At 72.6% G+C, this 46927-nt stretch carries 38 protein-coding genes (1 of these 38 only partly in view); 23 read left to right on the top strand and 15 right to left on the bottom strand.

Annotation, left to right across the window (positions count from 1 at the left end):
* Positions 1 to 679, top strand: a 679-nt coding sequence (locus IRQ30_RS11420) for a hypothetical protein (RefSeq protein WP_193612980.1), incomplete at its 5' end; no start/stop codon positions are given.
* A gap of 6 nt (positions 680 to 685) precedes the next feature.
* On the opposite strand, the gene IRQ30_RS11415 is transcribed toward IRQ30_RS11420, so the two are convergent.
* Complete coding sequence (locus IRQ30_RS11415) at positions 686 to 1189, bottom strand: general stress protein (RefSeq protein ID WP_193612979.1); 504 nt, start codon at positions 1187 to 1189, stop codon at positions 686 to 688.
* A gap of 151 nt (positions 1190 to 1340) precedes the next feature.
* On the opposite strand from IRQ30_RS11415, the gene IRQ30_RS11410 reads away from it, so the two are divergent.
* Genes IRQ30_RS11410 through IRQ30_RS11395 form a run of 4 tightly spaced genes read left to right on the top strand, consistent with a single transcriptional unit; the run spans position 1341 to position 3470 of the window.
* Positions 1341 to 2042, top strand: coding sequence for a TetR/AcrR family transcriptional regulator (locus IRQ30_RS11410; protein ID WP_227467464.1), 702 nt, complete (start codon positions 1341 to 1343; stop codon positions 2040 to 2042).
* Positions 2043 to 2089: 47 nt separating this feature from the next.
* Positions 2090 to 2362, top strand: a complete 273-nt coding sequence (gene purS, locus IRQ30_RS11405) for a phosphoribosylformylglycinamidine synthase subunit PurS (RefSeq protein WP_193612977.1) — start codon at positions 2090 to 2092, stop codon at positions 2360 to 2362.
* On the top strand, positions 2359 to 3027 hold the full coding sequence (gene purQ, locus IRQ30_RS11400; RefSeq protein ID WP_193612976.1) for a phosphoribosylformylglycinamidine synthase subunit PurQ: 669 nt from the start codon (positions 2359 to 2361) through the stop codon (positions 3025 to 3027). Before purS ends, purQ begins: the two co-directional genes overlap by 4 nt.
* Complete coding sequence (locus tag IRQ30_RS11395) at positions 3024 to 3470, top strand: DUF3817 domain-containing protein (RefSeq protein ID WP_193609401.1); 447 nt, start codon at positions 3024 to 3026, stop codon at positions 3468 to 3470. The genes purQ and IRQ30_RS11395 overlap by 4 nt, the downstream gene beginning before the upstream one ends.
* Positions 3471 to 3480: 10 nt before the next feature.
* Here the strand turns inward: IRQ30_RS11395 and IRQ30_RS11390 are convergent, their stop codons facing one another.
* The gene (locus IRQ30_RS11390) at positions 3481 to 4884 is read right to left on the bottom strand and encodes a glycoside hydrolase domain-containing protein (protein ID WP_193612975.1); all 1404 of its coding nucleotides are present in this window, start codon (positions 4882 to 4884) and stop codon (positions 3481 to 3483) included.
* A 104-nt stretch (positions 4885 to 4988) separates the two neighbouring features.
* Positions 4989 to 6452, bottom strand: a complete 1464-nt coding sequence (locus tag IRQ30_RS11385) for an MFS transporter (protein WP_193612974.1) — start codon at positions 6450 to 6452, stop codon at positions 4989 to 4991.
* A 118-nt stretch (positions 6453 to 6570) separates the two neighbouring features.
* Between IRQ30_RS11385 and IRQ30_RS11380 the strand changes: the two genes are divergently transcribed.
* The gene (locus IRQ30_RS11380) at positions 6571 to 7119 is read left to right on the top strand and encodes a TetR family transcriptional regulator (RefSeq protein WP_193609404.1); all 549 of its coding nucleotides are present in this window, start codon (positions 6571 to 6573) and stop codon (positions 7117 to 7119) included.
* Here the strand turns inward: IRQ30_RS11380 and IRQ30_RS11375 are convergent.
* On the bottom strand, positions 7112 to 8047 hold the full coding sequence (locus tag IRQ30_RS11375; protein ID WP_193612973.1) for an EamA family transporter: 936 nt from the start codon (positions 8045 to 8047) through the stop codon (positions 7112 to 7114). The two genes, IRQ30_RS11380 and IRQ30_RS11375, sit on opposite strands and share 8 nt — an antisense overlap.
* 172 nt (positions 8048 to 8219) lie before the next feature.
* On the opposite strand from IRQ30_RS11375, the gene purL reads away from it, so the two are divergent.
* The 3 genes from purL to IRQ30_RS11360 all read left to right on the top strand — a co-directional run bounded on the left by purL (position 8220) and on the right by IRQ30_RS11360 (position 11765).
* Positions 8220 to 10523 (top strand): phosphoribosylformylglycinamidine synthase subunit PurL, encoded by a 2304-nt coding sequence (gene purL, locus IRQ30_RS11370; RefSeq protein ID WP_193612972.1) that lies wholly within the window; start codon positions 8220 to 8222, stop codon positions 10521 to 10523.
* Complete coding sequence (arfB, locus tag IRQ30_RS11365; protein ID WP_193612971.1) at positions 10516 to 10941, top strand: alternative ribosome rescue aminoacyl-tRNA hydrolase ArfB; 426 nt, start codon at positions 10516 to 10518, stop codon at positions 10939 to 10941. The genes purL and arfB overlap by 8 nt, the downstream gene beginning before the upstream one ends.
* A gap of 80 nt (positions 10942 to 11021) precedes the next feature.
* On the top strand, positions 11022 to 11765 hold the full coding sequence (locus IRQ30_RS11360; RefSeq protein WP_338089664.1) for an alpha/beta hydrolase: 744 nt from the start codon (positions 11022 to 11024) through the stop codon (positions 11763 to 11765).
* A gap of 17 nt (positions 11766 to 11782) precedes the next feature.
* On the opposite strand, the gene IRQ30_RS11355 is transcribed toward IRQ30_RS11360, so the two are convergent.
* Genes IRQ30_RS11355 through IRQ30_RS11345 form a run of 3 tightly spaced genes read right to left on the bottom strand, consistent with a single transcriptional unit; the run spans position 11783 to position 14349 of the window.
* On the bottom strand, positions 11783 to 12499 hold the full coding sequence (locus IRQ30_RS11355; RefSeq protein ID WP_338087926.1) for a hypothetical protein: 717 nt from the start codon (positions 12497 to 12499) through the stop codon (positions 11783 to 11785).
* Positions 12500 to 12535: 36 nt separating this feature from the next.
* Positions 12536 to 13339 (bottom strand): ABC transporter permease, encoded by an 804-nt coding sequence (locus tag IRQ30_RS11350; RefSeq protein ID WP_193612969.1) that lies wholly within the window; start codon positions 13337 to 13339, stop codon positions 12536 to 12538.
* Positions 13336 to 14349 carry an ABC transporter ATP-binding protein gene (locus tag IRQ30_RS11345; RefSeq protein WP_193612968.1) on the bottom strand — a complete coding sequence of 338 codons (1014 nt, stop codon included), beginning with the start codon at positions 14347 to 14349 and terminating at the stop codon, positions 13336 to 13338. Before IRQ30_RS11345 ends, IRQ30_RS11350 begins: the two co-directional genes overlap by 4 nt.
* A gap of 62 nt (positions 14350 to 14411) precedes the next feature.
* Here IRQ30_RS11345 and IRQ30_RS11340 point away from each other — a divergent pair, with 62 nt between their 5' ends.
* Positions 14412 to 15365, top strand: a complete 954-nt coding sequence (locus tag IRQ30_RS11340) for a helix-turn-helix transcriptional regulator (RefSeq protein WP_227467429.1) — start codon at positions 14412 to 14414, stop codon at positions 15363 to 15365.
* Between the two features lie 31 nt (positions 15366 to 15396).
* On the opposite strand, the gene IRQ30_RS11335 is transcribed toward IRQ30_RS11340, so the two are convergent.
* The 3 genes from IRQ30_RS11335 to IRQ30_RS11325 form a co-directional block, all read right to left on the bottom strand.
* Entirely contained in the window at positions 15397 to 18093 is a 2697-nt protein-coding gene (locus IRQ30_RS11335; RefSeq protein WP_193612967.1) for a hypothetical protein, read from the bottom strand.
* Positions 18094 to 18280: 187 nt separating this feature from the next.
* Positions 18281 to 21769 (bottom strand): leucine-rich repeat domain-containing protein, encoded by a 3489-nt coding sequence (locus IRQ30_RS11330; RefSeq protein WP_193612966.1) that lies wholly within the window; start codon positions 21767 to 21769, stop codon positions 18281 to 18283.
* Between the two features lie 313 nt (positions 21770 to 22082).
* Positions 22083 to 23381 (bottom strand): MFS transporter, encoded by a 1299-nt coding sequence (locus IRQ30_RS11325; RefSeq protein WP_193612965.1) that lies wholly within the window; start codon positions 23379 to 23381, stop codon positions 22083 to 22085.
* Between the two features lie 67 nt (positions 23382 to 23448).
* Between IRQ30_RS11325 and IRQ30_RS11320 the strand changes: the two genes are divergently transcribed.
* The 7 genes from IRQ30_RS11320 (at position 23449) to IRQ30_RS11290 (ending at position 32985) form a co-directional block, all read left to right on the top strand.
* The gene (locus IRQ30_RS11320; RefSeq protein ID WP_193612964.1) at positions 23449 to 24024 is read left to right on the top strand and encodes a helix-turn-helix domain-containing protein; all 576 of its coding nucleotides are present in this window, start codon (positions 23449 to 23451) and stop codon (positions 24022 to 24024) included.
* The gene (locus IRQ30_RS11315; protein WP_193612963.1) at positions 24024 to 24359 is read left to right on the top strand and encodes a sterol carrier family protein; all 336 of its coding nucleotides are present in this window, start codon (positions 24024 to 24026) and stop codon (positions 24357 to 24359) included. Before IRQ30_RS11320 ends, IRQ30_RS11315 begins: the two co-directional genes overlap by 1 nt.
* A 132-nt stretch (positions 24360 to 24491) precedes the next feature.
* Complete coding sequence (locus tag IRQ30_RS11310) at positions 24492 to 30926, top strand: Ig-like domain-containing protein (RefSeq protein ID WP_338089663.1); 6435 nt, start codon at positions 24492 to 24494, stop codon at positions 30924 to 30926.
* Between the two features lie 18 nt (positions 30927 to 30944).
* A complete protein-coding gene (locus tag IRQ30_RS11305; RefSeq protein WP_193612961.1) occupies positions 30945 to 31442 on the top strand; it encodes a tail fiber protein in 498 nt (165 codons plus the stop codon).
* 9 nt (positions 31443 to 31451) lie between these two features.
* Positions 31452 to 31952: a phage tail protein gene (locus tag IRQ30_RS11300; protein ID WP_193612960.1), complete on the top strand. Its 501-nt coding sequence runs from the start codon at positions 31452 to 31454 to the stop codon at positions 31950 to 31952.
* Positions 31953 to 31960: 8 nt separating this feature from the next.
* Positions 31961 to 32488: a phage tail protein gene (locus IRQ30_RS11295; protein ID WP_193612959.1), complete on the top strand. Its 528-nt coding sequence runs from the start codon at positions 31961 to 31963 to the stop codon at positions 32486 to 32488.
* Positions 32489 to 32493: 5 nt separating this feature from the next.
* On the top strand, positions 32494 to 32985 hold the full coding sequence (locus IRQ30_RS11290; protein WP_193612958.1) for a GNAT family N-acetyltransferase: 492 nt from the start codon (positions 32494 to 32496) through the stop codon (positions 32983 to 32985).
* 17 nt (positions 32986 to 33002) lie between these two features.
* On the opposite strand, the gene IRQ30_RS11285 is transcribed toward IRQ30_RS11290, so the two are convergent.
* Positions 33003 to 33308: a DUF6916 family protein gene (locus tag IRQ30_RS11285; RefSeq protein WP_193612957.1), complete on the bottom strand. Its 306-nt coding sequence runs from the start codon at positions 33306 to 33308 to the stop codon at positions 33003 to 33005.
* 44 nt (positions 33309 to 33352) lie between these two features.
* Between IRQ30_RS11285 and IRQ30_RS11280 the strand changes: the two genes are divergently transcribed.
* Genes IRQ30_RS11280 through IRQ30_RS11270 form a run of 3 tightly spaced genes read left to right on the top strand, consistent with a single transcriptional unit; the run spans position 33353 to position 36540 of the window.
* Positions 33353 to 33727: a DUF6916 family protein gene (locus IRQ30_RS11280; protein WP_193612956.1), complete on the top strand. Its 375-nt coding sequence runs from the start codon at positions 33353 to 33355 to the stop codon at positions 33725 to 33727.
* A gap of 21 nt (positions 33728 to 33748) precedes the next feature.
* Positions 33749 to 35086, top strand: coding sequence for a dipeptidase (locus IRQ30_RS11275; protein ID WP_193612955.1), 1338 nt, complete (start codon positions 33749 to 33751; stop codon positions 35084 to 35086).
* A gap of 53 nt (positions 35087 to 35139) precedes the next feature.
* A complete protein-coding gene (locus tag IRQ30_RS11270; RefSeq protein ID WP_338089662.1) occupies positions 35140 to 36540 on the top strand; it encodes an FAD/NAD(P)-binding protein in 1401 nt (466 codons plus the stop codon).
* Here the strand turns inward: IRQ30_RS11270 and IRQ30_RS11265 are convergent.
* Positions 36530 to 38311 carry a sensor histidine kinase gene (locus tag IRQ30_RS11265; protein WP_193612954.1) on the bottom strand — a complete coding sequence of 594 codons (1782 nt, stop codon included), beginning with the start codon at positions 38309 to 38311 and terminating at the stop codon, positions 36530 to 36532. The genes IRQ30_RS11270 and IRQ30_RS11265 overlap by 11 nt on opposite strands.
* 95 nt (positions 38312 to 38406) lie before the next feature.
* Between IRQ30_RS11265 and purF the strand changes: the two genes are divergently transcribed.
* The 3 genes from purF to IRQ30_RS11250 all read left to right on the top strand — a co-directional run bounded on the left by purF (position 38407) and on the right by IRQ30_RS11250 (position 41409).
* The gene (gene purF, locus IRQ30_RS11260) at positions 38407 to 39957 is read left to right on the top strand and encodes an amidophosphoribosyltransferase (protein WP_193612953.1); all 1551 of its coding nucleotides are present in this window, start codon (positions 38407 to 38409) and stop codon (positions 39955 to 39957) included.
* Between the two features lie 13 nt (positions 39958 to 39970).
* Entirely contained in the window at positions 39971 to 41059 is a 1089-nt protein-coding gene (gene purM / locus IRQ30_RS11255; RefSeq protein ID WP_338089661.1) for a phosphoribosylformylglycinamidine cyclo-ligase, read from the top strand.
* 164 nt (positions 41060 to 41223) lie between these two features.
* The gene (locus tag IRQ30_RS11250) at positions 41224 to 41409 is read left to right on the top strand and encodes a DUF3073 domain-containing protein (RefSeq protein ID WP_134740188.1); all 186 of its coding nucleotides are present in this window, start codon (positions 41224 to 41226) and stop codon (positions 41407 to 41409) included.
* A 137-nt stretch (positions 41410 to 41546) separates the two neighbouring features.
* On the opposite strand, the gene IRQ30_RS11245 is transcribed toward IRQ30_RS11250, so the two are convergent.
* The 3 genes from IRQ30_RS11245 to IRQ30_RS11235 all read right to left on the bottom strand — a co-directional run.
* Positions 41547 to 42635 (bottom strand): Leu/Phe/Val dehydrogenase, encoded by a 1089-nt coding sequence (locus tag IRQ30_RS11245; RefSeq protein WP_193612951.1) that lies wholly within the window; start codon positions 42633 to 42635, stop codon positions 41547 to 41549.
* 216 nt (positions 42636 to 42851) lie between these two features.
* Positions 42852 to 46043, bottom strand: coding sequence for a response regulator (locus tag IRQ30_RS11240; protein ID WP_193612950.1), 3192 nt, complete (start codon positions 46041 to 46043; stop codon positions 42852 to 42854).
* A 19-nt stretch (positions 46044 to 46062) separates the two neighbouring features.
* Positions 46063 to 46927 carry the 3' portion of a hypothetical protein gene (locus IRQ30_RS11235; RefSeq protein WP_338089660.1) on the bottom strand. It continues 485 nt past the right edge of the window, so 865 of the gene's 1350 nt are visible here — the last part of the coding sequence; the start codon falls outside the window, past its right edge — the gene reads right to left on this strand; the stop codon is at positions 46063 to 46065.

The raw sequence follows: 46927 nt of genomic DNA, 5'->3' as shown, positions 1-46927 counted from the left end.
GGCGACCAGCCGCGGCTGCCTGAGCGCGCCGCCGGACCCCCGCGGCTCGGGGGAGGACGCGCGAGCGCGGCCCGGCCCGCCCCGCGTCGGCGCGCTGCTGCGCCGGCTGCACCGCCTCGAGCGGGGGACGCGACGCCTCGCGCGCACCACGCGGCGCTTCGAGGACTGGGAGTCGTGCCTCACGGCGCTGCCGGTCTCGGAGTCCGGCGACACCGAGCAGGGGCTGGGGCACCTCACCGCCGGCACGACGTACCTCCCGGGCCTCGACCTCGACGACAGCGAGCGCGACGACCCCGACTACCAGGTGCTGGCGTTCGCGTGGCGCGACCGGCCGGGGTCGGGCCGGGACTGCGACGACGGCGACGCGGACGACCGTGCCGCCGCGGCCCGGCCGCGGGAGCCACGCAGCGGGCTGCGCCGGTTGCGCGCCGGGCTGCGCGAGCTCCGGGAGGACCTGGGTGACCTCGAGGAGCCGGTCGGCGAGATCACCCGCTTCGACGAGTGCCTCTACACCGTGGGCGTCCGCGAGCGGAGCGGCTTCGCCTTCCGCGACGACCGCGGCCGCGTCACGACGCGACCCGCCCTGCAGCTCGACCTGGGCGGAGCGTCGCTGCCGCAGCAGAGCTGGCTGGCGCTCCCCGGTGAGGAGCCGCCGCAGATCGAGTGCCGCGAGGACTGAGCAGGCTCAGGCGAACGGGTCCGGGGTCGCGCCCGGCAGCTGAGCGAGCAGCTCGCGTGCCTGCGCGGCCACCTTGTGCTCGACGAGCACCTCGTAGCGGGTCGCCACCACCTGGGTGACCGAGGAGAAGTCGCGGACGCCGCGAGTGAGCGCGTAGCTGACCAGCGCGAAGATCAGCCCGAAGAGCGCGCCGACGAGCATCGTCGAGGCGATGGTCGCGAAGGCGCTCTCGTCGGTGAAGATCGTGAAGATCAGGCCGATGAAGAGCCCGAACCACAGCCCCGACAGGGCTCCGCCCAGGGCGACCCGGCCGTTCGTGAGCCGGCCCGTGATGCGCTCGATGCGCTTGAGGTCGGTGCCGACGATCATGCACTGCTCGACGGGGAACTTGTGGTCCGAGAGGTGGTCGACCGCCTTCTGCGCGGCTGCGTAGTCGTCGTAGACCGCCAGCGACTGCGGGAAGGCGAGCTTCAGCGGGGACGCGGGGGTGGCACCGGAGGAGAGGCTCATGCCTCCAGTGTGCCTCGGCCGCGGTGGGGGCGAGCGGGCGCTTGGCGTGAGTTTCACCGGGTACCCGGTGAAACTCACGCTCCCGGTGCGAAACTTCATGCGGGGAGCACGAGGTTCGTGCGGTCAGTGGGTCAGGAGGGGACTGGTGCCGATGTCGACGAACGACGAGCAGGCGGCTCCCAAGCGTGCCTACAACGCGGAGAGCCGCCGCGAGCGGGCCGAGCAGGAGCGCAGCGACACCCGGCGGCGGGTGCTCGTCGCGGCTCGGACCCGGTTCCTGGCCGACGGCTACGCCGGCACCAAGATGCTCGACATCGCCGCCGAGGCCGGGGTCGCGCTCGCCTCGGTCTACCGCGCCGGGAGCAGCAAGTCCGAGCTGGCCCTGGCCCTGCTCGAGATGGCGATCACCGGCCGCGACCCCGTGCAGCCGGCCGAGGACGCTCCCGAGCCCGGCCCGCCGCTCGCCACCCTGGGCCCGCCCAGCTATCCGCACATCGCGGCGACGCCCGAGCCCGAGGAGCAGGTGCGGATGATCGCGGACCGGCTGGTGGAGGTCCTCGAGCGCATCGGGCCGCTGTGGGGCGTGCTGCGCGATGCGGCCGCCGTCGACGCCCGCGCCGCCGAGGCGATGCGCGTCGCCTTCGACCGTCGGGGCGCCTCGTTCGAGGTCGCCGTCGGCCTGCTGCCCCCGGAGCGGCTGCGCGGCGGTGCCCAGGAGTGCATCGACGTGCTGTGGGCGCTCACGACCCCCGAGCTGCACGGCGTGCTGCGGGTCGACCGCGGCTGGAGCCGGGAGCGCTACCACGAGTGGCTGCGGCGCACCCTGGTCGTGCAGCTGCTCGAGCAAAAGTAGAATGGGAGCGCCCGCACCACCGCCCCGCCCCGAAGCAGGAGCCCGCTGTGCCCCGAGTCGTCGTCGACGTCATGCCCAAGCCCGAGATCCTCGACCCGCAGGGCAAGGCGGTGCTCGGCGCGCTGCCCCGGCTCGGCTTCTCCGGCGTGACCGACGTGCGCCAGGGCAAGCGCTTCGAGCTCGAGGTCGAGGGCGAGGTGACCGAGGCGGTGCTGGCCGACGTGCACCGGATGGCAGAGACCCTGCTGTCCAACCCGGTCATCGAGTACTTCACCGTCCACCTCGACGAGACGGTGGACGAGACGGTCGTGACCGCATGAAGGTCGGCGTCGTCACCTTCCCGGGCTCGCTCGACGACGTCGACGCCCAGCGCGCGGTGCGCATCGGCGGCCACGAGGCCGTGGCGCTCTGGCACGGCGACCACGACCTGCGCGGCGTCGACGCGGTGGTGCTGCCCGGCGGCTTCTCCTACGGCGACTACCTGCGCTGCGGCGCCATCTCCCGCTTCTCGCCGGTGATGACCGAGGTCGTCGCCGCGGCCGAGCGCGGCATGCCGGTGCTCGGGATCTGCAACGGCTTCCAGGTGCTCTGCGAGTCGCACCTGCTGCCCGGCGCGCTGATCCGCAACGACCACCGCAAGTTCGTGTGCCGCGACCAGCGGCTGCGCATCGAGAGCAGCCGCACGCCGTGGACCTCGGCCTACGACGAGGGCGCCGAGGTGACGATCGTCCTCAAGAACGGCGAGGGCGGGTTCGTCGCCGACGAGCCCACGCTCGACCGGCTCGAGGGCGAGGGCCAGGTCGTCGCGCGCTACCTCGGGGGCAACCCCAACGGCTCGATGCGCGACATCGCCGGCATCAGCAACGAGCGCGGCAACGTCGTCGGCCTGATGCCGCACCCCGAGCACGCCGTCGAGGACCTCACCGGCGCCGGCACCGACGGGCTCGGCTTCTTCACCTCGCTCGTGGAGCGCGCGTTCGCGTGAGCCCGACCCGCCTGTTCCGCACCGTCGCGCTGGCCGAGGCCGTCACCTGGGCCGGGCTGCTGACGGGGATGTTCCTCAAGTACGTCACCGAGACCACCGAGCTCGGCGTGCGGGTCTTCGGCATGCTGCACGGGGTCGTGTTCATCGCCTACTGCCTCACGACCGTGGTCGTCGCCGTCGACCGGCGCTGGTCGGCCGCCCGCACCGCGGTGGGCCTGCTGTCCGCGATCCCGCCGTTCGCGACCGTGTGGTTCGACCGCCACGTCGAGTCGCGCGGCGCCCTGGGCTCCTCGTGGCGGCTGCTCGGCGAGGAGCCGGCCCGCACCTCCGAGCGACCGGTCGCCTGGCTGCTGCGCAACCCGCTGCGTGGCGCGCTCGCCGCCGTGGTGGCCGTCGCGGCCCTCACGGGCGTGGCGCTCCTGGTCGGACCCCCCGCCGGATGAGCGACGCGGCTCAGCGGTAGCCCTTCGCCAGGCGCAGCCACGAGTCGCCGGCCACGACCCCGGTCACGGGCAGCTTCACCTTCGCCTGCCAGGCGCGCACCTTGGCGGCCGTCGCGGCGTCGTAGACCCCGGTGACCCGCACGGGCGTGCCGACCCGCGAGGCGTTGAGCGTGCGCTGGACGCCACGGACGGGGTGACCGGTCGAGCCGAACTTGAGGACCGGGCGGGCGCCCACCGCGAGCAGGGTCATCCAGGGCCGGGTGTGCCAGTTGCGCGACACCGGCAGGCCCTGCGACCGCTGCCAGGCGTTCATGGCCGTCACCAGGGTCGGGCCGTAGGTGCCGGTCAGACGGCCCCGGAACAGGCCACGCTCCTGGAGCAGGCACTGCAGCGCCTTCACGTGGGCGCGTGACGGCGTGGTGTCGCCCTTCGGAGCCCGGATGACCGGGTAGGAGGTGAAGGAGACACCGACGCCGCCGCAGCGGGCCTCCGGCGCCGCGACGGAGCCGCGACCCAGGGAGAGGTAGTTGCTGTCGATGTTGATGCGTACGCCGCCGTGCACCTCGTCGTGACCGCCGCGGTACTGCTTGATGCGGCGGCCGGGCTGCCATCCGTCCGATCGGACGTAGGAGGTGGAGGTGTTGGCGACGCCGTCCCACCGGGCCAGCCAGATCCGGTCGGGGAGCACGAAGCGGTTGGGCCGCTTGATGCGGGCCTGGTCCAGCGCCGCGATGCCCGATCCGGCGCTCGAGTAGACGCCGGAGACGTAGCCCAGGGCGCGCAGCCGCGTCGTCCAGCCGCTGAGGAACGAGAGGGCGGACTCGCGGCAGTGGGTGTTGCCGGAGTCGAAGCCCTCGAGGTCGTACCAGAGCGTGCTGCCCCTCGTGATGCCCAGGGCCTGGGCGTCCGTGACGGTCTTGACGGCCTCAGCCAGGCCCTGCCGCTGCGCGGTGGTGTAGAGCTTGTCGGCGCCGGGCTTCGGGTTGATCCTGACGTCGTCCGAGTAGCGCGGGAAGCGCGGCTGGCACGAGGCCTGCGGGCCGAGCGTGATCGGCAGCAGCCGCCAGCCCAGGCGCAGCTGGTCGGCGACCCACGTGGGGGTCAGGTTCGGCTGGTTGCGGCAGGCACGCGAGTCGCCGGAGATGTAGATGCCCACCGCCGAGAACGGCGAGCTGCGCCGCCAGGCGTTCATCGCGCGCTGCGTCGGAGCCAGGCACTGGTCGAAGCCGAAGCCGGTGAAGTCACCCGGCGTGACCGGGTTGGCCGCTCGCTTCGCGGCCACCGGAGCCGAGACTGCGGTGGCGCCGGTGGCCTGGGCGCCGGGTCCCGAGGCGCTCAACGTGGCGGCGGCGATGGCGCTCGCGGCCAGCAGGCTCAGCGATCGGAGACCGAAGGTGGGCAGGGGGAAGGTCATCGCGGAGCTCCAGGGGAAGGGTGTGGCACCGGGTGGCGCCGTCACGATAACCCCACTGTTCACACCAGTAACAGGGCTGCGAGTGAACTACAGATCTGTAATTCTCAGGCGGCCTCCGCCGCCAGTGCCTCCACCTCGACGGGCTCGGGCGCCGTGGCCCGCGCGGGTCGCAGCAGGGTGGCCGCCAGTGCGAGGGCGACGGCCGTGAAGGCGGCCGAGGTCAGGAACGCCTCGCGTGCTCCCGGCAGGAACTCCCCGGGCACCGCGCCGGCGGCGTAGACCGAGACGATCACGGCGACGCCGACGGCGCTGCCCAGCTGCTGCGTGGTCTGCAGCAGTCCGGACGCCGCCCCGGCGTGCTCGGGCTCGACGTCGGCGAGCGCGGTCGCCGTCACCGGCATGAAGACCAGTCCCGCCGAGAGGCCGTTGAGCAGCATCGGCAGCAGCACCGCGCCGGCGTAGGAGCTCTCGGCCCCGACCTGGCTCAGCAGCACGAAGCTCGACGTCAGGCCGAGCGTGCCGACCACGACCAGGGGGCGGGCGCCGAAGCGGGCCATGAGCCGCGGGGTGAAGCGGGAGACGGTGAAGATGCCGAGGCTGAGCGGCAGGAACGCGAAGCCGGCCGCGAGCGGCCCGAAGCCGAGGACGCCCTGGACGTACTGGACCACCAGGAAGAACATCGACAGCTGGCCACCGACGACCAGGGCCATGACCGCGAGCGCGGCGACGCGGCGGCGGCTGCGCAGCAGCCGCGGCTGGATCATGGGGTGGGCCACCCGCGTCTCGGTGACGGCGAGGGTGGCCAGCAGCAGGACGCCGACGGCGAAGCCGCCGAGGGTGCGCGCGGAGGTCCAGCCGTGGTCGGGCGTCCCGATCAGGGCCCAGACGAGGGAGACCGCGCCGAGCGTGGCCGTGACCGCGCCCAGGACGTCGAACCGGCCGGGTCGGCGCGGGGTCTCGGTGACGAAGCGGCGGGCGAGCGCGAGCACCACCAGGCCGATGGGCACGTTGATGAAGAGCGTCCAGCGCCAGGAGCCCACGTCGGTGACGAGGCCGCCGAGCAGCAGGCCGAGGGACGCGCCGCCCGAGGAGACGGCGGCGAAGAGCGCGAACGCCCGGTTGCGCGCGGGCTCGTCGGGGGCGCTGGTGGTGAGCAGGGCCAGGACGCTGGGGGCGGCCAGCGCCGCACCGACGCCCTGGGCGGCACGCGCCGCCACCAGCTGGCCCGGCGTCTGGGCGAGGCCGCCCAGGAGCGAGGCGACGGTGAAGAGGGCGAGGCCGACCTCGAAGAGGCGCAGGCGACCGCGGACGTCGCCGAGGCGGCCGCCCAGGAGCAGCAGTCCGCCGAAGGCGAGCGTGTAGGCGTTGAGGACCCAGGAGAGCGAGGCGGGGCCGAAGCCGAGGTCGGCGTCGATGCGCGGGAGCGCGACGTTCACGACGGTGGCGTCGAGCACCAGCATCAGCTGGGCGACGAGGACGATGGCGATGCCCGTGGCGGCGCGGCCGGCGTCGGGCGGGAGGTCGACCGGCAGGTCGGTGCCGGTGCTGCGGTTCGTGAGGACGGACATGGGAGAGTCCTGTTCTGGCCGATCAGGCCGGTGTACGCTAGATGTGGAGATCGACTCCGGTTCTCCACGAGCATACGGAGACACTCTCCGGTTTGGCAAGAGGGAAGAGGGACCCGCCGTGCGTGCCGACGCCAAGCGCAACTACGACCGCATCGTCGAGGTCGCGCGCGTCGTCTTCCGCGAGCAGGGCTACGACGCCTCCCTCGACGAGGTCGCCAAGCGCGCGGGCGTCGGGCCGGGCACGCTCTACCGCCACTTCCCGAAGCGGGAGAACCTGCTCGACGCGATCATGCAGAGCTGGGTGGACCGCATCGACGAGGCCGCCGACCAGGCGCTCGCCGACGAGCGCGAGCCGCGCGAGGTGCTGCTCGGCTGGTTCGAGTCCTACGTCGAGCTGATCAGCGCCCACAAGGGCGGCCCGGCCAAGATCACGTCCGCGATGGGTGACCCCGACTCCCCGATCCGCACCAAGTGCGAGGTGCTGCGCTCCGCCGGCGGCCGCGTGCTGGAGAGCCTCCGTGAGGACGGCGCCCTGCGCGACGGCGTCGACAGCACCCAGGTCGCCCGACTCGTGGGTGGGGTCGCGACCATCGCCGACCAGGGCGAGCTGGACCCCTCCGACGTGCGTCCGCTGCTCGAGGTCGTCGCCGACGGGCTCCTCACGTAGGGCGCGGACGCGCCAGCAGCGACACCGCGACGCCCAGCGTCACGACCGCCGCGCCGACCAGCAGGTGCGCCGTCACCGGCTCGCTGAGCACCAGCGCGCCCAGGGTCACGGCCACCACCGGGTTGACGTAGGCGTACGTCGCGACGGTGGTCGTGGGCAGCGTCCGCAGCGCCACGACGTACGCCGTCAGCGCCAGCAGGGAGCCCGGCCCGACCAGGTACGCGAGGGCGAGCAGCGAGCGCAGGGTGACGCGGCCGGGATCCAGGTCGCCGAGCTCGCCGCTGACGGTCGCGGCCACGAGGAGGGCGGCCCCGCCCGTGAGCATCTGCATCGCGGCGCTGCGCAGGTGGTCGGCCGGCAGCGTCAGGCGCCCCGAGACGACCGAGCCGAAGCCCCAGCTCGCGCTCCCGACGAGCAGGATGACCAGGCCGGAGGTGGAGCCGGTTCCGTCCCCGCCGGGGTGCACCAGGACGGCCACGCCCGCCAGGCCGACGAGGAGCGCAAGGCCGCGCACCAGGCCCACGCGCCGCCCGTTGAGGACGCGGTCGGCCAGGATCATCCACAGCGGCACGGTGGCGACCAGCAGCGCGGCGACGCCCGACGGCACCGACTGCTCCGCGACGCTGACGCCGCCGTTGCCGATGCTGAGGGTCATCACCCCGACCACGGCCGCCGCCGCCCACGGGCGGGCTCCGGAGGGCCCCGCCGGTCGCGCGCTGCGACGGCGGCGCGCGACGAAGGCGTACATGAGCCCACCGGCGACGAGGTAGCGCGTGCCCGCGAGCAGCAGCGGCGGGACGGTCTCGATGCCGATCGCGATCGCCAGGTACGTCGAGCCCCACACGACGTAGACCACGAGCAGGGCGGCCCACGGCAGCCAGGCAGGCGCGGGGGCGAGCGGTCGGGACGGGGTGGCGGTCTGGGTCATGCAGGTCTTCCGGTCGGGGAGCACCAGCCTGGCGGGCCGGGTGCCCGCCCACGAGTGGCAGAAAGGACACGAAGCGTGCATTTCCGGCCGTCGGCGCGGCCCGTGGGGCCCGAGCGTCTCGGGCCCCCCGGCGAATCGGCGGGCGACCGGGCGCGCCGGTAGATTGACGCCCGTGACCGAGACCCGTCCCGAGACCCGCGCCACGCTCGACACCGTCTCGGTCGCCGCCGAGGACCCGGCCCGCGACCAGCCCTGGGCCGACCTGGGCCTCAAGGCCGACGAGTACCAGGAGATCCGCGAGATCCTCGGGCGCCGTCCCACCAGCGCCGAGCTCGCGATGTACTCCGTGATGTGGAGCGAGCACTGCTCCTACAAGAGCTCCAAGGTGCACCTCAAGCAGTTCAGCGAGATCCCGCAGGTGACCCCGGCCGGCCGGATGCTGGCCGGCATCGGCGAGAACGCCGGCGTCATCGACGTCGGCCAGGGCTACGCCGTGACCTTCAAGGTCGAGTCGCACAACCACCCGTCGTACGTCGAGCCCTACCAGGGCGCCGCGACCGGCGTGGGCGGCATCGTCCGCGACATCCTCGCGATGGGCGCGCGCCCGGTCGCCGTCATGGACTCCCTCCGATTCGGCCCTCTCGACACGGACAGTCATGGCGACACCCACCGGGTGCTGCCCGGCATCGTCGCCGGCGTCGGCGGCTACGGCAACATGCTCGGCCTGCCCAACATCGGCGGCGAGGCCGTCTTCGACGAGACCTACCTCGGCAACCCGCTCGTCAACGCCCTGTGCGTGGGGGTGCTCCGCCACGAGGACCTGCACCTCGCCAAGGCCTCCGGCGTCGGCAACCAGGTGATCCTCTACGGCGCCAAGACCGGCGGCGACGGCATCGGCGGCGTCTCCGTCCTGGCCTCGGAGACCTTCGACGCTGCATCGGATGGTGCCTCCGGCACGGGCGGCCCGGCCAAGCGGCCCGCCGTCCAGGTCGGCGACCCCTTCATGGAGAAGCTGCTCATCGAGTGCACGCTCGAGATCTTCGCCGCCGGCCTGGTCGCCGGCATCCAGGACCTGGGCGGCGCCGGGCTGTCCTGCGCGACCTCCGAGCTCGCGAGCGCCGGCGACGGCGGCATGCACGTCGACCTCGACGCCGTGCCGCTGCGCGACTCGACGCTGGCTCCGGAGGAGATCCTCATGAGCGAGTCGCAGGAGCGGATGATGGCCGTCGTCGAGCCCGACGACGTGGCGGCGTTCCTCGCGATCTGCGCGAAGTGGGAGGTCGACGCGACCGTCGTCGGCGAGGTCACCGACACCGGCCGCCTGCAGATCGACTGGCACGGCGAGCGCGTCGTCGACGTCCCGCCCCGCTCGGTCGCCCACGACGGCCCGACCTACCACCGGCCGTTCGCGCGCCCCGACTCCCAGGACGTGCTGCAGGCCGACACCGCCGAGGCGCTGCCCCGGCCGAGCACCGGCGAGGAGCTCGCGGAGACGCTGCTGCGTCTCGTGGCCTCGCCCAACCTCTGCGACAAGTCCTGGATCACCGACCAGTACGACCGCTACGTCCGCGGCAACACGGTGCTGGCCCAGCCCAGCGACAGCGGGATGATCCGCATCGACGAGGACACCAACCTCGGCGTCGCCGTCTCCACCGACTGCAACGGCCGCTTCGCCCGGCTCGACCCGTACGCCGGCGCGCAGCTCGCGCTCGCGGAGTCCTACCGCAACGTCGCCACCGGAGGCGCGGTGCCGCTGGCGATCTCCGACTGCCTCAACTTCGGCTCGCCCGAGGACCCCGCGGTGATGTGGCAGTTCGCGGAGGCCTGCCGCGGCCTCAAGGACGCCTGCCTCGAGCTCGGCATCCCGGTCACGGGCGGCAACGTCAGCCTCTACAACCAGACCGGCGAGACGGCGATCCTGCCCACGCCGGTGGTCGCCGTGCTCGGCGTCATCGAGGACGTCACCCGCCGCACCCCCTCAGCCTTCGCCGCCGCCGGCGAGCGCATCCTGCTGCTGGGCGACTCCCGCGAGGAGCTGTCGGGCTCGGAGTGGGCGCACGTCGTCCACGGCCACCTCGGCGGACTGCCCCCGCGGGTCGACCTGGCGCGCGAGAAGGCGCTCGCCGAGCTGCTCCACGAGGGCATCGGCCTGCTCACCAGCGCCCACGACGTCTCCGACGGCGGGCTCGCGCAGACGCTCGTCGAGGGCGCGCTCCAGCACGGCGTCGGCGCTGCGGTCTCGCTGCCGGGCGACGCGTTCCTCGCGCTGTTCGCCGAGTCGGCCGGGCGGGTCGTCGTCACCGTCGCCGCCGACCGGGTCGACGAGCTCACCTCGCTCGCCGCGCGCCACGGCGTCCCCGTCACGGACCTGGGCGTCACGGGCGGCGACGCGCTCAGCGTCGACGGGCAGTTCGACCTCCCGCTCGAGGACATCCGCTCGGCGTGGGCGGCCACGCTGCCGGCCGCCCTTGGCTGACGACCTGGTCGTCTCCCGGTCGCTGGTCATCCCGGCGGCCGAGCTGTCCGAGCGGTTCTCGCGGTCCTCGGGCCCCGGCGGCCAGGGCGTCAACACCGCCGACACCCGCGTCGAGCTGTCCTTCGACCTGGCGTCGTCGCCGGCGGTGCCGGCGTACCTCCAGGAGCGGATGCTCGAGCGGCTCTCGTCGCGCCTGGTCGGCGGCGTCCTGACGGTCACCGCCAGCGAGCACCGCACCCAGCTGGCCAACCGCCGCGCGGCGCGCGAGCGGCTGGCGTCGCAGCTGCGCGACGCGGCGCTGCCGCCGTCCCCGACGCGGCGGCCCACCCGACCGACGCGCGGCTCCAAGGAGCGGCGGCTCGGCGCGAAGAAGCGACGCGGTGACATCAAGCGCGGCCGCCAGGGGCGGTTCGAGTGATGAGCCGACGGGTGCTGCTGGCGGCACCCGCCGCCGGGGCCCTGGGTGCGCTGCTCGCCGGCTGCGGGGAGGATGAGCCCGTGACCACGAGCGACGGACCCCGCGACGGCCGGGTCGACTACGGCAGCGACCCCAGCCAGTTCGGCGAGCTCTACCTGCCGGGCGGGCGCCCGCGCGGCGTCGTCGTGGTGATCCACGGAGGGTTCTGGCAGGCGCAGTACGACCGCACGCTCGGCCAGCCGCTGGCCGTGAGCCTGCAGGCCGCGGGCTGGGCCGCGTGGAACCTGGAGTACCGCCGGCTCGGCAACGGCGGCGGCACACCGGCGACCTTCGACGACGTCTCGGCCGGCATCGACAAGCTCGCCGACCTCGACCTGGACCTGTCGACGGTGGTCACGCTCGGCCACTCCGCGGGCGGCCACCTGGCGACGTGGGCCGCGGGCCGGGGTCGCGACGGCGGCTGGCCGGACCGGGTGGCGGTCACGGCCGTGATCTCGCAGGCGGGCGTGCTCGACCTGCGCGCGGCCGACGCCGACGGACTGGGCGGTGGCGCGGCCGAGGCGCTGCTCGGCCACAGGCCCACGGCGACCGACGCGCCGTACGACCCGCAGCAGCAGCTGCCGCTCGACGTGCCGGTGTGGTGCGTGCACGGCCAGGACGACGACGTCGTGCCCCCGAGCCAGTCGGCGGCGTACGTCGAGGCGGCCCGGGAGGCCGGCGGCGAGGCCGAGCTGGTCGAGGTCGACGGCGACCACTTCGTGGTCATCGACCCCGAGTCGGCCGCGTGGACGCGGACCCTCGAGATCCTCGACACGCTGGGCTGACGCCCCTCCTGCAAGGCTCAGAGCGGCGGCAGCGTCGAGATCTTCTGCCAGATCTTGCGCGACATCCCGGTGGTGAGGTCCTCGATCGAGTTGACCGTGTCGAGCACCACCGCGTCGCGCGACTCCTCGGCACACAGCGCGGCGGTCTTCCCCACCAGGCTGAGGAGCTCGGAGCAGTAGTCGAGGTAGCGCTCCATCTCGTCGCGCGTCATGTCGGCCGGCTGGCTGACCGGCGTCGGGACGAACGACGGCCGCAGCTGCTCGGGGTCCTTGGTGAGCTGGTGCATGTCGATGATGTGCGCGGTCGAGCGCAGCTGGTGGAGCAGGGCCAGGGTGCGCCCGCGCTGCAGGCGCTCGGGGAAGCTCCACAGGAAGAACACCGCGATCCCGGCGAAGACCAGGTCGTTGATGACCGTCTCGATCAGCGGCAGCACCTCGAGCGAGCTGCTGAAGACGCCGTCGAAGCGCAGGGTGTCGCGCACCGCGAGCACGAGCGCGACCACGGTGCCGGCCAGGATCAGCCCCATCAGCGCCCGCGAGGCCAGCCGCGCGGTCCGGATCCGGCCCTGGGCCTCGCCGGCCCCCGACTCGACCTCGTCGATGATCAGCAGGAGGTCGCCGGCGACCTTGCGCAGCCCCCGCTCGGGGAACCGCGCCGCGATCCGGTCCTGCAGCCGGGTCACGGTCGCCCGGACCGGCCCCGCCTCCAGCGGCTCGTGCAGGTCCCGGGTCACGGGACGCAGCCTAGACGCCGGGGGCGGGACGACGGGTCAGCTGGAGGCGCGCATCGCCCGGAGGCCGACGACCAGCCCGAGGGCGGCGGTGAGGGCGGCGGCGAGGAGGCCGTAGCCGACCGTGTCGGCCGCGAAGTCCCCGGCGAAGAGGGCGCGCTCGGCGTCGACGACGTACGTCAGCGGGTTGAGGTCCGAGGCGACCCGCAGCCAGCCCGGGGCCCCCTCGAGCGGGAGCAGCACGCCGGCGAGCAGCAGCAGCGGGAAGATCACCGTCTGCTGGACCGTCCAGAACATCCAGTCCTGGTCCTTCGCGGCCAGCGCGAGGGCGAACGACAGCGCGCCGATGCCGATGCTGAACAGCGACAGGACGGCGGCGCCGACCAGGATGCCGAGCGGGTGCAGCTCGAAGCTGAACGGCGTCACGACGGCCACGATGATCACGGTCTGCATCAGCATCGGCACGACCTCCTTCAGCGCCCGGCCGACCAGCAGCGACGAGCGGCTCAGCGGCGAGACGAGCAGCCGCTCGTGGGAGCCGCTGCTGATCTCCTGCATCAGGTTGGCGCCGGTGAAGCTCGCGCCCATCAGTGCAGTCATCGCGACGATGCCGGGCACGAACCACTGCAGCGCCGAGCCGGTCCCGACGTCGGGCAGCAGCGGCGCGAAGAGGCCGAGGAAGACCAGCGGCTGGACCATCGCGAACAGCACGGAGGCCGGCTCCCGGAAGACCGGCTTGAGCTCGCGGACCATGACGTTCCAGGTGTCGCCGAGGAAGCCGGGAGGAGCGGGCTCCTCGGCGTCGGCGCGGCGGACGGTGACCGTCTCGGTGAGGGTGGTCATGCTGCTGCTCCTTCGGTGGTGGCGGTGGGGATGGCGGTGGTGGTGTCGGTCTCGCGCAGGCTGCGGCCGGTGAGGTCGAGGAAGACGTCGTCGAGGGTCGGCCCGGAGACCTCCATGCGGGTCGCGGGCGTGCCCGCGGCGGCCAGGTCGGCGACCAGGCCCGGCGCGAGGTCGCGTCCGTGGGCGACGCGGACCACGAGGTCGGCGCCGCGCAGGTCGACCGAGGCCCCCTCGACCCGCTCGGCCCGGGCCGCGGCCGCCGCGGCGTCGGCCGTCGAGCCGAAGCCCAGCGACACCAGGTCGCCGAGCGCGGACTTCAGCCGCGAGGCGGTGTCGTCGGCGATGACGAGGCCGTGGTCGATCACGATCACCCGGTCGGCGATCGCGTCGGCCTCCTCGAGGTAGTGGGTCGTCATGACGATCGTCGTGCCGACCTCGCGGTTGAGCCGCCGCACCTGCTCCTGCAGGTTGACCCGGTTCTGCGGGTCGAGGCCGGTGGACGGCTCGTCGAGGAACATCAGCCGCGGCGCGTGGACCAGGCCGATGGCGACGTCCAGGCGCCGGCGCTGCCCGCCGGAGAGCGTCGAGACCGGGCGCATCGCGTGCTCGGTCAGGTCGAAGGCGTCGAGCAGCTCGTCGGCGCGAGCCCGGGCGGCCGAGCGGCCCATGCCGAACGACCGTGCCTGGCTCACGACCTCGTCGCGGCCGCGCTGCTGGTGACCCGCGGCGTTGCCCTGACCGACGTACCCGATCGAGCGGCGCACGGCGCGGTGCTCGCGCACGACGTCGTGCCCGGCGACCTCGGCGGTCCCGGACGTCGGGGGGATCAGGGTGGTCAGCATCCGCAGGGTGGTGGACTTGCCGGCGCCGTTGGGGCCGAGGAAGGCGACGAGCTCGCCGTCGGCGACCTCGAGGTCGAGGCCGCGCACGGCCTCGACGGTCTGGTGGTGACGCGTGAAGTGGCGGGTGAGGCCTCGCGTCCGGATCACGGGGGTGGTGGAAGTGGTCATGAGGACGACGCTAGGAAGGCATCAGGTCAGTTTCCGGCCGCAATCGGATCTACTGTGAGGTCATGTCCACCAGCGCCCGGATGCTGCGTCTGCTCTCCCTCCTGCAGACGCACCGCTACTGGCCCGGCGGCGAGCTGGCCACCCGGCTCGAGGTCAGCGCCCGCACCCTGCGGCGCGACATCGAGCGCCTGCGCGAGCTGGGCTACGCCGTCGACGCGGTGCGCGGCGTCGCCGGCGGCTACCAGCTGCGCGCGGGTGGGTCCCTGCCGCCGCTGCTGCTCGAGGACGAGGAGGCGGTGGCGATCGCCGTCGGCCTGCAGCAGGCGGCCAACGGCTCGGTGTCGGGCATCGCCGAGACCTCGGTGCAGGCGCTGACCAAGGTCATCGCGCTGATGCCGCCGCGGCTGCGCCGTCAGATCGACGCCTTGCGCTCGCAGACCGACAACCTGGTCTGGGACGCCCGCCCCGGCGTCGACCCGGTGATCCTGACGACGCTGGCCCAGGCCTGCCGCGACGACGAGCCGCTCCACCTGACCTACACCGCGCGCGGCGCCGAGCCCACCGAGCGATGGGTGGAGCCGCACCGGCTGGTCTCGCTCGGTCGCCGCTGGTACCTCGTCGCCTACGACCGCGACCGCCGGGACTGGCGGTCGTTCCGCGTCGACCGGGTCGCGGCGCCCCGCGCGAGCGGCCAGCGCTACCGGCCCCGTGATCTGCCCGGCGGGGACGCCCTGGCGTTCGTGCAGGCCGGGATCCGTCAGATCCCGCAGCGCTACGACGTCCGGGTCCGCGTCGCGGCCGATGCCGGGCAGGTCGCGCGCGCCGTCGGCCGCTGGGGCGAGGTCACGCCGTACGACGGCGGGTGCGTGCTGACGATGAGTGTCGACGACCTGCACTGGCCGGTGATGGTGCTCGCCCAGCTCGGCGCCGAGTTCACCGTCGAGTCGCCCGACGAGCTGGTCGAGACCGTCGCTCGGGTGGCAGGCACGTTCGCCCGAGCACGGGGATCGGCCTAGCTCTTGGTCGTCGTGCGGTGGCGCCTACGGCCTACTTGACCCGGACGGAGGTCTTCTTCACCCTCTGCTTCACCGTGTAGGTCGTCGTGGAGGAGGAGAAGGTCGAGGCGGGAAGGGTGACGGTGACGCGAGCCCGGGCGCCAACCTTTGCCTTGCTGCCCAGCGCGAACGACACCGGCCGTCCGTTCCTGATCGTGATCGTCCTGGTCGACCTCACCCCCTCGAGCCCGGCGATCACGACCTTGAGCCTCGTGTCGAGCAGCTGCTTCGAGACTCCCGGGACCGACAAGGAGACAGTCAGCTTCTTGCCCTTGACGGCCTTGACCGCGACTGTTGCCGTGGCTGCCTTCATGGTCTTCGCGATCGGCACCCTCACGGCTGCCGACGTGGATCCGGATGCCAGCCGAGTGTCCTGCGGAGTGAACACCGCTGTCAGCGAGGGGCTGGAGCCAGGAGTGAACACCATGGCCGAGGTGGCAGTGCCGGTCACCGGATCCACGTCGGCCACAGCCAGTGTCCTTCCTCCGGCCATGAAGCTGATCTTGCCGGGGAAGCCCTCCGTGACGGTAGCGGCGAGCGTGCGCTTCGTCCCGGAGCCGGAGACCCGCAGCGTCGTCGACGTCGCGACCGGGTTCGCAGCCACCGCCTCGGTCATCTCGGAGACCGCCGGGGTGGGCGCATAGCGGTCCGCGGTCCCCGTGACCCGCACCGCGAGTCGATGACCGATGTCCTCGACGCGCGCCAGGTAGGAGACGTCGGTCGCGCCCGCGATCGGCTGGCCGGCACGCAGCCACTCATAGGTGAACTCCGCTGCCGGCGTCCAGTCGGGGACGCTCGCGGTCAGGCGGTCACCGACCTTCGGCGAGGCTGTGTCGACCACCGGTGACGGCGTCTGGACGAACTGCGCCACCGAGGAGCTGCCGGTCAGCGCGACGCGGGTGTGACCACCGTCGACGTTGCTCGCGATGACGAGCTCAGCCGAGGAGGTGGTCATGGGCCGCTTCGGGACGAAGCGCACCACCACCGTGTAGCTCTGACCGACGGCAACGGTGGTGTTGCCTGCGGTCGTCTCATCGATCTCGAAATCGTTCGCGGCGACGCCATCTGTGTCGGTCACCGCGATGTCACCGACAGCCAGCGGCTTCGTCCCCGTGTTCACGAGGGTCACCTGCTGGGGCTCGGAGGTCGCGCCCGGCTTCTGCTCCGCGAAGACGAGCGGTCCACTCGCCTCGGCGCTGACGCCGAGACCTCCTGGCAGGGTCACCAGGTCGGTGCGCGACTTGCGCAACCGGGACTGCAGGATGTCCTTCTGCTGGCCTTCCAGGAACGCCGCCTGGAAGTCGGTGTAGACGGGATAGCGCTCCACCCATTCGTCCTGGTAGCTGGGCTGGTACAGCGCGACGTAGCCCTGATCCATGAGAAGCCGGATCTGCTGGCCGGCGGCCAGGTTGTCCGGGACCTCTCCGATGCCCTCCCACTGGCCGACGGACGCGCCAGTGGGGTTCAGCTCCTGCGGCAGCTCGGTCGAGAGCTGCTGCGGCGCCGACTTCGGGTCTCCGTTCCAGTACCAGAGCTTCTGACGCTGTGCCTCGGTCACGGGGAAGGCGTCGTTGACCGTCGTGTCCGCGGACAGGATCAGGTACTCGTTGGCCTTGTTCTTACGGATCTCGCGGATGCTGTGACCGCCGAGGTCGAGCTCGATCGGCGGGCCGAACTTCGCCTTCGTGGCGGAGCCGCCGGTCAGCTGGACGATGTTCGTCACCGGGACGATGAGCGCGTCGCCCCCGGCCTTGCCGCCGACGAGCGGTGTGCGGAACCCGAGGTAGAGGGTGGTTCCGTTGGGGGCGAACTCGGCCGCCTCGGCGTTGAACGCGTCGGGCCCGTTGGGGGTCTTCCCCACTGCTGTGCCCGCGCCGAAACCGTAGCGGTCGCCGTTGGCCTGGTCCCAGTCGACGAGGTCCTTGCGCAGGTTCGCGTACATGCCGACCGGCGTCAGCCTCGCGTTGGCCCCGCTGCCGCTGATCCGGGTCTGGAGGACCTGGTGACGACTGGGCTCGACCTCCCCCTTGCGGCTGTTGCCGAGCGAGCCGAGCCAGAACACCAGGTTGCCCGTGCGCGCGGAGGACTCGTAGTCGACCTCGCCACCGATTTCCGCTCCCGCGGAGAACTCAGCGACCGGCACGCCAGTGGTCTCGGGGTCGTACAGGCGGATCAGCTCGTGCTCGTCGTCTGCCACGAAGAGGTGCCCGTCACCCGCGGCGATCGATGTCGAGGCGTCGCTGGAGGTCAGCAGGAAGCGACTCGTCGGCGTCGCCTGCTCCGAGGCGTAGTAGTCCAGCGAGTACGAGGCCGTCTTGCCGCCGGCACCGGTGACGGTGAACACCACCGTCGAGTTGCCCAGCTGAGCCGGGTCGAAGCTGGCGTGCCGGGTGCTGCCGGCGCCGCTGACCGACACCTGCTCCCGTGCGGTGAACGCCGGGTAGCGTGCGCCCTTCGCCTCGACCTCAGCCGTGACGACGAGCTGATCTGGGTTCACCGGCGTCGCTCCGTCAGCGCCCACCTGGGAGACGAACAGATCGAGCCCGGGGTTGGTCGGATCATCGACCACTCCCGACATGGCGTGGGAGCTGTCGACGGAGGCACCCGCCGGCTGCGGGAACTGCGCGAGGATGACGGGCAGCCGCGCTTCCTCGTCGGCCGCAGCGGCAGCATCGGGGACGTGGAGCACGGATGCGGCCAAGGCGATGCCGAGAGCGCCGGTCAGGCCGTGACCGACACGGGCCGCAGGTCGCGGCCGCCGCTTCTGCGTGAGTGGTGAGGACGTGGACGAAGAGTGCATGGGTGTTTCCGTTCAGTGGGGGGAGGACGAAGGGGCGCAGGTCTGGACCTGCGCCCCTTCGGGAGCAGGTGCTGAGCTAGCGGATGGCCACCTTGACCGTCTTCGTCGCCTTGCGGACGGTGTAGGTGGTGAACCCCACGGTCTTGACGATGCTCGGCACCGAGACCGAGACCGTGACCTTCTGGCCCTTCCTCAGCTTCGCCGCGTTCTTGCCCCTGAGCTTCAGGGTCACGTTGCCGTTGCCCAGCGTGGCCCTGAAGGTCCCCACGCCGGTCACCTTCACCGTCACCCGCTGGTTCAGGTAGGCCGAGGCCAGTCCCGGGGCGGACACCCTGATCGAGAGTGCCTTGCCCTTGACCGACTTCGCGCTCACCCGCGGCGTCACTGATGTGGACGCGATCGAGGTGATCGTGACCGACCCGGAGTGCGAGGCGAGGAACGCCTCGGGGTCGCTCGGGGTGAACACCGCCTGGATCCGATGCGAGCCTCTCGCAAGCGTGACCGACGCAGTCGCTTCGCCGTTCACCGGCGTCACCGTGGCGAGCTTCGTGCCACCTCGGACGAAGTCGACGGTCCCCGGCACATTCGGCGTGACCGAGGCCGTCAAGCGTGCCGTCGTACCGCTGATCGAGGCCGAGAGATCGACAGCCGTAGCGGACTTGCCGTCCTGGCCGTCCTCACCGTCCTCCCCGTCCTCGCCGTCCTCTCCGTCCTCGCCGCTCGGCAGCTCACCGGAGGTGCCGACCAGCGCAAAGGTGCTCTCGCGACCGTCCACGTTGCTCTGGACGACCAGCGTGGCGTGGGACTCGGCGTTGATGCGCGACGGGGCGAAGCGGACCCGGACAGTCGCCGACTCGCCGGGCTCCAGGGTGGTCCCCGTGAGCTGGTCGCGACTGATCAGGAACTCATCGCCTGACACGTTGTCCTCGTCAGTGATGCGAAGACGGTCGACGACGAGCGGGTTCGAGCCGGTGGCCGTCACCGTGATCTCCTGCGCCGCACCGATGGTGTTCGCTGCCTGCACCGGGAACTCGTCCGGACCATCGATCTCGCTGAGCACGTCGACCGCCCCGTCGAGCACGAAGCTGTCGATGCGTGACTTCCGGGTGTTGGCGTACTGGTCGTCCTTGTTCAGGTTGATACCGCTCGCGTAGAGCCGGTCGTCGCCCTGGTCGAGCATCAGGTCGATCTTCTGGCCGGGCGCCAGCTTGCCCGGGAGCTCGCCGATGGCCTCCCAGATGCCCGGAGCGACGTTGAAGCCGGGCTCGACGTTGAGGGGAACCCGGGTGGTCAGCTTCGCCGGGCGCACCGACGGGTCGCCCTTCCAGTACCAGAGAGCGCTCTCGGTGTTCAGCGAGTCGCTGCCCGCGGTCGCACTGAGGATCAGGTACTCGCCCAGGTCGTTCTTGCGGATCTCGCGGATCGTGTGGCCGCCCAGGTCGAGCAGGATCGGCTCACCGAACTCCGCCGTGGCGCCCGTGCCATCGGTCAGCTCCGCGATGTTCTCCACCGGGACGATGAGCGCCTTGCCGTCGAGCGCCGCCGGAACGATCGGCGCCCGGAAGCCGAGCCAGAGCTCGCTGCCATCGGGCGAGAACTCGGAGCCCTCGATGGAGAAGCCGTCGAGCACGGTCGGCCGCTTGCCGGAGGCGGTGCCGGCGGCGAAGCCGAAGCGGTTGTCGTTCGCCTGGTCCCATGCCACCAGGTCGGTTCGCAGGTTCCGGTACGGGGTGCCGGACGCCTCCAGCTTGGCGTCGGCCCCGACACCACTGACCTCGGTACGGACGACGGTCTGCCGGGTGGCATCGAGCCCCCCGGACGGGACGTTGCTGTGGGAGCCGAGCCAGAACACCGTGTCGTCGATGCGTGCCGACGACTCGATGCTCGGCTTGTTCCCCGTCAGGCTGAGCAGCCTCAGCGGCAGACCCGACTTCCGACTGTCGTACAGTCCGACCGCTCCACCCCGGTCCTCCTCCGAGACGAACAGGTGCCCGTCCCCGGCGCTGATCGCCGTGGACGCCTCGGCGGTGCCCTGCAGCACGCGGCTCGTCGGCGTGGTCGCACCGGAGACGTAGTAGAGCAGCGTGAACTTCGCGGTCTTGCCGTTGGGGCCGGTGACGGCGAAGGTGAGGGTCGAGTTGCCCTTGGTCTTGGGCGTCAGCGTGACCGCCCGGTTGGTTCCGGTGCCGGCGATGTCGATCCCGTCGACGTCGATCACGTTGCGTGCGCTGCTGGCCACGGCGACGTCGAGCTGCGAGGGGTTGACCGGATCACCGTCGGCGTCAAGCATTCCCACCGACAAGGTCAGACCGGGATTGGTCGGGTCGCCGAGCACGGCCGACTGACGGTACTGCGAGGCCCCGTAGAAGGGGAGCTCGATGTCGCTGATGATCGCCGGGGCGTCCGCTTCCCAGCTCGCAGCGACGACGTCGCTCTGCGCTGAGGTGCCGCGCTGGCCGGTGCCCTGGGCGTGCAGACGCACGGAGATCTTCGAGCCGAGATCGGCCATGGTGAGCTCGTAGCCCGACGCGGACTCGGTGGTGTAGGTGCCACTCGCGCCGTCGATCGGCACACCGTCGCGGAGCCACTGGTAGCTCAACGTCGGCGTGCCCGTGTACCAGGAGCCCGCCGTGGTGGTGAGGATGGCGCCGACCTGCGCGCCGCCGCTGACGATGGGCGCGTCCGCGACAGCGGCCGCCTCGTGATCGGTGTAGAACAGCACTCTCCAGGACGGCGAGACGTCGATCTCTTCCCGGGTGGGGTCTGCCACTGTCAGGGTGCCCGTGGCCACGTCGTAGTTGCCGTCCGCGGCCGGACTCACTTCGATGGGCTCAGTGGCCGAGGCCGCCTTGAGGGCCACGGTGAGGTTCGCGGTGTAGGAGCCGACGAAGATGTTCTGTGAGTAGGTCCTCGGCGTCACGCTCCAGCTCTGGAACGGGCTGAGATCGGCGATCCGGTTGCTGCTCACGTCCACCGAGGTCACACCCGCAGCGCCGATCGGCGCGAGCAGGGACGCGTCGGAGATGCGGTTGTCGGCGAGATCCAGCCGCGTCGCCCTGGTCGGGTCGATCTTGCCCACGATCGCCGAGGGGTCGACGATCCGGTTGCCTCTGAGGTTCACATCGTTCGCGTCCGGCATGACCGGCAGGCCGCTGAGATCGGCGATCTGGTTGTTGCTGAGGGTGAGCGAGGTCAGGGCGGTGAGCGTGGACAGCGGCGAGACGTCCGAGACTCGTGTGTACTGCAATGACAGGGTCCGCAGCTGCGTCAGCGCGCTCAGCGGCGTCAGGTCCTTGAAGTAGCCGCGATGGGTGTTGAAGTCGGTAGGCAGGTAGAGCGTCGTGAGGTTGGTGAACGCCTCCAACCCGGTCAGGTCGCTGACGGTGCCCATCTTGTCGACCTCGGTCGGACTAGCGTAGAGAGCTGTCACCTTCAAGGCGTCGGCCTCGGTGATGTCCCGGCCCGGGGACCGGGTCGGGTCGATCCCGTAGTTCAGCCAACGCTTGAGCTCAGGGTCGGGGATGTTCACGATGTCGCCGTCGGCTGCCTGGGCCGTCTGCGGCATGGCGGTCTGCCCGACCAGGAGCACGGCTGCCGCAAGAAGCACAGCCAGGAATGCGCGGAGGATCGTTCTCGACCCTGGGCGTGCGGAATGAGCGCTGTTCATCAGGATGGTTTCCTCTGTCGTGTGTATGCCTCACCGCGGCAAAGCAAGCGCGCGGACGGGAACGACGTATGCCTCCGAGACCATGCGACGCGTTCAAGAGACGACCGTCCGTTGGTGAACGTAGGAGCCCTCTTACCCGGCCAGCAGACGGCAACCGGGCGAAATGAGCCAAGCGGCAGCTCGATCGTGAGCCGGTGGGTCGACCGCGACGTCAGGCGGCCGTCCGGTCCGGCGACGGCAGCCGGGCGCTGCCGGCGTCTTCGCCGACCGCGCCGACACCGCCTGCTGAGGCCCACTGCGCCGGCCGCGGGACCGAGCGCACGGCGCGGCTCGTGGTCGGCACCAGCGCCACGAGCGCGCACAGGACGGTGATGGTCGCGGTGGCGGCGGGTCCGCCCCACGCCGCGAGGGTCAGCCCGGCGACGACGGGGGCCAGCGGCATCGCCGACATCGACACGAACTGGGCGGCCGACTGGGTCCGGCCCAGCAGCTCGGGTGGGGTGATCGAGATCCGGTAGGACTGGATGCCGGCGTTGCCCGCGGGGTTGAGGAAGATGCCGACCGAGACCGCGACTGCCACCACTGCCGGGTGGTTGACGAAGATCATCGGCACGCTCAGGGGCACGAAGCTCCACGCCACGACCACGGTGAGGCGCCCCGTCGGCAGCCGCTCGATCAGCCAGGGGGCGGCGACCGCCCCGAGGATGCCGCACACCCCGCCGGCGGTGGAGACCAGCGCGATCGCCACCGGTGGGTAGCCGCCCTGGATCAGGCGCAGCACCGCCAGGAAGAACAGCGCGTTGACCACGAGGTTCGACAGCGCCGCCCAGGCCGTGAGCACGCGGAAGAACGGGTGCCGCGCGAGGAAGCCGATGCCCTGGCGCAGGTCGGCCAGCGCGCCCCGGCGCGGACCGTCGTACGACGGCGGGCTGAGGTCGGCCTTGATCCGGCCGAGCAGCACCCATGACAGCGCGAAGCTCGCCGCGTCGACGGCGAACGGCAGCCACCGCGCCGCCGCGTAGAGCAGGCCGCCGACCGGCGCGCCGACCAGGTGCGCGACGTGCTGGCGGGCCTGGTTCTGCGAGAGCGCGGTGGGCAGGTCCTCGCGAGGCACGACGGCTCGCACCGCCGCCATCTCGGAGGGGGAGAAGACGCCGGCGGCCACCCCGGTCAGCAGCGCGACGGCGAACAGGTGGGGGAGCGTCATCGCCCCGAGCGCTCCCGCGACGGCGAGCGAGGCGTAGAGGACGACCCCGCTCGCGCTCGCGGCGCGCATGAGCCGGCGCCGGTCGACCCGGTCGGCGAGCACGCCGGCCGGCAGCAGCGCGGCGGCCATCCCGCCCAGGAACAGCGCCTCGGCTGCGGCGGCGTGCAGGGCGGAGCCGGTGGTCGCGTAGGCCACCAGCGGGAAGACGAACATGCTCACCTGGCTGCCGAGCTCGCTGACCGTCTGGCCGACCCAGAGGGCGGTGAAGTCGCGGTTGCGGGTGAGGGCGCGGTAGTCGGTCATATCCGCAGCATCACATGCGCAATACATGTTGCGCAATAGGACGTGCGGAATTTGCTAGGGTGGTGCCGTGACCGAGAAGCAGGCCGCGCACGACCCGATCGTGCTGCGGGCCATCGCCCACCCGACCCGCAACCGGATCCTCGGCGAGCTCGGCGCCGCCGGCCCGCTGCGGGCCGCAGACATCGCCCGCGAGCTCGGCATCCCGGCCAACCGGGCGAGCTTCCACCTGCGTCAGCTGGCCAAGTACGGACTGATCCAGGAGGACGCCGCCGCGGCCCGCGACCGGCGCGACCGCGTGTGGCGGCTCTCGGGCGACGGCGAGCTGGACGTCAACCTCGGCGCCATCGAGGCCGCTCCCGGCGGCAAGGAGGCGGCGCGGGTCTTCCGGCGCTCCGTGCAGGGCTGGGCCCACCACGTCGTCGACAGCGCGCTCACCGACGAGCGGGACCCCGACACCTACCGCTCGACCAGCGAGCACAGCCTCAAGCTGACCAAGGACGAGGCGCGCGAGCTCAGCCTCGAGCTGGGCCGAATGGTGGAGGGATGGGCCGAGCGCACCCGATCCGACGGTGCTGTCGAGGACCGCCGCACCTACCTGCTGTACTCCGTGCTCCAGCCCTACCCCGACGTCACGGAGGACTGATGCCCCCCCGCATCCGGGTCCTCGCGCCCGACGAGCTCGCCGCCGCCCTCGAGGCCGTGGACCACCGCGCCCTGACCAAGCACTTCATGGCCGTGCTCGAGCAGCGCGCCCCCGGCCACTCCGTGGAGGTCCGCGTCCCGCCGTACGCCGCCGTGCAGGTGATCCCCGGCGTGCGCCACACGCGTGGCACCCCGCCAGCCGTCGTCGAGATGGACGCCCCGACCTGGGTCGCGCTCGCCACCGGCGAGCTCACCTGGCAGGACGCGGAGTCCGCGGGCCGGGTCCGCGCCAGCGGCGAACGGGCCGACCTCACGCCCTATCTGCCACTGGGCTGATTCGAGAACGATCGTTCTGCTGCGGCCGGTCCGACGCCTGTGCCACGCTTCGACTCCCCCGGATCTGCCATGGCTCGATGCTGCTCGCGCGCGCGGATCGGCGGGACCCCTGCCTTCCCGAGGAGCACGCACGTGACCCAGCCCCCTGCGCCCGCCCCGTGGACGCGTCGCTGCTGGTCCTTCCTGGCGAGCGCCGCCCTGGTGGCCACGGTCCTAGTCGTGGCGCCCGGTCTGGGCGTCGCCGCAGAGGCCGCGCCGCGCTGCACCATCACCGGCACGGCAGGCAACGACGTGCTCCGGGGCACGTCGCGGCGGGACGTGATCTGTGGTCGTGGCGGGAACGACCGCCTGATCGGCAGGGGCGGCAACGACGTGCTCGACGGCGGTCCCGGCAAGGACAAGCTGACGGGTGGGCCGGGCAACGACTCCTTCGTGGGTGGCTCCGGCGCCGACACCGTCGTCGCGCGGGACGGCGGCGCGGCTCGTGACGCCGTCAGCTGCGGCGCGGGCGCCGACAAGGTGACCGCCGACCCGCGCGACGTCGTACGCAAGGACTGCGAGCGAGCCAACCAGCTGCGGCCCCCCACCAGCGTCTCGCTGAGCCCGAGGACGGTGGCCGAGAACTCGCCGGTGGGCACCCTCGTGGGCAGCCTGGCCGCGACGGACCCCGACCGCGGCGACAGCCACGGGTACCAGCTGGTGGCCGGCTCCGGTGGCACCGACAACGCCCGCTTCGCCGTGGTGGGACGGACGCTGCGCACCCGCTCCGTCCTCGACTTCGAGAGCGACGCCCAGCTCTCGGTCCGGGTCCGGGCCACGGACTCGACCGGTCTCCGGCTGGACAAGGTCCTCACGGTCACCGTGCGCGACGTGACCGAGAACGCCGCCCCCGTGGCCTTCGACGACGTCGTCGAGACCGACGAGGACGAGACACTGACCCTGCCGATCTCCGGCGCCGGGAGTCCTCTGGCCAACGACACCGACGCCGACGGCGACCCCCTCGCCCTGGTCTCGGTCGGGAACGCCTCGGGCGGTGCGGTCGCGCTGGTCCAGGGCTCGATCGCGTTCACGCCGGCCGCAGACCGGTGCGAGCCGGTCGCCGCCGGCTTCGACTACACGGTCTCCGACGGCCGGGGCGGCAGTGACGTCGGCCGCGTGAGCGTCGACGTCACGTGCGTCGCGGACCCGCCCACCGCGCGCGACGACGTCGCCGAGCTGGAGGAGGACGCCCCCGCGACCGCGATCCCGGTGCTCGCCAACGACGACGACGCCGACGACGACCCGCTCACGATCGGCTCCGTCACCCAGCCCGACCGCGGGACCGTCGTCGTCACCGGCGACGGCACAGGTCTGACCTACGCCCCCGACGGCGACTACTGCGACGACGCCGAGCCGGACGCCTTCACCTACACGCTGACGCCCGGCGGCTCCGCGGCCACCGTGGCCGTGACCGTGACCTGCGTGGACGACGCACCCGTCGCGGTCGACGACACCACCAGCGTCCTGCAGGGCGCCGCGACCGTCACCGTCGACGTGCTGGCCAACGACACCGACGGCGACGGCGGCACGCTCGCCGTGGTCTCAGTCACCCAGCCGGAGCGCGGCGTCGTGGAGGTGGTCGCCGGAGGTTCGGCGGTGCGCTTCACGCCGCCCGACGCGACGTGCGGTGCCGAGGAGCTCACCTACGAGCTCAACGGCGGGTCGACCGCCACCGTCTCCGTCACCGTCGTCTGCGACGAGGCGCCGGTGGCCGTCGACGACGCGGCCACGGTGACCGAGGACGACCCTGCGGCGCCGATCGACGTGCTGGACAACGACAGCGACCCCGACGGGGGCCCGCTGCTGGTCGCCTCGGTGACCCAGCCCGGTCACGGCACCGTGGTGGTCGCCGGGGACGGGAGCGGACTGACCTACGCACCGGACGCGGACCACTGCGGGACCGACGACCTCACCTACACGCTCAACCGGGGCTCGACCGCGACCGTCAGCGTCACGGTGACCTGCGTCGACGACGCTCCGGTGGCGGTGGACGACGCCGTGGCGATGAGCGAGGACGACCCGGTGAGATCGGTCGACGTGCTGGTCAACGACACCGACGTCGACGACGAGTCGCTGTCGGTGGAGTCGGTGACGCAGGCGGAGCACGGCGCCGTGGCGGTCATGGGGGGCGGTGGCTGGCTGACGTACACGCCGGACGCCCACTACTGCGGGACCGACGAGTTCACCTACACCCTCCTCGGCGCCGCGACCGCGACCGTGACGGTCACGGTGACGTGCGTCGACGACGCGCCCGTGGCGGTCGACGACGACGCGAGCGTGGATGAGGACGACGCACCCACCACGATCGACGTGCTCGCCAACGACACGGACATCGACGGAGGCCCCCGGGCCGTCGCGTCGGTGACCCAGCCCGACCACGGGACCACGCAGGTGACCGGTGGCGGCGCCGGCCTGACCTACGTCCCCGCCCCCGACTACTGCGACAGCTCGCAGCCGGACACGTTCGGCTACACGCTCGACGGCGGCTCGACGGCGACCGTGCGCGTGACCGTCAACTGCGTGGACGACGCGCCGGTGGCGGTCGACGACGCGGCGGCGCTGAGCGAGGACGCGGGACCGACGTCCATCTACGTGCTCAGCAACGACACCGACGTCGACGGCGGTCCCCGGGTCATCGCGTCGGTGACCCAGGCGAGCCACGGCGAGGTCGTCGTCATCGACGACGGTGAGCAGCTGACCTACGAGCCCGTCGGTGGCTACTGCAGCTCCGGGTCCCCAGACGGGCCCGACACCTTCACGTACACCCTCGTCGGCGGCTCGACCGCGACCGTGAGCGTCGCGGTCGACTGCGTGGCTGACCCGGTCTCGATCGACGCTTCCGACGGTCCCACCACCTACGTCGAGAACGACGTGCCGGTCGTCGTGGACGGCGGCCTGGCGATCGTGAACCCCGACGGCCTGGCGTTGAGCGGCGCCCTGGCCGAGATCACCGACGGCCTCGCCGGCGCCCAGGACGTCCTGGGTTGGGTCGACAACGACCCCGAGGACGGCATCGTCCGGACGACGGGACCCGCCGGCTCCGTCGCGCTCGCCGGCCCCGGCACCGCCGCGGAGTACGCCGCGGCGCTGACCGCCGTGACCTACGCGAACTCCAGCGACGACCCCGCGGCCGCGACGCGGACCGTGACCTTCACCCTGACCGTCGACGGGTTCGCCCCGTCGGACTCGATCGAGGTCGCGGTGCTCGCCGTCGACGACGCTCCGGTCGCGGTCGACGACGCCGACACGCTGATCGAGGACGCCGGGGTGAGCACGGTCGACGTGCTGGCCAACGACAGCGACCCCGACGACCCGCTGCTGGTCGCGTCCGCGACCGACCCCGCTCACGGCACCGTCGTGGTGAGCGGCGGCGGCACGGGCCTGACGTACGTGCCCGACGCCGACCGCTGCGGCCAGGACTACTTCGACTACACCCTCGCCGGCGTCGGCGCCGCCACGGCGACGGTGTCCCTGACCGTCACGTGCGTCAACGACGCCCCGGTGGCCGACGACGAGACATTCACCGGTGCCCTCGCGGCGGTCGGCAACACCGCCCTGGTCGTCAACGACCCGATCGACGGGGCGCCGGCCCTCGCCGGCCCGAAGAAGTCGATCAGCGGCGCCATCCTGGCCGGCGACACCGACCAGGACGGTCCCGGCGCCCTCGCGGTGGTAGCTGCCACCGTCGAGACCGACGACGGTGGCAGCGTCGTGCTCGAGAGCGACGGCGACTTCACGTTCCACCCGGCGCCCGGGGCCAGCTGCCAGGACCGCAGTGACTTCTTCGACTACACGGTCCGTGACGAGGCGTCGCCGACGGCCGGCACGGACGTGGGTCGCGTGACCATCTCGACCATCGGCTGCGTCTGGTACGTCTCCAACAGAGCCGAGGACGGCGGCGGCACGTCATCCGAGCCGTTCGTGAGCCTGGCCGAAGCCGAGGCCGCCTCGTCAGCGGGCGACAGCGTCTTCGTCTTCGTCGGGGACGGCACGTCGAACGGCTACGGTGCCGGATTCGACCTCGAGGACGGCCAGCGCCTCGTGGGTCAGGCCGGCGACCTGGTCGTCGGCGACGACCTGCTCTGGTCGGGCGTCCCGGACGCGCGTCCCACCCTCACCGACTACGACGCCGACGTGGTCTCGCTCGCGTCGGGCAACACCGTGACCGGGCTCCGGATCGACCCGCTGGGCGCCGGCGGCATCGCCGGTGGCGGCGGCGACGTCGCCGGGGTGATCGACGACGTCCGGATCGTCGACTCCGGGGCGGCCGGCAGCCAGCCCGGCCTCGAGCTCAACGGGACCAGCGGCGCCTGGTCGGTGAGCGACCTCGTGGTCGACAACGCGTCCACGGGCGTGCTGCTCGTCAACGCCGGCACCGTCGACTTCGGAGGCGACACCGGCGTCGTCTCCCTCACCTCCGCGGGCGCGCCGGCACTCGACGCGAGCGGCACCGCGATGGGCACGAGCCACGTCGACGAGGTCGTGGTGACGGGATCGGGGACCGGCGGTGTGCGGATGAGCTCGACCACCGGCAGCACCGTGCTCGGTGACGGCACGGGGACCGACCTCAGCCTCACCACGACGTCCGGGGCGGAGCCGGCGCTGAGCCTCACGAACGCCGGCTCGGTGACCGTCGCCGCGGACGGCACCGACAACGTGTCCGCCACGGGTGGTCCGGCCGTCGACGTCTCGGGGACGACGGTGGTCAGCCTCGACCTCGACGACGTCGACTCCACCGACAGCGCGTCCGACGGCATCAGCCTGACCGGGAACGGCGTAGGCAGCTTCACCGCCAACGCGCAGAGCGTGATCAGCAACGCCGCCGCGGTGGACGTGGACCTCGACGGTGGCTCGGCGAACGTCACCTTCGGCGGCGCGATCACCGATGACGTCGGCCGGCTCGTGCGCGTGCAGAACGCCTCGGGCGGCACCAAGGACTTCAACGGTGCCATCTCGGACGGCGACAACGCGTCCGGCTCAGGGATCGTGCTGACGAACAACGCCGGCTCCACGGTGCGCTTCGACGGCGGCATCAGCCTCTCCACCGGCACGGCCGACGCCCTCACCGCGAGCGGCGGCGGGGCGCTGGCCGTCACCGGGAACGACAACACCGTGCGCACCGGGTCCGGCACGGCGCTCCTCGTCGCCGGCGTGACCATCCACGACGACGACCTGACCTTCCGCACCATCTCCTCCGACGGTGCCTCGAGCGGCATCGTGCTCACCTCCACCACCAACGCCGGCGGCCGGCTCGTCGTCACCGGCAGCGGTGGCGGGTGCACGACCGCCGCACCCACCTGCACGGGCGGCACGATCCAGGGCTCCACGGGACCTGGCGTGTTGCTCACGGATGTCCCCGGCGGCACGAGCCTCACCGGCCTCCGGGTGTCGGGCGGCGCCGACGACGGGATCCGGGCGACGAGCGTCACCGGCCTGGCGCTCGTGGGCGCCTTGGTGTCCGGCAACGGCAACGCCGTCTCCGAGCGTGGCCTGGACTATGCCAACGTCAGCGGAGCCGTGACGGTCACCGACACGGTGGTGACCGGGTCGGCCGAGACCAACGCCCGGGTCGCCAACGACTCCGGGTCCACGACCTCGCTGGCGGTCACCGGGTCCACGTTCTCGAGCAGCTCGACCGCGTTCGGCGCCCATGGCCTGGAGGTCCGGCCCGACGGCGACGCGACGGTGAACACCACGGTCAGGTCGAGCACGTTCGCGGCCAACCGGGATGCCGGCTTCCTGCTGGCGAACACCGGCGGCAGCCCGACGATGACCCTCACCATGTCGGGAAGCACCGTGACCGGAGGCAACGCCGGCGCCGTGTCCGGGCAACCGGGCATCGTGGTGACCCCGACGGCCGAGGCGCAGACCACGGTGCTCATCAACGGCAACGACATCACGGGGACCAACGGGAGCGCTGTCGTCATCAACCCGCTCGCCGGGTCCACGTCGGCTGCCCGGATCGACGCGACCGTCACCGGCAACCGGATCGGAGACGCAACCGCCTCCTCCGACTCAGCCCAGGGCGCCGGCCTGGTGCTGCGGGCGGCGGGCGACGGGGACGCCCGGTTCGCGGTCCGCGACAACACGATCCGCGCCTTCGCGCAGGAGGGCATCCTGGTGCGGGCGCTGGACGGCAGCGGCGGCACGGCCGAGGTCGCGGTCACGCTCACCGGCAACGTGCTGAGCGCTCCCGGACGCAGCGACGTCTGGGAGGGCATCTTCGTCGGCGCCGGCTCGCTGGGCACCGACAACGCGGTCGTGTGTGCCGACATCGGTGGGCCAGGGACGCTCGAGAACTCCTTCGTCGGCACCGGCACCGGCCCCGCCGGCTTCGTCGCCCCGGACATCGCGTTCTCCGAGCGCTTCGACGCCCAGCTGCGCCTGCCCGGCTTCGACGGCAACGCCGGCAACCTGGCGACGTACGTGCAGAACCGCAATGCCGGGGCGCCGACCGTGCAGAGCTACGACGAGGCACTCGACGCGCAGGTCGGTGCCTGCGCCCAACCCGTCCGGCCCCCACTGTGACCACGATCGGAGCCACCCGTGGCTGACCCCTTCCTGTCCGAGATCCGGCTGATGAGCTTCCAGCACGCGCCCAAGGGCTGGGCCCTGTGCAACGGGCAGCTCCTGCCCATCAACCAGAACCAGGCGCTGTTCGCGCTGCTGGGCACGACGTACGGAGGCAACGGCCAGACCAACTTCGCGCTGCCCGATCTCCGGGGTCGGGTGCCGATCCATGTCGGCGAGGGGCACATCCTGGGGGAGCGCGGCGGCGAGCAGGCTCACACGCTGAGCGTGCCCGAGATGCCGAGGCACACGCACCCGGACCTGGCCTCCCCCGTCAACGGCAACACCTCCTCGCCCGCGGGCGCCGCGCTGGCGCCGGTGAGCGGCCTCTACGGCCCGCCCACCGGGCTCACGTCGTTGGCGCCCTCGAGCGTCTCCACCGCCGGAGGCAGCCAGGCGCACCAGAACATGCAGCCGTTCCTCACCATCAGCTTCTGCATCGCCCTGCAGGGCATCTTCCCGAGCCCGAACTGAGGACATGACATGGCCCAGCCCTACGTCGGTGAGATCAGGATGTTCGCAGGCAACTTCGCGCCCGCGGGCTGGGAGTTCTGCCAGGGACAGCTCCTGAGCATCTCCGAGAACGACGTGCTCTTCAGCCTCATCGGCACGACCTACGGCGGCGACGGTGAGAGCACGTTCGCGGTGCCGGACCTGCGTGGACGTCTTCCGCTCCACCAAGGGGCCGGGTTCGTCCTGGGGGAGGCCGGTGGCGTCGAGGAGGTCACGCTCACCGTGTCGCAGATCCCGACCCACACCCACCCGTTGCTCGCGACGACCGGCTCCGGAGGCCCGAACCCCCAGGGGTCGGTCCTTGCCTCGAGCGCCTCCGTCAGCGCCTACCGGCAGTCGAGCGCGTCCACCCCGATGGCGCCCACCTCGATCGGTCCCGTCGGTGGCTCGCAGCCCCACTCGAACCTGCAGCCCTACCTCTGCGTCGACTTCATCATCTCGCGCTTCGGCCTCTACCCCTCTCCCATCTAAGGACCCTCATGGCAGACCCGTTCGTCGCCGAGATCCGCATCTTCCCGTTCAGCTTCGCACCCAAGGGCTGGGCCTGGTGCGACGGGCAGCTGATGCCGCTGTCGCAGAACACCGCCTTGTTCGCCCTCCTGGGGACCACCTACGGCGGCAACGGGAAGTCGAACTTCGCGCTGCCCGACCTGCGGGGCAGGGCGCCGATGCACCCGGACCAGGGGCCGGGGCTCAGCCCGCGCGACCTCGGCGAGAGCGCCGGGGCCAGGTCGGTGACGCTGCAGCCGAGCGAGATGCCGAGCCATGCCCACCACCAGCTGGCCGACGCCTCCGGCCGGGCCGACCTTCAGACACCCGGGCCGGACCGGGTCCTGGCCCGGTCCTCCGGCGGGTCGGCGTACCAGACCACGACGTCCGGCCTCGAGCCCATGTCCGAGCAGAGCCTGGCGCCTGCCGGTGCCGATCAGCCCCACAACAACCTGCAGCCCTACCTGGCCTGCTACTTCAACATCGCCCTGCAGGGCGTCTTCCCACCGCGGCCGTGACCGTCATGAGCAACGCCGCGTCCATCCTGGGCCACGTCGTCCTGAGGCCCACGACCGACCGCGACCGCGACTTCCTCGTGAGGGTCTACGGCTCGACGCGCGACGAGGAGCTGTCGCAGGTGGCGTGGGCGGAAGGCCAGCGCGAGGCGTTCGTCCGCATGCAGTTCGACGCGCAGGACGCTCAGTACCGGCAGCACAACCCTTCCGGCACCTTCGACGTCATCGAGGTCGGCGGGCGCCCCGCGGGCAGGCTCTACGTCGACCGTCGTCCCGACGACATCCGCATCGTCGACATCTCCCTGGTCCCTGAGTTCCGCGGCGCCGGGATCGGTGAGCTGCTTCTGGTGCGGCTGCAGGACGAGGCGGCGGCCAGCGGCCGCACGGTGAGCATCCACGTGGAGATCCACAACCGAGCCGCCCAGCTCTACACGCGACTCGGCTTCGTCGCGGTGGCCGAGGGCGGGGTCTACCGCCGGATGGAGTGGCGGGCGCCGTGAGCGGACGTCGTCACCGGTCAGGCGAAGGCGGCCTCGTAGCGCACTCCGTCGGCGTCCGCCCCGATCGGAACCAGGAAGAGCTCGAGCTCACCCAGCGCCTCGTGCGCCAGCGCATAGCTGGCCTGGGGCAGCGCCGGGGCAGGGCCGCGGAAGACGAGCGAGAACTGCAGCCGCTCCTGGCCCTCGGGGCCCGGGCCGCCGGCCTCGGTCGTCACCGAAGCGTCGATGAGCACGACGCTCAGCCCCCTGCCCTGCGTCACCTCGAAGGTCTCGCCTACGTGCGCCGCGAAGTCGTCGTAGGTCACCCATCTCAGTCCGGCCACCCGCCGATGCTAAGCCCGTCCCCCCTGTGACCCCGGAGCACCCCATGACCCACACCTCACGCCGCACCCTCCTCGGCGCGAGCGCCTCCGCGGTGGTCCTCGCCCCGCTCGCCTGGGCCTTCCCGGCCGACGCGTCCGCTCCGCGGCTGTACCGCCGACGACGCTTCAAGCCGCTCGTGCGTCGCTCGTTCCGGCTCACGAGCAAGGCGGGCGCGTGGCCGGTGCAGCTGACCGCGGTCACGAACCTGCCGCGTACGGCGCATGGTCATCAGCGCCGCTTCGCCCTCACGTTCACCTCTCGTACCGCGGGTCCGCCGCAGGGCAGCTACGTCCTTCGGCGGCGCGGGTTCCAGTCGACGACGCTCTTCGTGGTGCCCAGCGACGTCACCCGCCGGACCTACCAGGCCATCATCAACTGAGCCGCGGCTAGGTTGGCGGGCATGAGCGAAGACATCCGCGCCCGCGTCACCGAGCTGCTCCCCGGGATCCGCAAGGACCTCGAGGACCTGGTACGCATCGAGTCGGTGAGCGCCGACCCCGCCCGCGCCGGTGAGGTGCAGCGCAGCGCCGAGGCCGTGGCCGAGCTCTTCCGTGCCGAGCGCTTCGACAGCGTGGAGATCGTGAGCGCCGACGGCGGCGCCCCGGCGGTGATCGCCCACAAGGCCGGGCCCGAGGGAGCGCCGACGGTGCTGCTCTACGCCCACCACGACGTCCAGCCGGAGAACGACCACGCCGACTGGGACTCCCCGCCGTTCGAGCCGACCGAGCGCGGCGACCGGCTCTACGCGCGCGGCGCCGCCGACGACAAGGCCGGCATCGCCGCCCACCTCGGCGCGCTGCGGGTGTTCGGCGACGACCTGCCGGTCAGCGTCACGATGTTCATCGAGGGCGAGGAGGAGGTTGGATCCGACACCCTTCCCGCCCTGCTGAAGGAGCACCACGACAAGCTCCGGGCCGACGTCATCGTCATCGCCGACTCCGGCAACTGGGACATCGGCGAGCCGGCCCTCACCACCAGCCTGCGCGGGCTCGTGCGCGTCGACGTCGAGGTCCGCACGCTCACCCACGCCGTCCACTCCGGCATGTGGGGCGGCCTGGTGCCCGACTCCCTGATCGCCCTGAGCCGGGTCATCGCCAGCCTCCACGACGACGCCGGCGATGTCGCCATCGCTGGCCTGCACTCCGGTCCGGCCGCCGACGTGACCTACCCCGAGGAGCGGCTGCGCGCCGAGTCCGGCGCCGTGCCGACCATCGAGTGGATCGGCACCGGCTCCGCGGTGGAGCGCCTGTGGACCAAGCCCGCGCTCTCGATCACCGGCCTCGACGCCCCCCGGGTCGACGGCGCCAGCAACACGCTCGTGCCCGCGGCCCGCGCCAAGATCAGCCTGCGCGTCGCGCCCGGCGACACGACGGCCAACGCCCTGGCCTGCCTCCAGGCTCACCTGGAGTCCCACGTCCCGTGGGGTGCCGAGCTCACCGTGACCGTGGTCGACACCGGAGAGGCCACCCAGATCGACGCCACCGGTCCGGCGTACGACGCCGCGCGGGCGGCGTTCCAGGAGGCGTGGGACGGCGTCGCGCCGGTCGACATGGGCGTCGGCGGCTCGATCCCGTTCATCGCGGAGTTCCTCGAGGCGTTCCCGCAGGCCAGCGTGCTGGTCACGGGCGTCGAGGACCCCGACACCCGCGCCCACGGAGCCAACGAGGGGCTGCACCTGGCGGAGTTCGCGCGGGTGGTGCTCGCCGAGGCGCTGCTGCTGCGCAACCTCGCCCGCTGACCGGTCCGCGAGTCTCTTTCGCATCATCTCGATAGAGGCACTAGACTTTGGGGGTGGCTACCCTGTACCCGTCAAGTCCCCCCGCACCCACGCCGACCACCGCGCCCGCGACCCGGGTCGCGATCGTCGGCGGCGGCGCCAGCGGCGTCCTGACCGCGGTCAACCTCCTGAGCTCGCCGGGCGGCGAGGGGCTGGCCGTCACGATCCACGAGTCCACGGGCATCGTGGGCCGGGGCATCGCCTACGGGACCTCGGACCCTCGCCACCTGCTCAACGTCCGCGCGCGACACATGAGCGCCTGGGCCGACGTGCCCTCGGACCTGCTGGAGTGGGCGGCGCGCACCGGCCGTGACGTGGATCCGCAGGGCTTCCTGCCGCGCCGCGACTACGCCGCCTACCTGCAGGACACCCTGGCCAGCGTGGCCGATCACCGGCTCACCGTCCGTGCCGGTCGCGTCGACGACATCGTCCCGATCCCGGGCGGCGGCTACGAGCTGCGCTCCGCCGACACGTTCTCGGTCGCCGACACCGTCGTCCTGGCCTACGGCAACCAGGAGCCCCGCGCGCTCGTCGTCGACGGCGACACGCTGCCGCCGGCACCGTGGTACCTGCCCAACCCCTGGAACCTCGCCGGTCTCCACCTGCTGCCCGGCGACGCCACGGCGGTCGTCGTCGGCACCGGGCTCACCGCGATCGACACCGCGATCACCTTCCTCGAGGAGCACGCCTCGCGGCGGGTCGTGATGACCAGCCGCCACGGCCTGCTCCCGTTCCCCCACGTCGGCCAGCAGTCGACGGCGTGGGTCAGCCCGACGGTCGAGGCGCCGGTCACCTCCGCCGGCCTGGCGGCGTTCTTCGGTGAGCAGGTCGCGGCCGCCGAGGCGCAGGGCGTCGACTGGCGCGCGGTCGTGGACGGCCTGCGGCCGCAGACGCAGGCGATCTGGCAGGGCATGAGCCTGGACGAGCGCCGGCGCTTCCTGGCCACGCACGCGCGCCACTGGGAGGTGCGCCGGCACCGGATGGCCCCCGAGGTGGCCGACCGGCTCGAGGCCTACCAGGCCGAGGGCCGGCTCGTGGTCCTCTCCGGCGGCATCGCGCGCGTCGTCGACCGCGGCCGGCGCTGCGAGGTCCACATCGGCCAGGTCGGCGCTCCCGTCCCGGCCGACGCCCTGGTCAACTGCACCGGTCCCTCACCCGATATCACCCGCAGCGGCGACCCGCTCCTGCTCGCCCTGCGCGAGCGCGGCCTGGCCGCGCCCGACGCGCTCCGGCTCGGGCTCGCCACCACGGCCGACGGCGGGCTGCTGGACGCCGAGGGCCACCCGGTGCCCGGGATGTACGCCGTCGGGCCCCCGCGCAAGGGCGTGCTCTGGGAGTCGACCGCGATCCCCGAGATCCGGGCCCAGGCCGCCGCGGTGGCGCGGGCTCAGCTCGCGGGCCGCGTCAGCGGCTGAGGGCCGCCGGCAGCCGCAGCGTGAACGTGCTGCCGACGCCGAGCTCGGAGTCGACCGCGATGGTGCCGCCGTGCCGCTCGACGATCCGCTGGACGATCGCCAGGCCGAGCCCGGTGCCGGGCTGACGGACCGCCTCCGGGTTGGAGGAGCGGAAGAACTCGGTGAACAGCTGAGCGCGGTCCTCGGGCGAGATCCCGATGCCGTGGTCGCGCACCGTGACGACGACCTGGTCCTGCTCCGTGGCGAGCCGGACGGTGACGTCGGTGCCCGGGCGGCCGTACTTCACCGCGTTGCTCAGCACGTTGCCCAGGGCGGTGTCGAGCTCCTCGGCGTCGCCGAGCGCCAGCACCTCGGCCTCGGGCATCTCCAGGCGGAGGGACACGTCGGCGCGCCGGGCGGCGACCGTGTTGAGCTCCGCGAGGTCCTCGATGACCGGCTGGAGCGCCACCGGAGCCGCGATGAGCGCGGTGTCGGGGTCGCCGACCTTGGAGAGCAGCAGCAGGTCGTCGATCACCCGCTGCAGCCGCAGCGAGCCGCGCTCGATGGCCGCCAGCGAGCTGCGGGTCAGGCCCGTCAGGTCCGGGGATCCCTCGAGCATCTCGAGGTGTCCCAGGATCGCCGTGAGCGGGTTCTTGAGCTCGTGGGCGACGGTCGCGATCAGGCGGCCCTTGTACTGGTCGAGGGCGGTGAGCTCCTGCACCAGCCGGTGCTCGCGGGCGAAGGTGCGGGCGTTGAGGATCGAGCGGCCCAGGTCGTGACCGATGTCGAGGGCGGCCTCGGCCTCGATCCGGCCCCAGGGAGCCTGGCCCTCCACGCGGGTCAGCACCAGGTTGCCCACGCACGTGGAGCCCGCGCCGATCGGCACGAAGAGGAGCGAGGCCGCCTCGATGCGCTCCATGAAGGCGTGGATCTGGCGCGACTGCTCCTCGGTCAGCACCTCCACGCGGCGGTCGCGCTCGATCACGACCCACTGCTGCACGGCCCACAGCTGGCGGGCGGCGGTCTCCGCGACCTCGACCAGCACCTCGGGCAGCACGATGTCGGCGCCCCTGGCGCTGTAGAGCACGCCCGACCCGTCCACGTCGCCGGCGAACGTCTGGACCCAGCTGCCCCCGGCGCGGAAGCCCTCCGAGAGCGCCGAGCCGGCCTGGACGAGCAGGTCGTCGATCGGGAGCTGGACGCTCAGGCTGCGCACGATCTTGCGCGCCGTCGTGGCGAGCCGGATCTGCTCGGACAGCTCGTGGCGCTCGAGCGCCACCAGCAGCGCGCGCTCGGCCTGCGCGGCGTACTTCTCCAGCAGCGAGCGCTGGGCGGCGTCGGGCCGGCGCCCGCTGGTCGGCAGGTCGATGGACAGCAGGCCCACGATCCGCCCGGCGTCGTCGCGCAGCGGGGCGATGAGCAGGTCCAGGGGGTGCCAGGCCTCGGGGTCCTCGTCCGGCTCGATGTCCGGGACCCAGCCCCACTCGCCCACGGCTCCCGAGCGGTCGCTGGGGACGAACTGGAAGCGCCCCCAGTCGTCGGCCTTCGCGACCTCGTCCTCGATCACCGACACCGGCGTGACGGCGTCCCAGAGGGCCTCGCGCGCCGCCTCGCTGCCGGCGATGGCGAACGAGTGGAAGTCCTCGCCGCGCACGACCGAGATGGCGGCGATCCGGAAGCCCGCCATCTCCAGGACCGCCTCGGCGATCAGGAGCAGCGCGTCGCGGGAGAGGGGGTCGGACCAGCCGTCCCGGTCGGCGTCGCCGCCCGTGCGCCCAGGCTCGGAAGCCATCTCACCTCGTCGCGTCGTCGTCCCCATACGTCGTCTGGCTCCGCCATGCTACGGGCGAAGCCGCGGTTCGGGCCCGCATCTCCTAGAATCACCTCGTGCCCTACCTCAGCAGTCGTGGCCAGCGCCTCGGCGGAGACGGCCGGCTCACCGCGGCGCTCGACCCGCAGGACCAGGGACCCCAGGACGCCTGCGGGGTCTTCGGGGTCTGGGCCCCGGGCGAGGACGTCGCGAAGCTGACCTACTTCGGCCTCTACGCCCTCCAGCACCGCGGTCAGGAGTCCGCCGGGATCGCGGTGAGCAACGGCCGCCAGATCCTCGTCTACAAGGACATGGGGCTGGTCTCGCAGGTCTTCGACGAGACGACGCTCGACTCGCTCAAGGGTCACCTCGCGATCGGCCACTCGCGCTACTCCACCACCGGGGCGAGCACCTGGCAGAACGCGCAGCCGACGTTCCGGCCCACGGCCGACGGCTCCATCGCGCTGGGCCACAACGGCAACCTGATCAACACCGCCGAGCTCGCCCAGCTCGTCGAGGACCTCCCGGCGGACCCCGGCGAGCTCGACCTGCACGCGCGCAACGTGGAGTCCTCCACCAACGACACCGGGCTGGTGACGGCGCTGCTCGCCCACCACCCCGACACCTCGCTCGAGCAGCGCGCGCTCGAGGTCCTGCCCCTGCTGAAGGGCGCGTTCTCGTTCGTCTGGATGAACGAGAACACCCTCTATGCCGCCCGCGACCCCCAGGGCATCCGGCCGCTGGTGCTCGGCCGCCTGGACCGCGGCTGGGTCGTCGCCTCCGAGGACGCCGCGCTGGCCACGATCGGTGCCAGCGTCGTCCGCGAGGTCGAGCCGGGCGAGATGCTGGTCATCGACGACCAGGGCCTGCGCTCGCACACCTTCGCCGCGCCCGAGCCCAAGGGCTGCGTCTTCGAGTACGTCTACCTCGCCCGCCCCGACGCGACGATCGCCGGGCGCAGCGTCCACGAGTCGCGCGTCGAGATGGGCCGCGAGCTGGCCCGCCAGTACCCCGTCGAGGCCGACCTGGTGATCCCGGTGCCGGAGTCGGGCACGCCCGCCGCCGCCGGCTACGCCGAGGAGAGCGGCATCCCGTTCGGCCAGGGCTTCGTCAAGAACGCCTACGTCGGCCGGACGTTCATCCAGCCCAGCCAGACCCTGCGCCAGCTCGGCATCCGCCTCAAGCTCAACGCCCTCGAGCACATGATCCGCGGCAAGCGGATCGTCGTCGTGGACGACTCCATCGTGCGCGGCAACACCCAGCGCGCCCAGGTGCGGATGCTGCGCGAGGCCGGCGCCCTCGAGGTGCACGTGCGGATCTCGAGCCCGCCGGTGAAGTGGCCGTGCTTCTACGGCATCGACTTCGCCACCCGCGCCGAGCTGATCGCCAACGGGCTGACCCCCGAGGAGATCGCCGCCAGCGTGGGCGCCGACAGCCTCGGCTACATCTCCCTCGACGGCATGATCGCCTCGACCAAGCAGGAGAAGACCCGGCTCTGCACCGCCTGCTTCACCGGCGAGTACCCCATCGAGCTCCCGGACGCGAGCCTGCTCGGCAAGCACCTGCTCGAGTCCAGCCTGAGCTCCCCGACGTTGGGCAAGGCGCTCCCCGTCCTCAACAACCCCTGATCGGATGCCCGACGTGAGCGAGACTCCCGCCGCCCCCTCCTCCTCTCGCAGCGCCTACGCGGAGGCCGGCGTCGACATCGAGGCCGCCGACACCGCGATCGAGCTGATGAAGGGCTGGGTCGAGAAGGCGCGTCGTCCCGAGATGATCGGCGGGCTCGGCGGGTTCGCCGGCCTCTTCGACGCCTCCGCCCTCAAGGCCTACGAGCGGCCGCTGCTCGCGACGTCGACGGACGGCGTCGGCACCAAGGTCGCGATCGCCCAGGCCATGGACGTCCACGACACGATCGGCTACGACCTCGTCGGCATGGTCGTCGACGACCTGGTCGTCTGCGGCGCCGAGCCGCTGTTCATGACCGACTACATCGCCTGCGGCCGCGTCGTGCCCGAGCGGATCGCCGCCATCGTCAAGGGCATCGCCGAGGCGTGCGTCGAGGCCGGGTGCGCGCTCGTGGGCGGCGAGACCGCCGAGCACCCCGGCCTGCTGGCCCCCGACGAGTACGACGTCGCCGGCGCCACGACCGGCGTCGTCGAGGCCGACCGGCTGCTCGGCCCCGGCCGCGTGCGCCCCGGTGACGCGGTGATCGCGATGGAGGCCAGCGGCCTGCACTCCAACGGCTACTCCCTGGTGCGCCACGTCCTGCTGACGACCGCCGGCTGGGCGCTCGACAAGGACGTCCCCGAGCTCGGTCGCACGCTCGGCGAGGAGCTGCTCACCCCGACGCGCATCTACGCCAAGGCGTGCCTGGCGCTGGCGGACCGGGTCGAGGTGCACGCGATGTCGCACGTCACGGGCGGCGGCCTCGCCGCCAACCTCGCGCGGGTGATGCCCGTCGAGCTGATGGCGACCCTCGAGCGCGGCACCTGGACCCCTCAGCCGGTCTTCGACCTGGTGCGCGGCGTCGGCAAGGTCTCCCAGCCCGACCTCGAGGCCACGCTCAACTGCGGCGTCGGCATGGTCGCGATCACCGCCCCGGGCGAGATGGACCGGGCGATCGAGGTGCTCGCGGGCTTCGGCATCCGGGCCTGGGTCGCGGGCGAGGTGAGCGTCGATCCCGAGCAGTCGGGACGGGTCGTGCTGGAGGGCCAGCACCCCGGTTGGTGAGCCTCCAGGCCCCGCTGAGCGCTCGGCAGGGCGAAATCCGGGCGGACATGGCACCCGGGCGTGCGGGAACAGCCAGGCAGCAGGTAGCGTTGGCCCCACGAGAAATCTTTGAGACAGCCCGGGAGCCATGGTTGCCCCGGCCGACTTGCGAGGGGGCTGACCCTATGGGGCGCGGCCGAGCTAAAGCCAAGCAGACGAAGGTCGCACGCGACCTGAAGTACCGCACTCACGAGACGGACTTCGGGGCGCTCGCCAGTGAGCTGCACAGTGACAGCGGCGTCAAGGACGAGCCGGTCGATCCGGAGGTCCTCGAGAAGTGGGCCGACGTCATCGAGCCGTCGCGCGACTGACGCACCCCTCGTCGCGCTGCCGGGTTCGCCCGGGCGCGGGAGTTTCACCGGGTACCCGGTGAAACTCACGCTTCCCGCACGAAGCTTCGTACGGGAAGCATGAGTTTCTCGACCCCGGTGTGACGCGTGACCTCAGGTCAGCGCGGGAGCCACACGCCGCGCAGGCGGCCGACGTCACGCATGCGGCGCTCGGCGAGGCGGTCGGCGGCGGTCGCGGGCGGTACGCCGTCCGCGGCGGCCAGCTCGAAGACCGTGCGCGTCGTCTCGAAGATGCCGGTGGCGCGCTGGTGCGCGCGGTCGAACGAGAAGCCCTCGAGCTCGTCGGCCACCTGGATCAGGCCGCCGGCGTTGACGCAGTAGTCGGGCGCGTAGAGGATCCCGCGGTCCTCCAGCGCCTTCTCGACGCCCGGGTGCGCGAGCTGGTTGTTGGCCGCGCCGCAGACGATCCGCGCCGACAGCACGTCGACGACCTCGTCGGTGAGGGCACCGCCCATCGCGCAGGGCGCGTAGACGTCGAGCGCGCCCGCGACCAGCTCCTCGGTCGTGGCGGCGACGCGGACGCCGGGCAGCTCCTCGACCAGCCGGGCGACCGACGGCTCGTGCACGTCGGTCACGACGACGTCGGCGCCGTCCTCGACGAGGTGTCGGGCCAGGTGGCGCCCGACCTTGCCGACGCCGGCGATGCCGACGGTGCGGCCGTGGAGCGAGTCGGTGCCCCACGCGACCGTCGCCGCCGCGCGCATGCCCTGGAACACGCCGTACGCCGTGAGCACCGAGCTGTCGCCCGCGCCGCCGTGGGCGGTGGTGCGGCCCGTGACGAACGAGCACTCGCGGGCGATGTCGTCCATGTCGGGCGAGTACGTGCCGACGTCGCAGGCGGTGTAGTAGCGACCGTTGAGCGACTGCACGAAGCGCCCGTAGGCCCGCAGCAGCGCCTCGGTCTTCAGCGTGGCGGGGTCGCCGATGATGACGGCCTTGCCGCCCCCGAGGTCCAGTCCGGCGAGCGCCGCCTTGTAGGACATCCCCCGCGAGAGGTCGAGCACGTCGCGCACCGCGTCGGCTGTGGAGGCGTAGGGGTAGAAGCGGGTGCCGCCCAGGGCGGGGCCCAGGGCGGTGGAGTGGATGGCGACGATGGCCTTGAGGCCGGTGGCCGGGTCGTTGGCGAAGACGACCTGCTCGTGCTCGGCGCCGAGGTCGAAGACGTCGACCGGGGTGCGTTCAGACATGGGTTGCGTCCGTTCTGGTGTCGCGGCCGCGCGGGTGGGCGGTCCTGGTGGAGGTGGGGCCGCAGGGGTGGCGCAGCCCACATTCGTCACCCTAACGGCTGCGCGCGCGGCCGATTCTCGTGCGCCCGGTCAAGAAAGCGCCCGGCCGTTGGTCGCGTCGCCCAGCCCGTCGTCCAGCCCGTCGTCCGGCCCTCGCCGGACCGGCGTCCGGACGGCTCAGGCCGGCGGCTCGGCGTCCGCGAGCGCGGCGACGCCGGTGACGACGGACGCGGCGAGCGCGTCGAGGAGCGGCCCGATCCCCTCCACCGAGCCGGTGCCGGCGTAGGTCTCCACCGCGCCGGCGGCGGCGCCCACCTGGAGCAGGCCGAGGTTGAGGGCGCTGCCCTTGAGCTGGTGGGCGGCCGCCTCCGCGCCGGGGGCGTGGTCGCTGGCGACGGCCTCGCGGACCTCGGCGAGCGCGAGGTCGACGCGGGCCAGGAACGCCGCGCGGGTGCGCTCGAAGAAGCTGACCCCGTCCTTGACGAGCGAGCCGAGCATCGCGACCCGGGCCGGGTCGAGCACGACGTCGCCCGGCCGCTCCTCCGGCGCCGCGTCGGCCGGTCCCGACGTCCGTGCCGCCGGCACCCAGCGGACCAGCGCGCGCGCCAGCTGCGAGGGGTCCACCGGCTTGGTGAGGAAGTCGTCCATGCCGGCCTCGAGGCAGCGCTCGCGCTCGCCCTCGAGCGCCGAGGCGGTCATGGCGATGATCGGGACGCGCCGCTCCTGCTCGGTGGCGCGGATCGCGCGCGTGGCGTCGTAGCCGTCGAGGAGCGGCATCCGGCAGTCCATGAGCACGACGTCGTAGTCGTGGTCGGCGCGCAGCCGCTCCACGGCCTCGACGCCGTTGCCGACCACGTCGACCTTGCAGCCGAGCGCCTCCAGCAGGCCGGTCGCGACCATCTGGTTGACGGCGTTGTCCTCCACCACCAGGGCGCGCACGCCCAGCGGCGCGACCGACGGGGCGCGGGTCGGCGAGGGTCGCGGGGCCTCCCCGACCACCACGAGCAGCAGGGCGTCGTAGAGCTCGGAGAAGCGCACGGGCTTGGTGAGCGTCGCGGCGATGCCCGAGGCACGGGTGCGGCCGGAGGACACCGCCTGGTCGCGCGTCAGCAGGAGCAGGGGCGGCGCGAACGGCACGGCCGCACGGATCCGGGCGGCCAGCGCCAGCCCGTCCGTGGCGTCCAGCGTCAGGTCGAGCAGCACCGCGTCGAACGGCGCGTGCTCGGCCGCGGCGCGCTGCACCGCGGCCAGCGCCTCCTCGGCGGTCGCGGCCGGCACGCAGGTGAGGTGCCAGGACCCCAGCTGCTCCAGCAGCACCGAGCGCGAGGTGTCGTTGTCGTCGACGACGAGCACCCGCCGCCCCCGCAGCGGGTACGTCGCACCGGCGAGCTCGCCGCGCGCCGGCTGACCGGGAGCGGCCAGGCCCATGCGCGCGGTGAACCAGAACGTGCTGCCCCGCCCGGGGGTGCTGTCGAACCCGATCTCGCCACCGAGCGCGACGGCCAGGCGCTGGGAGATGGCCAGGCCGAGACCGGTCCCGCCGTGCTGGCGGGTCGTGGACAGGTCGGCCTGGGTGAAGGCGTCGAACAGGCCGACGCGGTCGGACTCGGAGATGCCGATGCCGGTGTCGGAGACCTCGACGCGCAGCAGCAGGTCCTCCTCGGTGCGCTCGGCGACCGAGGCGCGGATGGCCACCTCGCCGCTGTCGGTGAACTTCACGGCGTTCGATCCGAGGTTGGTGAGGATCTGCCCCAGCCGCACCGAGTCGCCGTTGACACGGACCGGGACGTCGGGGTGGCAGGCCACGACGAGCTCGAGGCCCTTCTCGTGCGCGGGTCCGGCCAGCACCGCCGCGGTCTGCTCGAAGACCGAGCGGATGTCGATGTCGGCCGCCTCGAGCTCCAGCTTGCCGCTCTCGATCTTCGACAGGTCGAGGATGTCGTTGATCAGGCTGAGCAGGGTCAGGCCGGCGCCGCGCAGACCCTCGGCGAGGCGTCGCTGCCGCTCGTCCAGGTCCGTGCGCAGGAGCAGGTCGTTGAGCCCGATGACGCCGTTCATCGGGGTGCGGATCTCGTGGCTCATCGTCGCCAGGAACTCCGACTTCAGCCGGGAGGCCTCCATCGCGCTGTCGCGGGCCGCCGCCAGGTCGGCCGCGCTGCGCTCGCGCTCGGCGACGCGGCTCAGCTGGTCGACGACCTGCTGGATGAGCTCGCGCGACGTCTCGTCGGGAGGCACCTCGTCGGCCACCAGCTCGATGACGCAGGCGACCTCCGGCCCCCCGACGACCGGGACGGCCACGAGCGTGTGCGTCTCCTCGTGGCCCGGGAGCGGCATCATCTCCATCACCCCCGAGCGCCAGCTGCGCTCGGCGAGCTCGAGGTCGGGACCCGGGAGCCAGGAGCCGGGCGCCAGGGGCAGGGGGAGCGTGACGAGCGGGCCGTCGGGGTCCGCGCGCACCAGCACGCAGAGCGGGTCCCAGCCGCTCGTCCCGTCGAGTGCGTCGGCGGCGTGGCCGAGCGCGTCGCCGAGGCTGCTCGACTGGTTGGCGGCCTCGGCCATCTGCCGCAGCAGGTGCAGCCGCCGCGTCGCCTCCGCGGCCTGGGACCCGGCGCGGACCAGGTCGGTGATGTCCTGGGCCGTGCCGCGCATCCGCACGGGAGCGCCGTCGTCGCCACGCTCGACGACGCCGAGCCCGCGCACCCAGCGCTCGCCGCCGTCGGCCCGCGTGATCCGGGCCTCCCAGCCGAAGCTGTCGGGGCTGTCGGGGCCGGCGAAGGCCGCCGCGATGGCCGCCTCCACCTCCGGCCGATCGTCGTCGTGGATGTGCCCCAGGAACGCGTCGTACGTCGCCTCGAACTCGCCGGGCCGCAGGCCGTAGATCCGGTGCAGCTCGTCGGACCACCAGATCGTGTCGGGCCCGATGTCCCACTCCCAACTGCCCAGGTGGGCCAGCGACTGGGCGGCGGCGAGCTGGTGCTCGCGGTCCTGCAGGGTGTCGAGCAGGCTCTTGCGCTCGGCGTACTCGCTGATCCGGTGCAGCCAGCCCAGGGTCGCGCCCTCGGGGGAGCGCAGCGGCGCCCAGCTCACGAGGGTCCAGACGCGGGATCCGTCGGCGCGGACCACGAGGGAGTCGAGGTTCTGCTCGCCGGGATGACCCTCGCGCATCTGCCGCAGGTGCTCCGCCAGCTGCTCGCGGCCCTCCTCGTCGACGACGTCGAGGAGCGTGAGGGAGGCGAGGTCGTCGCCGGGGCGGCCGACGATCTCGGCCATGCGGGGGTTGGCGAAGAGGGTGACGCCCTGGGCGTCGACGACCCACAGCCCGTCCGGGCTCTGCGCGGCCATGCTGTGGAGCAGGTCCTGCGTGGTCACCATCACGTCCCTCCCGCCCCTATCTTGCGCCCCCGACCCCCGTGGTGGGTGCATCCCCGGAAAGCGGGCCCCGTGCGACGACGACGTCGCCGTGGCTCCCGTACCCGATCAGGGGCCCGCCGTACCGGGTGCCGTCGAAACCGACGAGCAGCAGCTCGTCGCCCCCCTCGCGGACGGGCAGCAGCGTCGGCCACGGGATGTTGGAGTGGTACGGCGCGTCCAGCGTGCCGACCTCGCGGAGGTCGAGGTCCAGCACGGGGTAGCGCGCGCGCTGCCCCGACCTGCCCTCGCGGCCGTCGCTGGCCAGCAGGTGCCACCGCCCGCCGAGGCGGGCCAGCGTCGGGCCCTCCGTCGCCCGCCGCCGGTCGGAGGCCGCGCGCAGGGTGAGCGTGTCCAGGTCGGGACCACCGGCGAGGACGGGGTGGAAGACGAAGAAGCGGCGGGCGCTGACGTAGGCGACGAGCCAGGTGTCGCCGTCGCGGACCAGGTGGGGGTCCCAGACGCCCGCGGAGCGCAGGCCGGTCGTGGGCAGGGCCAGCGGCCGGGTGTCGAGCACGTGCCGGCCCCGGGTGACGTCGGTCGTCGTCTCGGCGAGCGTGACGCCCACGGTCGCGCCCCGGGCGGCACGGTCGAAGTCGCCCCACGTGCTCGTGGCGACCAGCCAGGTGCCGCCGTCGCGGACCAGGTGCGTGGCGTGGTCGCCGAACACGCCCGGGCGGTCGTGGCGCCGGAAGAACAGGTCGCCGCGGTGACGCAGCACGAGCCGCTCGGGGTCCAGGCCCCACACCGAGGTGTGGGCGGTGTCGAAGAAGCCCGGTCCCGCGCTGGTCGCCGTGAGCAGCGCCTCCGCGCCGTCGCGGTACGCCGTGCCGTCGGCGTGGGTG

The sequence above is a fragment of the Nocardioides lijunqiniae genome, from assembly GCF_015024225.1.
GTDB lineage: Bacteria > Actinomycetota > Actinomycetes > Propionibacteriales > Nocardioidaceae > Nocardioides > Nocardioides lijunqiniae.
Note: the sequence above shows the minus strand (reverse complement) of the source record. Positions and strands in the feature narration are given on the sequence as shown.

Excerpts from the sequence above, each read along its gene's own strand:
- IRQ30_RS11415 (WP_193612979.1), bottom strand. The coding sequence starts at position 1,189 with ATGAGCCTCTCCTCCGGTGCCACCCCCGCGTCCCCGCTGAAGCTCGCC.
- IRQ30_RS11410 (WP_227467464.1), top strand. The coding sequence starts at position 1,341 with ATGTCGACGAACGACGAGCAGGCGGCTCCCAAGCGTGCCTACAACGCG.
- purQ (WP_193612976.1), top strand. The coding sequence starts at position 2,359 with ATGAAGGTCGGCGTCGTCACCTTCCCGGGCTCGCTCGACGACGTCGAC.
- IRQ30_RS11390 (WP_193612975.1), bottom strand. The coding sequence starts at position 4,884 with ATGACCTTCCCCCTGCCCACCTTCGGTCTCCGATCGCTGAGCCTGCTG.
- IRQ30_RS11385 (WP_193612974.1), bottom strand. The coding sequence starts at position 6,452 with ATGTCCGTCCTCACGAACCGCAGCACCGGCACCGACCTGCCGGTCGAC.
- IRQ30_RS11375 (WP_193612973.1), bottom strand. The coding sequence starts at position 8,047 with ATGACCCAGACCGCCACCCCGTCCCGACCGCTCGCCCCCGCGCCTGCC.
- IRQ30_RS11350 (WP_193612969.1), bottom strand. The coding sequence starts at position 13,339 with ATGACCACCCTCACCGAGACGGTCACCGTCCGCCGCGCCGACGCCGAG.
- IRQ30_RS11345 (WP_193612968.1), bottom strand. The coding sequence starts at position 14,349 with ATGACCACTTCCACCACCCCCGTGATCCGGACGCGAGGCCTCACCCGC.
- IRQ30_RS11340 (WP_227467429.1), top strand. The coding sequence starts at position 14,412 with ATGTCCACCAGCGCCCGGATGCTGCGTCTGCTCTCCCTCCTGCAGACG.
- IRQ30_RS11330 (WP_193612966.1), bottom strand. The coding sequence starts at position 21,769 with ATGCCGCAGACGGCCCAGGCAGCCGACGGCGACATCGTGAACATCCCC.
- IRQ30_RS11325 (WP_193612965.1), bottom strand. The coding sequence starts at position 23,381 with ATGACCGACTACCGCGCCCTCACCCGCAACCGCGACTTCACCGCCCTC.
- IRQ30_RS11315 (WP_193612963.1), top strand. The coding sequence starts at position 24,024 with ATGCCCCCCCGCATCCGGGTCCTCGCGCCCGACGAGCTCGCCGCCGCC.
- IRQ30_RS11300 (WP_193612960.1), top strand. The coding sequence starts at position 31,452 with ATGGCCCAGCCCTACGTCGGTGAGATCAGGATGTTCGCAGGCAACTTC.
- IRQ30_RS11295 (WP_193612959.1), top strand. The coding sequence starts at position 31,961 with ATGGCAGACCCGTTCGTCGCCGAGATCCGCATCTTCCCGTTCAGCTTC.
- IRQ30_RS11290 (WP_193612958.1), top strand. The coding sequence starts at position 32,494 with ATGAGCAACGCCGCGTCCATCCTGGGCCACGTCGTCCTGAGGCCCACG.
- IRQ30_RS11280 (WP_193612956.1), top strand. The coding sequence starts at position 33,353 with ATGACCCACACCTCACGCCGCACCCTCCTCGGCGCGAGCGCCTCCGCG.
- IRQ30_RS11275 (WP_193612955.1), top strand. The coding sequence starts at position 33,749 with ATGAGCGAAGACATCCGCGCCCGCGTCACCGAGCTGCTCCCCGGGATC.
- IRQ30_RS11265 (WP_193612954.1), bottom strand. The coding sequence starts at position 38,311 with ATGGCTTCCGAGCCTGGGCGCACGGGCGGCGACGCCGACCGGGACGGC.
- IRQ30_RS11250 (WP_134740188.1), top strand. The coding sequence starts at position 41,224 with ATGGGGCGCGGCCGAGCTAAAGCCAAGCAGACGAAGGTCGCACGCGAC.
- IRQ30_RS11245 (WP_193612951.1), bottom strand. The coding sequence starts at position 42,635 with ATGTCTGAACGCACCCCGGTCGACGTCTTCGACCTCGGCGCCGAGCAC.